Origin of the sequence: Streptomyces olivochromogenes, from assembly GCF_021538895.1 — a bacterium.
Classification (GTDB): Bacteria; Actinomycetota; Actinomycetes; order Streptomycetales; family Streptomycetaceae; genus Streptomyces; species Streptomyces olivochromogenes_A.
Genome location: NZ_JADDRL010000069.1, coordinates 1 through 53378, shown reverse-complemented (window position 1 = coordinate 53378; position 53378 = coordinate 1). Strand labels below are relative to the sequence as shown.

Sequence of the window (53378 nt, the reverse complement as noted above, 5' to 3'; positions counted from 1 at the left end):
CGCGCTGCTGGTGCCGGCCGCGCTCGCCGGCTTCGCCTGCTGGGCCTTCGCCGACCTGCGGATCAACGCCGCCACGCTCGTGGACAGTGCCTCCAACGCGGCGGACTTCATCCGGCGGACGGTGCCGCTCGACTTCCCGTCCCCCGCCGAGGTGCTGCGGCTGTGCGGGCAGACGATGGCCGTCGTGGTGTGCGCGACGCTGCTGTCGGTGCTGCTCAGTGTCCCGTTGGCCGTTCTCGCCGCCGGCAACACCACCCCGCACGCGACCGCGCGGTTCACGGCGCGCGGGGTCGTCGTCCTGGCCAGGGCCGTACCGGACGTGGTGCTGGCGATCGTCTTCTTCCGCGTCTTCGGACTCGGCGCACTGGCCGGCGTCCTCGCCATGGGCCTGCACTCGGTCGGCATGGTCGGCAAGATGTACGCCGACTCCATCGAGCAGATCGACGAGGGACCGCGCACCGCGGTACGGGCCACCGGCGCGGGCCGGCTCCAGCAACTCGTCTCCGGCGTAATGCCGCAGGTCCTGCCCTCCCTGGTGGCCAACGCCCTGCACCGGCTGGACATCAACCTCCGGATCTCGGTGGTGCTGGGCTTCGTCGGCGTGAACGGCCTCGGCTTCGAGATCGCGCGCTCCCTGAACGCCCTGGACTATCGGCGTGGCATGGCGCTCGCGGTGGTGGTGCTCACGTTGTGCGTGCTGGTGGAGCTGCTCTCCGGGGCGATCCGCCGGGCGCTGCTGCGCGACGCCGACGCGGGCGGACGGACGCGCCGGCGAGGGGGCGCGGTGTCCCGTACGTCCGCCGTCCTCATGTCCGTTCCGGCGCCGATGAAGCCGAAGGACGCGGGGGCGGCGGGGGACGCCACGTCCACGAACCGTTCGGTGCCACCCCGTGTCGCCCCGCCCTGGACGCCCCGCCGCGTCCGCCGTACCGCCTACGCCGTCGTGACCGTGCCGGCACTCGCCGCCTCCGTGTGGGGCGCCGGTCTCGCACCGGGCCAGTTCTTCGGCGCGCTCGGCAACCTCGGCCCCACGCTCGGGCTGTTCTGGCCGCCGAGCACCGGGGGCATCCTGCCGGACCTGCTCTCCGACCTGTTCGACACCGTCGAGATCGCCTTCGCCGCGACCCTGATCGGCGCGGTGCTGGCGCTGCCCGTCGGCGCGCTGGCCGCCCGCAACGTCGCGCCCTCGCCCGCGACGGCCGCCGTGTTCCGGGGCGTGGTGGTGCTGGTCCGCGGCGTCCCCGAGCTCGTCCTCGCCATCGTCTTCGTGGTGATCACCGGCCTCGGCGCGGTGGCCGGCGCGCTGGCCCTGGGCGTGGGCGCGGTCGGGCTGCTGGGCAAGCTCGTCGCCGACTCGCTGGAGGAGGTCGACCCGGGGGTGGAGGCGGCGGTACGGGCCACCGGTGCGGGACGCTGGCAGGTCTTCTGCGCGGCGACGTTGCCGCAGGCCGCGCCCGCCTTCGTCGGCCATGTCCTCTACCAGCTCGACGTCAACATCCGCTCCGCGACGTTGCTCGGCATCGTCGGCGCGGGCGGCATCGGCTTCGACCTGCTCAACGCCTCGCGGGTGCTGGATTTCGGGGTCGTCACCACCGTACTGCTGCTGGTGTTCGCCACCGTGCTCGTCGTGGAGCTGCTCGCGGTGTGGCTGCGCCGCGTCGTCCGCTGACGACCGCGACCGCTCCGTCCTCCATCCACCACCCCATCGCGCCCTTCTCCCGTGGATTCCATGGAAGAAGGGCGCTTCGAACCGGGAAACAACTGACACGGCTGTTCACCGTCCCGGTCGGACGCGTTGGTCGTACGCAGGTTGTCCGGACGAGTTGGCCGACGAGAGTTCCTCGTGTGAGTGCGACCAGGTATCTGGAGATCGCGGAGCAGTTGTCCGCCGAGCTGGCCGAGTACGCCCGGGGCACCCGGGTGGCCAGCGAGGCCGAGATCGCCCGGCGGTTCGGCGTGGGCCGGGCCGCCGCACGGGCGGCCGTACAGGAATTGGAACGCCGGTTCGTCGTCCGCCGGACCCAGGGGTCGGGCACCTTCGTCAACCGGCGCATCGACTACGTCATCTCGCGCAGCGTCCCGCCGTCGTGGTCCACCACGATCGCGGCGGCGGGCGCCACCCCGCGTGCGCTGGTCAAGTCGGTCCGCACGATCCCGCTGCCCGCCGATCTGGCGGACCGGTTCGAGCGGCCCGCCGGCTCGCCCGTGCACGAGGTGGTGCGCGAGTTCTACATCGACGACCTGCTCGCCTCCTGGACCCACGAGTGGATCCCGGTGGACGAGGTGCCCGACCTGGATCTGGCCCTGCACGCGGTCGACTCCGTCGATCTGGTGCTCCGCCAGATGGTGCGGGTACGGCCGATGCGCGCCTGGTGCCGGGTCAGCATCGACGTCCCGCCGCCCGACGTCCTGCGCGCCCTGCGCACGGAGAGCAGCCTGCCCGCCTGGCTGGTGGAGAGCGTCAGCCGCGACGAGGCGGCCGGCAACGTCCTGATGTGCAGCCGTACCTGGACCCGCGCCGACGCGGTCCGCGTCGTGGTCGAACTCGACGAACACACCTCGTCGAGCGGTCACACCGCGCAGGGCTGACACACCCCACAGAGCCGATACACCGCAAGGAACCTGGAGAAAAGGTGACACACGTATGGAGCAGGGAGCGTCGCTGCGCCCTGCTGGCCGAGGCCGAAAGGGCCGAACTGATCGAACTGGCCGACGCCTGCATCGCCGACGGCGCCGAGGTACGGGTCCTGGTGGCGCCCGAGGTCGGCTGCGTGACCGCGCAGGTCCGCGAGCCGGTCCTGGCACAGCGGTTCCTGCTCGGTGACGTCCTGGCCTGCCGGGCCGAGGTGGAAGTGGCCGGTCACCGCGGCTGGGCCATGCGCCTCGGGGACGACCGCGCGGCCGTACTGGCCGCCGCCGTACTCGACGCCGAGGTGCAGTCGGGCCGGCCCCGGACCGCCGACGTCGACCGGCTGTGCGAGCGGGTCGCGCGCCGCCGGGAGCGGCAGGAGAGCCAGGAGTGGGCGGAACTCGCCCCGACCGTCGTCGAGTTCGAGGAGCTGACGTGACCGCCGTCGAGACCGGGCCGGCCCCCGCCGCCGACCCCTGGGGGACCGCGGACCTGGTGACCGCGGCCAAGCTGAGCCCCGCCCGGGCACAGGGCGTCTTCCGGGCCGTACTGGACGCCCTGGCGCGACCGGGCACGGTGACCCGCTTCCCCGCCGACCTGGCGGCCGTGGTGCCGCCCGCGCTGCTGCCGGTCCTCGCGCTCGCCGACCTCGGCACCGGCATCCGTGTCCTGGAGGAGGACGGCGCCGCGCTCTGGTCGGACGTGCTGAGCCTGGCGACCAACGCCCCGGCGGTGCCGCTGGACAAGGCCCGGCTCGTCGCCTCCGTACGACCGGTTGCGCCCGCGGAGATCCTGCGCCTGGCCCGGGGTACGGCCGACGCCCCGGAGGACGGCGCCCTGCTCTGCCTGCCGGTGACCGCGCTGGAGGGCGGGCCGTCGACGTGGCGGCTGTCCGGGCCGGGTGTGCCGGGCGAGCGGGAGGTCGCTCCGCGGGGCGTGCCGGACGGGTTCGTCGAGGCGCGCGCCGAGGCCGTCGGCGGCTTCCCCGCGGGGGTCGATCTGCTGCTGGCCGCGCCCGACGGCCGCCTCATGGGCCTGCCGCGCAGCACCGCCGTCGCCGTCGTGGCCCCGCACGCCATGACCGATGCCGTGACCGATGCCGTGTCCGAGGAGGAGAACTGATGGGGTACTCGGGAGCACGCGGCGGACTGGAGGCGATCCTCGCCGCCGAGGATCTGGTCCGCCGCAAGCGCGACCACGCGCCCGCGCCCTGGGCGTCGACCGAGCAGATCACCGCCCGTTTCCGGCTGGCCGTCGACCGGGTGATGGGCGAGGCCGGCCTCTACGACGAGCCGACCGCGGCCGCCGCCTTCCGGCAGGCCGAGGGCGACACCCTGGAGGCCTCGCACCTGCTGCGGGCCCAGCGGTCCACCCTGCCGCGGCTGGCGGTGAGCGAAGCCGTCGACCCGGGCGAGATGACCGTGCTGCGCCGCATCGTGCCCGCGTTCCGCGAGCCCGACGGACCGCAACTCCTCGGCCGCACCTCGGACTACACCGGCCGCCTGCTGGAGCGGCCCGAGGGCCCGCCCGAGCCGCCGACCGAGGAATCGGCCCGCACTGAGGTCACGGAGGTCACGGAGGTCCCGGAGCGCACCGAGGAGCAGCGCAGCCCGCGCCGGTTCCTCGACCTGCTCCGCAAGCTGGACCTGGTCTCCGAGGGGCGCACCGGCGACGACCCCGAGCCGCACGACATCACCCGCAAGCCCGCCCGGCCGCCCGCCGACCGGTCCGCCGTCCTCGCCGCCATGGCCCGCGCCGAGTCCGGGGCGCTGGTCGCCCTCTGGTACCGCTCGGTCCTCGGACCCGACGGCGACGTCCACGAGATCACCCTCGGCGAGCTGCGGCACGGCCGGCTCCCGCTGCGGGTGCGCCACCCGCACACCGGAAACCCGGTCACCGTCGGCGAGTTCCGGGTCACCGAGGCCGAGGCCATCGAGGACCTGGACGGCGCGGACGAGGACCGTACCCGCTTCGACATCGGCTACGGCCTGTGCTTCGGGCACAACGAGCGCAAGGCCATCGCCATGGCCAACCTGGACATCGCCAACCGCCGGTTCGGCCGCAGCGGCCCGCTGGAGCAGCTGCTGCTGCTCACGGTGGACGGTCTCGACTCGGGCGGCTTCCTGGAGCACCTGAAGCTCCCCCACTACGTCACCTTCCGCTCGATGGTCGAGCGCAAGCAAGCCATGCGGGCCGCCGCCGAGGCGGGCGAGGACCTGCCGGCCCGGGCCGCCGAGCCCACGGGAAAGGACTGCCGATGAGCACGACGACGTACGACACCGCTCAGCCGTCCGGGATCGGCGCGCTCGTCGCCGAGGCGGACGCGGGCAGCCCGCCCGCCGGGATCCTCGACGAGGACGCCAAGCGCGAGATCCGCCGGGCCTGTCTCGCCGCGGTCTGCGTGCCCGGCTACCAAGTCCCCTTCGGCTCCCGGGAGATGCCGGTCGCCCGCGGCTGGGGCTCGGGCGGCCTCCAGGTCACCCTCGGGGTGATCGGCGCCGACGACACGGTGAAGGTGATCGACCAGGGCGACGACGCCGGCGTCAACGCCACCAACCTGCGCCGGATGATCGCGCGGACCACCGGGTGCGGCGAGTCCGCCGACACCCGTGAGGCCACGGTCGTACAGACCCGCCACCGCGTCCCCGAGGAGGCACTGACCGACCGGCACGTGCTCGTCTACCAGGTGCCCGTGCCCGAACCGCTGCGCGGTGTGCAGAAGTCGGTGGCCGAGTGCGCGCGGATGCACGCCGAGGGCGACTACTCCGCGATGTGGGTCAGCCTCTACGAGGACATCGTCCGCAACGGCATGATCACCGCGAGCACCGGCTACCCGGTGCTGGTCGGCGGCCGCTATGTGATGGCGACCAGCCCCATCCCGCGCTGGGACGTGCCCCGCCTCCACCGGGCCGAGCAGCTCAACCTCTTCGGCGCGGGCCGAGAGAAGCGCATCTACGCGGTGCCGCCGCACACCGAGGTACGGCCCCTCACCTTCGACGACGTGCCCTTCGAGGTCGAGCACGAGCCGGGCGGGCGCTGCAAGTTCTGCGGCAGCGACGACGTCTATCTCGTCAACGCCGGTACCGAGGGCGCCTTCGCCTGCAGCGACACCGAGTGGTGCGCGCGGGTCCAGGCCGCGGACGCCGACACCGCCGCCCACCGGGAACGCGCGCCGCTGGCCCTGCTGCCCGATCCGGCGGCCCGCGCGGGACGCCGCGCCGCCCCCTTGGTCCGTAAGACCCCCGCGGACGACGCGCCCGCGCCCGCCCGCAGGACCCGGACCGGCGGCCCCGAATGGGCCCTGCGCGTCGACGGCATCGGCAAGGTGCACGGCGCGGGCGGCGCGTCCGCCGTCCCCGGCACGGGTCCCGAGCACGGCACCGCGATCAGCCCGTCCACCGGCGCCGTGGTGGCCGCCTGGGACGTCTCCTTCGACGTGGCGCCCGGTGAAGCCCTGGGCCTCATCGGCGAGTCGGGCTCCGGCAAGTCCACCGTGCTGCGCTGCGTCATCGGCGACGAGCCCGCCACCGCCGGACAGGTCCACCTCGCCTCGGTGGACGACGGCGCCTCCGAGGTGCTCGCCCTGCCCCCGGCCGTCCGGCGGCGGCTGCGGATCGACTCGATGGCCGTCGTCTACCAGGACCCGGCCGCCGGACTCGACCTGCGCGTCTCCGCCGGCGGCAACATCGCCGAGCGGCTGACGGCGGCGGGCTGGCGCGGCTACCACGCCATCCGGCGCCGCGCGGCCGAACTGCTGGACCGGGTCGAGGTACCGCTGTCCCGCATGGACGACCCCGTGCACACCTTCTCCGGCGGCATGCGGCAGCGCGTGCAGATCGCCAAGGCCCTGGCCACCGAACCGCCCGTACTGCTGCTCGACGAGCCCACCACCGGTCTCGACGCCTCCGTCGCCGCGGGCGTGCTCGACCTGCTGCGCAGCCTGCTCTCCGAGCGGGACGTCGCGGCCGTGGTCGTCAGCCACGACTTCTCCGTGATCGAGGCACTGACCGACCGCACGCTCGTCATGCAGACGGGCCGGGTCGTCGAACAGGGCCTGACCGACCAGCTCTTCCACGACCCCCACCACCCCTACACCCAGCGGCTCGTCGCCGCCGCCCGGAGGTGAGCCCGGTGAACACGAACCACCCCGCATCCGAGCCCCAGGACGCCGTCCTGTCCGTACGCGCCCTGTACAAGTCCTTCACCCTGCACAGCATCGACGGCCGGACCGTGCCCTCGCTGCACGGCGTCGACCTCGACGTGCGCACCGGCGAGCACGTCGCCCTCGCGGGCCCGAGCGGCGCCGGCAAGTCCTCGCTGCTGCGCTGCGTCCACCGCACCTACCTGCCGGACTCCGGTTCCGTACGACTGCGTACGGCGGCCGGGCCGGTGGAGCTGACCACGCTGGGCGACCGGGCGATGGCCCGGCTGCGCGGCCGGGAGTTCGGCTATGTCTCGCAGTTCCTCGCCGCCCCGCCGCGCACCGGCCCGCTGGAGGTGGTCGCCGCGACCGCCCGGCGGCGCGGACTCGACCGGGCCGAGGCGCGTCAGGCCGCGGCGGCCGCGCTGCACCGGCTCAACCTCGACGAGACGCTGTGGGACGTCGACTGCGGTGTCCTGTCCGGCGGTGAGCGCCAGCGGGTGAACCTCGCGGCGGGCACGGTGCAGCCGCCCCGGCTGCTGCTGCTCGACGAGCCGGTCTCCGCGCTGGACCCGGCCAACCGGGAGGCCGCGCTGGAGCTGATCGACTCGCTGGCGGGGCAGGGCGTCGCCGTCCTCGCCGTCTTCCACGACATGGACGCCATACGGCAGTTGGCGTCCCGGGTGGTGTTCGTCAGGGACGGCCGGATCGCCCGCCAGGGCACACCGGCCCAGATGCTGGAGGCAGCCGCATGAGCACGCAACTGGTGAGCAGGGAAGGGGCCGAGGCGCCGGTCCAGGGCTGGACGCCGGCCGCCCCGCCCGCGGACTACGTGCTCGGGCACGTGCGGGCGGTGCTGCCCGACCGGGTGCTGGACGACGCGCTCGTCGCCGTACGCGACGGCCGGATCGCCGCCGTCGAACCGCACCCGGCCGGTGTGGAGGCGGACGTCGACGGGCAGGGCCTGCTGTGCCTGCCCGGCCTGGTGGACGTGCACAGCGACGGACTGGAGAAGGAGCTGCTGCCCCGGCCCGGCGCCGAACTGCCCCTGGAGTTCGCGTTGTTGTCCTTCGAGGGCAAGCTCCGCGCGGCCGGTGTCACGACCGCGTTCCACGGCGCGGCGTTCGAGGAGAGCGGCGGGCGCGGGATGCGCCGGACGCTGGAGAACGCGCGGCGGATCTGCGCGGCCGTGGCGGGCCGGGGCGACGACGGCCTGGTGGACCACCGGATCCTGCACCGGCTGGACATCCGCTGTCCCGAGGGCCTGGCCGGACTGCGGCAGCGGCTCGCGGAGCTCGGCGACGACGGCCGGGGACCCGTCCTGGTCTCGCACGAGGACCACACCCCGGGCCAGGGCCAGTACACGGACCGCACCTACTACGAGCGGTATCTCGTCGGCACGCGCGGGGTCACCGAGGACGAGGCCCGCGCCTATGTCGACCAGCTGATCGTGGACCGGGACGGCCGGCTCGGCGTCCGCGAGGAGGCCCTGGACTGGCTCGGCGAGCAGGCCCGCACCGGCCGGATCCGGCTGCTCGGGCACGACCCCGGTTCGCCGCGGGAGATCGAGGAGCTGTGCGAACGGGGCGGAGCGGTCGCCGAGTTCCCCACCACGACGGCGGCCGCCAAGGCGGCACGCGAGCACGGCATGCCGGTCGTGATGGGCGCGCCGAACGTCCTGCGCGGCCACTCGCACAACGGCAACGCCTCCGGCCGTGAGCTGGTCGCCCGCGGCCTGGTCACCGCGCTCGCCTCCGACTACCTGCCCTCGGGGCTGCTCGGGGCGGCGCTGCTGCTCGCACAGGAGGGGCTGGCGCCGCTGCCCGAGGCGGTCGGCCTGGTCACCGGCGGTGCCGCGGACGTCGCCGGGCTGCGGGACCGCGGCCGTCTGGAGCCGGGCCTGCGGGCCGACCTGGTGCTGGCCGAGCCGGGCCGCCCCTGGCCCGTCGTCGCGGCCGTCCTGCGCGCCGCCTGCGGGGGTGACGCCGGATGAGCGGGACGAGCGGGACGACCGGGACGAGCGGTCACATCCCCTGGCCGGTGCCCGAACCGGCACTGCCCTCCGGTGTCCACCCGGCGCTGGCCGACGCGACCCGGGCCGCCGTCACCGCCTTCCGGGCCGCGCGCGAGACGTACGACCGGGCCCGGCTGTCCGAGAAGGTGGGGCTGGGCGCCGACGGGACGCCCACGATGCGGCTGGACATCCTGGTGGACACCGCGATCGCCGAGGTCGTGGACGCCCACCGGATCAACCTGCTCAGCGAGGAGTTGGGCCACATCGACAACGGGTCCGCCGTCACGCTCGTCACCGACCCGGTGGACGGCACGGCGAACGCCGCCTCGGGCGTCCCGCTGTCCGCCTTCGCGGGCGTCGTCGCGGTGGACGGCGTACCGCAGGAGGCGCTGACCTGCTGGCTGGAGACCGGGCGCTGCTGGCACACGGTGGCGGGGCAGCCGTCGCCGTACCGCACGAGCGGCCGTACGGAACTGGACGGGGCGGCGGTCAGCCTCCTGCGCCCGCAGCCGCACATCGCCGACGCGTGGTGGCGGGTGGCGACGCGGGCCGCCAGGATCCGCATCCTGTCGACGAGTTGCCTGGAGGCGGCGTTGGTGGCCGAGGGGTCGACGGACGCGTTCGCCGACGCCGGCTCCGACACGCACCGGATCGTGGACCTGGCGGCCGCGATGCTGACGGTGCCCGCGGCGGGCGGCGCGGTGATCGATGTGCACGGCCGCCCGCTGGAGATCGACCCCGACCTCACCCGCCGCTGGTCCGGCGTGGTCGCGGCGACCCCGGAGCTCGCGGAGGAACTGGCCGACGCCATCCGCGGAACGGAGCGGCCATGACCGCGCCGATCCCGCTCACGGACGAGGAACTGACCGCGCTCGTCGACGGCCTCGCGGGCCTGCCGTACGGCGGGGAGGCCGTCGACCAGCGCAGCCACGCGCTGCAGACGGCGTGGCTGGCGATGGAGGCGGGCGCGGACGACGAACTGGTGGTCGCCGCGGCCCTGCACGACATCGGCCGCGCCCGCCAGGTCCGCGCCGAGCACCCGGGTCTGCCGCACGAGCTGGCCGGCGCCGCGTTCGCCCGGCGCCGTCTGGGCGAGCGCGCGGCCTGGGTCATCGCCCAGCACGTACCGGCCAAGCGCTACCTGGTCACCACCGACCCGGCGTACCGCGCCCTGCTCAGCCCGGTGTCGATCGCGTCCCTGAAGGTTCAGGGCGGCCCGATGGACGCACACGAGGCGGCCGGGTTCGCGGCCCATCCACTGGCCCCGGACGCGGTGGCCCTGCGCCGCTGGGACAACGCGGCGAAGGACCCGCAGGGCCCGCTGCTGCCCATGCCGGCCCTGCTGGCGGCACACGCCCGGATCGCCTAGAAGACGCGAGGGCCCCGACCGTCGGTCGAGGCCGGGGCCCTCGTTTCCGCGGGGTCAGGAATCGCCGCCACCGGCGCGGGGACGTCCCGTCAGGGAGCCTTCGGGCTCGGCCAGCACCAGCCGGCCGGCCTCGCCGCGCAGCCGGGCCGTGACCTGGGGCCGCTCCTCCTGCCGCGTGGCGAAGTGCCGCCGCAACCCGGGCTCCGGTGCGTACCCGTAGCGGGCGAGGTAGTAGGCGATCTGGTCGGACCAGACCCACGTTCCGTCGGTGCGGAAGGCCGCGGGCACCACCCTGCCGCGTCCGGGATCGACCCGGTCCGGCTCGTCCGGCAGGAGCACGGCGGCGGGCGCTTCGCGCAGGCACCCCAGCAGGGCGGTCCTTTCCTCGGCCGAGGCGATGCGCTCGTGCGCGGCTCCCATGACCGGACGGCCGTCGGGCGCGTGCAGATCGAAGACGCGGGCCAAGGTGAGTCCGCCGGGCCGGTCCTGACCGCCGACCGCTGTCCCGAGGGGATCCCCCGCGGCGTCCGAGACGCGTGCGCGATACGGAGGAGCCAGTCGTGTGAGCCGGCTGCGCACGGCAAGCGCGTCAGGAGGGCGGGCCCCGGGTTCCTTGGCCAGCAGATCGAGGACGAGCCGCTCGAAATCGACGGAGACGTCGGGCTTTCCGGCCCGCAGCCCGGACGGCTCCTCGGCCAGGTGCCGGGCGGCGACCTCACCCTCCGGGCCCGTCCCGAACGGCGGTGTTCCCACGGTGAGTTCGTACAGCAGGCAGCCGAGGGAGTACAGGTCCGCACGCAGGTCGACCCGTAGGCCGCGGAGCTGTTCCGGGGCGGCGTACGGCACGGTACCGATGAACCCTCCGTCGGCGGTCAGCCGCGTCTGCGCGGCCGCCGTCGACACGGATCCGGACTTGAGCAGCCCCGCGACACCGAAGTCCAGGACCTTGACGACGCGTGCCCCGGTGAGGATGAGGTTGGACGGCTTGAGGTCCCGGTGCACGACCTTCTCGGCGTGCACTTTCGCGAGGGCGTCGCAGACCTGGACGCCCCAGGCGACGACGTCCGCCGGGGCCGGAAGTCCTTCCAGCCGGACGTGAACGTCCAGCGGCGTGCCCTGCACCAGTTCCATGACGACGTACAGCGGGTCTTCCCCGAAGTCGTACACCGTCACGATGTTGGGATGGCCGGCGAGGTTCGCCGTGATCTTCGCTTCCCGTCGGAAGCGGGCCGATCTCAGGTCCGCGTACGGACCCGCTTGAGAGCCGAGACGTCGGTGTCGTATGCCGGACCGGATCAGCTTGACGGCGACCTGCCGGTCGAGTCTCTCGTCCCAGGCCCGCCACACCTCCCCCATGCCCCCGGCTCCGAGGAGGCCGCGCAGCCGGTAGCGGCCGTCGATCAGCCGGCCCTCCGAGGAGTCCGTCGTGTCGATCACCGCGCCGTCTCCTCGGCGCCGGGCTCGGACAGCCCGAACCCGGCACTCGCGAGCAGCGGAGCCAGCGAGTCGACCGACAACGCGAACGTGGTCGGCTTCGCATCCGGCTGCACCAGGATGCCGATCACTTCACCGAGTTCGTTGAGCAGCGGCCCGCCGCCCGCCTCGGAGGTGAGCGGCAGATCGGCACGGAACAGCTTCAGGTCGTGCTCGGGAAATGCCTCGAAGCCCTGGACGGTGCCCACCACGAGCATCTGGTCGGAAGCGGCCGCCCACGCCTGGTCCCCGATGTTCGTGAGCCTGGGGAAGCCCAGTCGCAGCGGCTGGACCGGTACCCGCTCGGCCAGCAGGAGCACGCAGGCGTCGACGGCCGTGGAGTCGGGGCGAAAGACGCGGCGCACGGCCCGTGTTCCCACGGTCATGTGCACCGTGAGCCCCGAGGACGGATCCTCCGGCCAACGGCCACCGGTCAGTACATGCCGGTCCGACACGAGGAAGCCGCCGCCCTCCCGGCCGCTGCCGTCGGACACCCGTACCAGGGCCGGGCGGGCCGCGGCGAGGTACAACTCCTCATGGTCAGGGTCCAGGACGATCGCCGGCAGCCGCGGCGCGTCCGCGAGCAGGGTCTCCCGGTACCGCGCGCGGTCGCCGACGCCGGCCAGGCAGCGCAGACGGCGGCGCAGGTCCTCCGGATCGGACAGCGGCTCGGTCTGCTCGTCGTGCGCGCGCAGGGCGCGTTGGTGGTCGCCCGCGTCGTGCAGGGCCCGGAAACGGTGCAGCGGATCGGTGTCCGCCGCGGCCACGGCCGCGAGCACGCCGTTCCATCCGGCCATACGGACCATGCCCTGCCGCATCCGGTCGAGGTGCTCGGCGAGCCGCTCGGCGAGATGTCGTCCGGCGTCGGCCCGGTCCAGCGCGGCGGGATGCTCCAGATAGTCCCGAACGGTGACCGTCAGGTCGCGCAACGGGCCCCGCAACGACAGCAGTTCGGACTCCACGTCGGTCGCCTCGTTGCCGTACATCTCCGCCAGCAGCCGCTGGCTCTGCCGGTCCAGCGGTACGCGGGCCGGCCGGTGGGCTTCGAGCCGGTCCCGGAACTCTCGGCAGAGTCGTTCCGGGTCGAGGCCGGCGGCCTGGTCCACGAGGTCGCGCAGGGTGCGTCGGACGTCCTCCAACTCGCGTTGCACCGACTGCCGCTCCGCCATCTCCCGGATCTCGCGCGGGGACAGGAGGGTGGGGTCGGTGATCCGGGCCGAATTGGACTGGCCGGTGCCCTTGTCCACCGCGGTCACTTCGAGCACGCAGCTCGCGTCGAACGAGAACGTGACCTCGATCTGCGGCTTCCCCTTCGGCAGGGGCGGGATGCCGACGAGCTCGAACTGGCCGATCTTCGAGGCGGCGTCGACCTGCCCGTTGTAGATCTCGATCAGCACGGTGTCCTGGTTGTCACGAACCGTGGTGTAGATCTGACTTCGTTGTGCCGGAATCCAGTTGTTCGCCTCGATGATGGTGCTGAACCGCTGCTCCTTGGTCTCCGGGTCGTGGACGCTGATACCGAGCGGCAGCGGAGTGACGTCCTGCAGGAGTGTCTCGCCGAGATCCCCGGCCCGCACCGCGCCCTGCAGAGCGGCACCGAACGCCACCACCGCACGTGGGTCGGGGAAGCCCGTCCGTTTGCGCCCGAAGACCTTCTCCGCGACCTCGCTCACGAGCGGTGACAGCATGGGTCCGCCCACCAGCACCAGGTGCTGGGGCTCGTCGGCGAAGACGTCCCGGGCCCAGTCGGCCTTGGCCTTCTCGCAGACCCGGCGCAGCGCGTCGAGCGGTTCGGCGAGCACTCCCGCGAGTTCGGCACGGGTGAGTTCGAGGCGCACGCTCGGCCGGCCCAGGAAGGCGTTGAGCGTGTAGTCGGCCTCCTCCCGGGAGGACAGCGCGATCTTCAGGTATTCGGCGGCGATCTCCAGCCGCTGCCGCGCCAGTCCGGAGGCGGGGACGTCCACCCCTTCGTCGCGCAGCCGGTCGGCCAGGAAGTCGGCGATGGCGGCGTCGAAGTCCCGGCCACCGTACTTGGTGTCACCGAACACCTGGTTCACCGTGTACATGGTGCCGTCCACGTCGACGAAGCTCGCGTCGAGGGTGCCCGCCCCCAGGTCGAGTACGGCGACCTGACCGTCCAGTCGCCGCTGCCGGGACACGGCCATGCACGCGGCCGTGGGTTCGTGGATCAGGCGCTCCACCTCGACCCCGGCGATCCGGCAGGCGTCCCGGGTGGCGCTCTTGGCATTGTTGTGGAAGTAGGCGGGAATCGTCACGATCGCCCTCGGCCGGCTCACCGCGAGATCGTGGTGTTCGGCGGCCCAGTCGAGCCACTCCTCCCGGATCTCGCCGAGTTCGGCGCGGGCGAACCCGGCGATCCTCTCCTTGACCTGCTCGACCAGGAAGGACTCGACCAGGGTGCGTCCATGGCCGATCATCCGGGCGGACACCTCTTGCGGCCGGTAGGTGCGCTCCCGGATCTTGAACCGGGTCCGGCCGCCCATCTGCCGCTTGGCGGCGCTGACATGGCCGACGATCCTGCGCGCCAGCATGGCATCGCCGGTCAGTCCGACGATCTCCTCGCCGTCCTCGGTCACACTCAGCGTCGAGGCGAAGTACGGCTGCCCGGCGTGCGGACAGACAACCGGTCGCTGGGCTTCCGTGTCGTAGACGGCCGCCACGCAGGTGCTGGTGCCCAGGTCCATGCCCCAGATCCGGGAGAACCGGCGGTCGACCTCCTGTTTGGCCCGGGTCGCCCACTCCTCGACCTTGTCCTCGAAGGCTCCGCGGCCGGCGGCGCCCGCGGCCTCCAGCGCGTCGAGCACTCGCTGCCGCGACGGGCCGTCCACCATGGCCTCGTCGTCGATCAGCGAGCGCAGCACCGCGAGGGCGTGCGAAGCGGCCCCCCTGCTCGCGAGGGCGTCGAGGCAGAGGCGGACGAGTTCGTCGATGTCGCCCGACCGGCGCAGGTACCCGGACAGGCGGGAGTCCTCGATCGCCTCGTCCCCGCGCCACCCGATCAGGCACCGGGCTGCCGACACGGGGTCGTCGGCCCGTTCGTAGAGGGCGACCGCCTCCGCGTGACGGTCGGTCTGCTCGTGCAGGCGGGCGGCACCGAGCAGGTCGCCGCCCTCCTCCCGGGCCGCCGCCCGGGCGGCCAGGCCCTCTGGGGAGTCGTCGTTGTGCAGGACGCGGTCGGCGTCGCCGTAGCGCTCGACCGCCTTGTAGAGGCGGTGCGCGCGGTAACGCTCGTCGGCGTCCTCGGCATGCCGTGCCGCTGCGAGGAGATCTTCGGCCTCCTCCTCGAACCTGCTCCATTCCTGGTGCACCGACTGGCGGGTGTCGTCGTCGGGGGCGGTCTGGCTGAGGCCCTGGAGGCGTCGGCGCTCGACCGCCGTCACCGCCTGACGCAAGCTCTTCAGTTCGTCGCGCCTGTGCACCACCGGCTCGGCGGGTTCGGCCTTGTCCAGCAGGCTCAGCAGGGCACGGATGCGCCGTACGGCCTCCATGTGCTCGCCCTGCTCGACCAGGGCGTCGATCTCCGCCCGGCACTCACCGGCGAGACGGGCCATGCGCTCCGGCTCGTTCTCCGGGCAGTTCTCCAACGCGGCCCGGACGTCACCGAGTTGCTCATGGCAGTGGCTCATCCGGTCGCGGCGCCCGGCCCGTTCGTAGTGGGGCAACGCGTCCGCGGGCCTTCCCTCGGCGAGGGTCAGGTCCCCCGCCCGGTCCGACAGCCGCCGGGCGAACTCGGTGTCTCCTGCCGCGTCGGCCAGGTCCAGGCCGGCCCGGACGTCCTCCAGCCGCGAGGACCGCAGGCAGCACGCCAGCGCCTCGCGTTGCCGGGCGGGGGTGTCCGCGAGCCGCACCGCGTCGGCGCCCCGGCCCAGGAGCAGCCGTACGTCGAACCGCTCCGGCAGCAGCTGTTGCGGAAGGTGGTCGAAGAAGGCCGACCAGAGGTCGGCGTCCCTGCCCAGCCCCGTCCGCGCGGTGTGGGCCTCCAACGCCGTCGTCACGACGGTCCCGTCCAGCCCCCCGGTCTCCTGCAGGCCGCTCAGCCAGGAGACGAGCCGCTCGGCGTCCGCGGCCTCGCCGAGCAGACGCGCCAGGGAGTGACACGCCCTGGCGCGGAGCGCGTGCTCGTCCAGCCTGACCGCGACGTCGTTGACGACGTCGAGCACCGTTCGGTCGAAGTGCCCGGCCAGGGCCAGCAGTTGCTCCCGTTCGGCCGCCTCGAAGGCCGATGCGTACTGTTCGGCGGGCAGACGGGCGTCGTACTGTGCGAACAGGTCGCGTGCCAGCGCCGGATTCTCGTGGAGGGCGAGCAGCAGCGCACGTCCGTACGCGGTGGCCGCGCGGTCGGCGTCGCGGCCCACGAGCACCGTGGGCCGGAATCGCGACGCGACCCCTTTCACGGCTCGGCGCAGCTTCCAGGAAGCGCCTGCTGACGCGTCCTCACGTAACATGGGCCCCCGCTTCTCCCGCCACGGCCGGACTCCGTCAGTCTAGGCCGCGGGACGGGATCGCACCGGCATCACGCGGTTCGCACCCGTGCGGCAGGACACTGCGTCATGATTCGCCGCTGCTGCCGGACGCCCCACCGTAGGCGCGCGCCAGGCCGTCACGCCGCAGCCGGCCGCCGTCTCCTTGAACCCGTACGGAGAAGTCCGTCGGCGAGGTCGCGCTCCGCATCGTCCCGCCCGAGGCACAGGCACTCGACCACCGACAGCTCGCTCATGGCGACGCTCTCGCCGGGCGTGGAGTCCACCACAATTCGCTCCTTTCACTCCTTAAGAGGGGATGGATGGGTAAAAGTAGATTTGCAGCGGGTTGCACTCCTTCGGTGACCAGCTCCAGGGATTCAACGATCAGTGGCATGGGAGAAGCGTTTGATCACGGTACGTAAGCGACGCATCGGGCTGATGGCTACGGCCGGCGTTTTCGGCGGCGTACTCGCACTCACGGCCCTAGGCGGTACCAGCAACGCTGCCACCAGCGACAACAACCCCGGGAGCGACCCGAAACCGCAGGCGCAGACAGACCAGGCAGACCCGAAGGGCGCCGCCCAGGACGTTTCCGACGCCCGAATAAAGATCACGCCCGGGGAAGGCGCCTTCAACGTCGGGGTCAACGGCCCCGTCAAAGTCACCGTCAGTGACGGCACGCTCACCAACGTGACCATGACCGCCGTCGCGACCGGTGCCGAGATCCCGGGCACCCTGTCCGCGGACGGCACGTCCTGGACGCCGGACGGCCAGCTGCAGCGGGCCACCCGCTATCAGGTCGCCGCGGAGGCGGAGGACGCCCAGAACCGCTCCGCCACCGGGAACGCCTCGATCACCACGGTCTCCCCGGCCAACGACTTCGTCGGACACGTCTCCCCCCTGGACGGCTCGACCGTCGGCGTGGGCATGCCGGTGAGGTTCGACTTCGGCCGGGCGATCATCAACAAGGCCGCCGTGGAGTCGCAGATCCAGGTCAGCTCCAGCAGCGGCCAGCGGGTCGTCGGTCACTGGTTCGACGACCACCGCCTGGACTTCCGCCCCGAGAGCTACTGGAAGCCCGGCTCCACCGTCACCGTCGGGCTCAACCTCCAGGGCGCCCAGAAGACGGTCACGTTCAAGATCGGCCGGAGCCAGATCAGCACGGTCGACGCCAAGACGAAGCGGATGACCGTCGTGCGGGGCGGCAAGACGATCAAGACCATCCCGATCTCGTCCGGCAGCGCCGAGCACCCGACGTACAACGGTGCGATGGTCATCTCCGAGAAGTTCAGCCATGTCCACATGAACGGTGCGAGCGTCGGCCTCACGAAGAAGGACGGCAAGCCCGAGTACGACATCAGCGCCGTACCGCACGCCATGCGCCTGACCGCCTCGGGCACGTTCATCCACGGCAACTACTGGGGTGCCGACTCGATCTTCGGCAAGGTCAACACCAGCCACGGCTGCGTGGGCCTGAAGGACGTCAGGGGTGGCGGCGGCGACAAGCTGCCCGCCGCGTGGTTCTTCGACCACTCGATGATCGGTGACGTCGTGATCGTCAAGAACTCCCAGGACAAGACCACGCTGTCCCCGGACAACGGCCTCGGCGACTGGAACATGCCGTGGAGCGAGTGGGTCGCGGGCAGCGCGACCGGCTGACGCAACGAGGGCCGCGACCATAAGGTCGAGGCCCTCGATTTCGTATCGCCGCAGCGAGGCGAGTGTCCGAGGGGGGACTTGAACCCCCACGCCCGATAAAGGGCACTAGCACCTCAAGCTAGCGCGTCTGCCATTCCGCCACCCGGACCAGGTGTCTGTCGCCTTGCCGGGGGTGTTCCCCGCGGCGACATGGACAACAATACCAAGGTTTCGGAGTGCCCTTCACCTGCATATCCGCCGGTGAGCACGGTCACGGCTCGTGGCTGTGCCGCCACGGTCACCGGGTGGCGCCGGGGTGTGACCGGCGCAACCCGGGGCGACGTCACGGCATAGCCACGAGCCACCGGTTCCGGGTCAGGGCACGAGCTGGTAGTCGGGGAAGTTGCCGGGCAGCCGCTCCCCCGCAGGTCCCTCGGTCACCGCGCGCACCAGGAGCTCGCCGCCGACGAAGGCGCCGCGCCAGGAGGCGCCGAAGCCGCCGAACAGCTCGTCGCGGTCGCCGCGGGAGCGGGGCTTGCCGTGGCCGACCTTGAACGCGCGGATCTGCGGGGCGAGCCGCTCGTAGGTGTCCCGGTCGTCCGTGGAGAGGGTCGCGACCAGGGCGCCGTTGGAGGCGTTCATGGCGGCCAGCAGCTCGGCCTCGGTGTCGACCAGGACGATGGTGTCGACCGGGCCGAACGGTTCCGCGTGGTGCAGCGGGGAGGACGACGGCGGACCGAGGAGCGTGACCGGCTGGACGTACGCCGAGGTGTCCTGGCCGGGCAGCAGGCGGGCGTCCGTCGGCCGGCCCCGGTACAGCGGGACGGCGCCGCGGTCGATGGCGTCGGCGACCTGCTCGCGCAGTTCCTGGGCCTTGGCCGCGTTGATCACCGGCCCGAAGTCCAGCTCGGGCGGGAGGTCGTCGGGGTGGCCGACGGCCAGCGGGTGGCCGTTCCTGATGCCGCGCACCGCCGGGAGGTAGGCCGCGAGGAACTCGTCGAACAGCTCACGCTGGACGACGAAGCGCGGGTACGCCGTGCAGCGCTGCTTGCCGTAGTCGAAGAGCTTGGGGATCACCGCGGTGAGCGAGTCCCAGTCGGAGAAGTTCCACAGGCCCCAGGTGTTGAGTCCTTCCTGTTCCAGTACGTGCCGCTTGCCGAGGTCGGCGACGGCCGTGGCCACCGCGGCGCCGGTGTCCCGGCCGCCGACGAAGGAGACGCAGCCGATCTCGGGGGCCCGTACCAGCGCCTCCGACAGTTCGCCGCCGCTGCCGCTGACGAGCGTGACCGGGATGCCCTCGCGGGCGGCCAGCGCCGAGGCGAGGGTGAGGCAGGCGACGCCGCCGTCGGTCGGGGTCTTGGCGATGACCGCGTTGCCCGCCAGTGCCTGCACCAGCATGGCGTGCACGAGCACGCTCATCGGGTAGTTCCAGCTCGCGATGTTGGAGACCGGCCCGGCCAGCGGGGCGCGGCCCGCGACCATCGGCTCGATGCCGTCGACGTACCAGCGCACGCCGTCGATCGCGCGGTCGACGTCCGCCTGGGCGAGCCGCCAGGGCTTGCCGATCTCCCAGACGAGCAGCAGCGCCAGCAGCTCGCGGTGTTCGGTCAGGGCGTCGAGGGTGGCCGCGACCCTGGCCCGGCGTTCGGCGAGGGGGACGTGCCGCCATGCGCGGTGCTGGTCCAGGGAGGCCCGTACGGCGTGCCGGGCGGTGGCTCGGTCGAGGCGCGGCGCGCCCGCGATGGGGGTGCCGTCGACGGGGGTGGTCGCGGGTCGGGCCCGGCCGTCCGTCCGCCAGGCGGCACCGTAGAGATTGAGGACGCGGTCCTCGTGGAAGGCCTCGGGGGCGACGGCCAGGGAGCGCTGCCAGGCGTCGCTCCAGGCCGTGCCGGGCTTGAGGATGAGGCCGGGGCGGGTCGTGGTGAGGGTGGGTGCCATTCGTCTGCTCCGCTCTCGGGGCGGGGGGTCGGGCCGGGGTGGCAAGGGTCGTCCCTGGCACCTGAGCGCGCGTTGACGCCGACTTGCGCGGGCACTGGGGCGGGGACTGCGCGACGGTGACGTGCGCGCGGATGTGGGCGGCGGCGCTCAGGCAGTCGATGTGGCTGGTGCCGACGACGGGGTCGCCCCCGATGATGCGCCCGGGCTCGGCGATGTCGGCCGGGACGAGCGGCGGCGATCGCGCCGCTGCCGCGGCCCCCGGCGTTCCGCGTCCCCCCTTTACGATCAGCACAACGATCGGCTTTGGGGGGGACCGAATGAACACCGCACCTGAGCAACCGGGGCGCAGAGTAACGACGTTGGAGCTCTTCTTCGATCTCGTCTTCGTCTTCACGCTCACCCAGCTCACCGTGTTGCTCGCCGCCGACCTGTCGTTCGCGACGGCCGGCCGCGTCGCGCTGATCTTCGTCGTGCTGTTCTGGATGTACGGCGCCTACGCCTACCTCACCAACCAGGTACCGCCCGACCGGCCGTCCCGGCGCCTGCTGCTGATGCTCGGCATGGGCGGGTTCCTGGTGTGCGCGCTGGCGATCCCGCGCGTCTTCGACGACACGGGCGTGGTCTTCGGGCTGGGCTTCCTGCTGGTCGTGGTGGTCCACACGGCGCTGTACACACGCAGCCACGGCTGGGACTCCGTCTGGTACGGCGTCTCGAACGCGCTGGCGGCCCTGTCGGTGACGGCGGCGGGCCTCTTCGACGGTCTCGCGGCGGACGGCCTGTGGGTACTGGCGATCGTGCTGCAGTTCGTGACGCCGTACGTGGCCGAGCACGGCCCCGGCCGCCGTGACGGCCGCTCGCCGGACGCGATGCGGGTCCAACTGGGCAGCCTGGATCCGGCGCACTTCGTGGAGCGCCACGGGCTGCTGCTGATCATCGCGCTCGGCGAGTCGGTGATCTCGATCGGCGTGGGCATCGGCGATCTGCCGCTCACGCCGGGCCTGTTCGGCGGCGCGTTCCTGGCGCTCGCGCTCGCCGTGACCCTGTGGTGGACGTACTTCGTGCGCGACGAGGAGGGCGCGGAGGCCTCGTTCCGGGCGACCCCGGCGCCGGACCGGTGGCGGCTGGCGATGAACGCGTACTACTACGCGTTCCTGCCGATGCTTGTGGGCATCGCGTTCCTCGCCGCCGGCGTGAAGAAGGCCCTCGGGCATCTCACCGAGCACCTGCACACGGGCCCGGCGCTGGCGCTGGCGGGCGGTGTCGTGCTGTTCCTCGTCGGGGACGTGGCGTTCCGTGCGGCGATGCGGCTGCGGCCGCTGCGCTTTCGCGCGACGGCCGCACCGGTGGCGCTGGCCACCGCGTTCCTGGGCGCCCGGGTCTTCGCGGGGGCCGAACTCCTGGCCCTGGTGGCGGTGTTGATGACGATGCTCGGCACCGAGGCCCGCTGGGGCACCCCGGCCGAGCGGGCCGGGGAGCCGAAGTCACCGGCCCTGCACGAGCCGGCGTGACGGCTCGCGCCCGTAGGGGGTGTCCTCCTAGCCCTTCGGGCGCTCGTGGTACGACCGCCGGGTGTGTTCCGTGTGCTCGCGCATGAGCCGGGTGGCCAGTTGCTCGTCGTGGTCGGCGATGGCGGCGACCAGGCCCCGGTGCTCGCTCCAGGACGTGCCGCCGCGCAGGCGGGCCACCGGTGTGTAGTACCACCGCACCCGGCGGTCCACCTGGGCGGCGAGTTCGGCGAGGACCGTGTTCCCGGCCAGCTCCATGATCTTGACGTGGAAGGCGGCGTTCAGGGCCACCGCACCGGTCACGTCGCCCGCGGCGACGGCGGCCAGGCCCTGGGCCACGATCTCGTCGAGGGCCGCGACGCCCGCCTCGTCCGCGTTCGCGGCGGCCAGCCGGGCCGCCTCGGCCTCCAGGAGCGTACGGACGGTGAGGAGTTGGTCGGCCTCGCCCTCGGTCGGCTGGTGCACGAACGCGCCCTGCGCGGGGCGCAGATCGACCCAGCCCTCGCTGTTCAGCCGCTGCAGCGCCTCGCGCACCGGCTGGCGGGAGACGCCGAGATGGCCGGCGAGTTCGCTCTCGACCAGGTGCTGGCCGGGCTGCAGCGCGCGGGTGGTGATGAGTTCGAGCAGCGCCTCGTAGACGCGGTCGCGCAGCGGGCCGGGGCGTTCGAGCCTGGGCACCGCCCCCTGCGGCAGTCCGGTCGACAACATGCCGTCCCCCTCCTCGGCGGGGCCGTGCACAGCGGACGGAACGCTCGTGGGCACGGGCAGCCCCGCAGCGCCGGTGTCGATTGTCTTCCGTCTACAGTCTACGGCGCATGGGGATCCGGGCGGCTCGTCACGGGCACCGTACGACCTGCCCGGCGTACGACAGGTTGCCGCCGAAGCCGAACAGCAGCACCGGGTCGCCGGCGGTGATCTCGCCCCGCTCGACGAGCTTGGACAGCGCGAGGGGGATGCTGGCGGCGGAGGTGTTGCCCGATTCGGTGACATCGCGGGCGACCACGGCGTTGACGGCGCCGAGCTTCTGCGCGAGGGGTTCGATGATGCGCAGGTTGGCCTGGTGGAGCACGACCGCGGCGAGGTCCTCGGGGGCGATCCCGGCCTTCTCGCAGGCGCTGCGGGCGATGGACGGCAGCCGGGTGGTGGCCCAGCGGTAGACGCTCTGCCCCTCCTGGGCGAACCGCGGAGGCGTGCCCTCGATCCGCACGGCGTGGCCCATCTCAGGCACCGACCCCCACAGCACGGGCCCGATCCCGGGCCGCTCGCCGGGCGCGCAGGCCTCGACGACGGCGGCCCCCGCGCCGTCGCCGACGAGGACGCAGGTCGTCCGGTCGCTCCAGTCGGTCACGTCGGACATCTTGTCGGCGCCGATGATCAGCGCACGGGTCGCCGCCCCCGCGCGGACCGTGTGGTCGGCGGTGGCCAGCGCGTGGGTGAACCCGGCGCAGACCACGTTGATGTCCATGGCGGCGGGCTGCGGAACGCCGAGCCGGGCCGCGACACGGGCGGCGGTGTTCGGGGAGCGGTCGATCGCCGTCGAGGTGGCGACCAGGACCAGGTCGATGTCGGCGGGTGTCAGACCCGCCGCGGCGAGGGCCTTGGCGGCGGCGTGCGCGGCGAGCTCGTCGACGGGCTCGTCGGGGCCGGCGATGTGCCGGGTCCGGATGCCCACCCGGCTGCGGATCCACTCGTCACTGGTGTCGACCATGCCCGCCAGGTCCTCGTTGGTGAGCACCCTGGCGGGCTGGTAATGGCCGACGGCGGCGATGCGCGAGCCGTTCATCTGGGATCCCCTCGTAGCCTGCGATCAGCGGGATCAACCAGTCTGGTCAGTGACTCGCCGGTACGACGGCAGGTGAAGCCACAGGAAACGGGCGCCCGCGTTGTCGGCCTCCACCAGACCCGCGGACACCGCGTGAGCAGCTGTGTGACCGGGCTGTCGCTCCGGAGCCGCGGACTTGGCTGCAACCTCACACCCCACGTGCAGGACAATGAGACCGTGAAGGTCACCTCCGCGCACGACAACCCGGTGGCCCACGGCAATCTCCGCATCAAGGGCCGTTTCGGCTACCAGCACGTACAGAATCGGGGCTGATCAGGACATGGGACGAGTCACGGAACGACGCAAAGTGATCCGTATCCGCGACGGGGCGGTCTCCACCCGGCCGGACACGCTCGTCGCCGAGGAGCCCCTGGAGATCCGGCTCAACGGCAAGCCCCTCGCCATCACCATGCGGACGCCCGGCGACGACTTCGCGCTCGCCGCCGGGTTCCTGGTGAGCGAGGGCGTGCTGGCGGCCGCGTCGGACCTGCTGAACATCGTCTACTGCGCCGGGGCGACCGTGGACGGCTCGAACACCTACAACGTGGTGGACGTGCGGACCGCGCCGGACGTCGTCCTCCCCGACATCACGCTGGAGCGGAACGTCTACACCACCTCGTCCTGCGGGCTGTGCGGCAAGGCCAGTCTCGACGCGGTCCGCACGACCGCGCGGTGGCCGATAGCCGACACTCCCCCGCTGCGGATCGAACCGGAGCTGCTGGCGAGCCTCCCCGACCGGCTGCGGGCGGCCCAGCGGGTGTTCGACCGGACCGGCGGCCTGCACGCGGCCGCGCTGTTCAGTGAGGACGGCCGGCTGCTCGACGTGCGCGAGGACGTGGGCCGGCACAACGCCGTCGACAAGCTGGTCGGCCGCGCCCTGCAGAACGGCGAGCTGCCGCTGTCCCGCTCGATCCTGCTGGTCTCGGGCCGTGCCTCCTTCGAGCTCGCCCAGAAGGCCGTGATGGCGGGCATCCCGGTGCTGGCGGCGGTCTCGGCGCCGTCGTCGCTGGCGGTTGACCTGGCCGCCGAGACCGGGCTGACGCTGGTGGGCTTCCTGCGGGGCAGCTCCATGAACGTGTACGCGGGCGAGGACCGCATCGCCGTGCGGACCACGGCCGCCCAGGGCTGACCCTCTCCTGGCCGGCCGGGGCCCCGGCTCAGTCCCGCTCCTGCGCGATCCGCGCGAACGCGTCGATCAGGGGTGAGCGCCGCCCTTTCTCCCAGACGAGCAGGACCTGGTCCGGCTCGGCGTCACGCACGGGCACGTAGGTGATGTCCGGGCGGGAGTACTGCTCGGCGACCGACGTCGGTACGAGGGTGATGCCGGTGCCCGCCGCCACGCACTCGAACTTCTCCTCGATGGTGCGGATCGGCAGGTCGTCGGGGCGCGGATCGGTGTAGCGCAGCCACCGCTCGTCCGCCAGGTCGGCCAGGGCGAGCTCCTGCTTGCCGGCGAGCCGGTGCTCGGCGGGCAGCATCGCCACCCGCGCCTCGCTGAACAGCGGGACGACGGTCAGGCCCTGCTCGCGCAGGGGGCGGCGGACGTAGGCGAGGTCGACGGTGCCGTCCAGGACGAGCTGCTCCTGGTCGTCCCATTCGACGCGTCGGGCCTTGACCTCGACGTCGGGGTGCGCGGCGCCGAAGGCGCGCACGGCGCGGGTGACCACGACGCCCGCCCGGAAGCCGACGACCAGGCGACGGGGCCCGCGCGCGGCCCTGAGCACCCGTCGCCGGGTGGCGTCGGCGTTGGCAAGCAACGGGCGTGCGTCGTCGAGGAGTTGCCGTCCCGCCGCCGTCAGTGTCACCCCGTGGCTGTCGCGTTCGAAGAGGGTGGCGTCCAGGTCCTTCTCCAGGGCCCGGATCTGACGGCTGAGCACCGGCTGGGCGATGTGCAGGCTCTCGGCCGCCCGCCCGAAGTGCAGCCGCTCGGCCACGGCCGTGAAGTAGCGGACCTTGCGCAGGTCGAGGTCCATGGCCGCCCCTTCCGTCGTCCGGTGGCGATGCCTTCAGGGTATCGCCGCCGCCGGAAGAGGTCTTGGACGGCGAGGTGGCGGCGGTCGCAGGCTGGATCCCGAGCAAGAAAGAAGCGGTGCACAAGCCTGTGAGGAGGATCGGCATGAGCCTGCGGGAACAGCGGATCGTGGTGATCGGTGGTACGTCGGGCATCGGGCTCGCGGTCGCGGGGGCGGCCGCGGGCGAGGACGCGGAGGTGGTGGTCGCCTCCCGTCGGCGGGAGAGCGTGGACGCGGCGCTGCGCCGGCTGCCGCGGGGCGCCGAGGGACATGTCCTCGACGCCACCGACGAGGAGGCGGTACGGGCCTTCTTCGGGCGGATCGGCGCCTTCGACCACCTGGTCTACACGGCCGGTGAGTCACTGCTGATGGAGAGCCTCGCCGAGTCGGACCTGGCGCGCGCCCGGCGCTTCCTGGACACGCGGCTGTGGGGCGCCTGCACAGCGGTCCGGTACGGCGCGCCCGCGATCCGCGCGGGCGGTTCGGTGGTGCTGACCACCGGGACCGCGGGGCGCCGGCCGTTGCCGGGGACGGCGGTCGCGGCGAGTCTGTGCGGCGCGATGGAGTCGCTGACCCGGGCGCTGGCCCTGGAGCTGGCTCCGCTGCGGGTGAACGTGGTCTCCCCCGGCGTGGTCCGCACGGAGCTGTGGCGGGAGTTGCCGGAGGAGGCCCGCGGCGGGCTGTTCGCCTCCTTGGCCGCCTCGCTGCCCGTCGGGCGGGTGGGCGAGCCCGAGGACGTGGCGGAGGCGTACCTGTATCTGATGCGCGGCGGGTACAGCACCGGTTCGGTGGTGGTCGTGGACGGCGGCGGGGTGCTGGTCTGACCGGTCAGCCGGCCGAGAGGCGCACCCCGGAGGCGGGGACGACCGCGCCCAGCCGCGGGAAGTCGTAGCGCACGGACGCGGCGTGCTCGTCCGCCGTGAGGGCGGCCATCGCGTTCTCGACGAAGACGAGGTCGTAGCCGAGGTCGTGGGCGGCGCGGGCGGTGGATTCGACGCCCAGGTTCGTGGAGATGCCCGCGAACACCAGCGTGGTGATGCCGCGTTGGCGCAGCCGGGCGTCGAGGTCCGTGCCCTGGAAGCCGCCCAGCGTGCGCTTCACGATCTCGATGTCCCCCGCGCGGAGCAGCCCGGCCACCAGTCCGCTGCCGGGCGGCTGCTCGGCCACGCCGGGCCGTTCGACGCGGATCAGCGCGACGGGTGCCCCGGCCGAACGGAAGGAGGCCGCCAACCCCTCGGCGGTGACCAGGACTTCGGTGCCCTTGCGGGGCTCCAGGGGCAGCGCGACGATGCGGTCCATCAGGTCGACGAGGACGAGGGCCGTGCGCGCCGGATCGAGTGTGAGAGCTGCGGTCATGACGGAACGTTAGCCTTCGTCAGCCGTCCGTACCGGAAATCCGGATCAACAGGTCCATGAACTGGTCGCGTTCGGCCGCCGACAGCGGGGCGAGCAGTGTGTCGTTGGCCGCGCGGGCGGCCCTCTCGCAGCGCGTCAGGAGCCGCTCGCCCTCCGGGGTGAGCGAGACCGCGTTCTTGCGGCGGTCCCCGGGGTCCGGCTCGCGGCGCACGAGGCCGGCCGCCTGAAGGTCGTTGAGGATGCCGACCAGGTCCTTGGGGTCGAGGCCGATGCCGCGGCCGAGGTCCGCCTGGGCGACGGGGGCGAGGTCGCGGACGGCGGAGAGCACCACGTGGTGCCACATCCTCAGGTCCTCGGCGGCGAGCGCCTCGGCCACCAGGGCGCGGCCGCGTGCCGCGGCGCGGCCGAGGAGCCAGCTGGGCAAGGAGCGGATCGCGAGGAGGGGTGGTTCGGCCATGGCGGCAGCCTAGCGAAGAAGTCGTTGGACTTCCCAACGACCTCCGAATACCGTTGGGGTTCCCAACGACTTTCGGAGGTGCGATGCGTCGCGTCCGGTACGAGCCCACCGGCGGCCCGCTGTTCCTGGAGGAGGTCCCCGTCCCCCGGCCCGGCCCCGGCGAGCTCCTCGTGCGCTGCGAGGCCGTCGGCGTCACCCTTCCCATCGTCCGCAAGGTCACCGAGGCCGCCGAGCCCGTTCCGCTCGGCGGCGAGCTCGCCGGGGACGTGGTCGCCCTGGGGCCGGGCGTCACCCGGTTCCGCACCGGCGACCGGGTGACGGGGCTGTGCTTCGGGCACGGGTACGCCGATTTCGCGCTGCTGCGGGAGGACATGACCTCGCCGATACCCGACGGCGCCCGCGCGGTCGACGCGGTCGCCCTGGTCCGCAGCGGGCTGGTCGCGCTCGGCGCGCTGACGGCGGCGCGACCCGAACCCGGCGAGGCGGCCCTGGTCACGGCCGCGGCGAGCGGGGTCGGACACCTCGCCGTGCAACTGGCGCGGGTGCGCGGCGCGGGGCGGGTGGTCGGCGCCGTCTCCGACCCGGCCAAGGCGGACTTCGTCCGCTCGCTGGGCGCCGACGACGTCGTCCTGTACGGCGACGACGGCTGGGGACCTCCCGCCGACTACGCCCTGGACGCGGTCGGCGGCCACCTGCTCACCCCGGCCGTCGCCGCCCTGGCCCCCGGCGGCCGGCTGGTGGCCTACAGCTCGGGCGGCGGCACGATCCAGGCGTACGACCTGCTGGTCGGCGCCAAGTCGGTCATCGGGTTCCAGATGAGGCTCGTCGCCCAGGAGCGGCCCGAGCTGTACGAGCGGTGGCGCCGCGAGCTGTGGCGGCTGTTCGCCGACGGGCGGCTGAGGCCCGCCGTGCACGGCGAGTTCGCGCTGGCGGACGCGGCCGCGGCGCACGAGGCGATCGCGTCGCGGAGCAACCTCGGCAAGGTGGTGCTGCGCCCCTGACGGCGCGGAAGACCTGAAGTGGCTGCACGCTTCTTGTGAGCCGACCGGGGCCCAACTAACGTCTGAGAAGCGCACGTTGGACATGGGATGTCCAGATGTCAGGACGCATGAAGGGCAGGTCGCACCATGCCGTCAAGAGTCCGCGCACGACTGAGAACCACGCTGGCCGCCGTGTTCACGGCGGCCGCTCTGCTTGTCCTGCCGCACCCGGCGCACGCCCAGCCGGCCACCGGCACCTCCGCCACCGGCGACACCCCGGGCACCCCCGCCATCGCCGCCGACACCCCCGGTTTCGAGCAGCAGATCCTCTTCAAGGCTTCCCAGGACCCGGGCTACGCCTGCTTCCGCATCCCCGCGATCGTGAAGACCGTCGACGGTACGCTCCTGGCGTTCGCCGAGGGCCGGGTCCTCAACTGCGGTGACGCGGCCGACATCGACATCGTGGTGAAGCGCTCCACCGACGACGGCCGCACCTGGAGCCCGCTGAGCGTGGTCAACGAGGGCGCGGGCGACACCCACGGCAACCCCGCGCCGATCGTGGACCGCGAGACCGGCCGGATCCTGCTCGCGGAGACGTACAACACGGGCCGTACGGACGGCGCGAGCTGCTCGGTCCCCTGCGACCGCACCCCGCATCTGCAGTACAGCGACGACGACGGCCTGACCTGGTCCCAGCCGCGCGATCTGAGCCCGGAGATCCTGCCCGCGAACTGGAACTCCTGGTACGCGACCGGCCCCGTGCACGGCCTTCAGCTCACCCGCGGCAAGGACGCCGGCCGGCTGGTCTTCGGCGTCAACACCGAGACCTGGGACGGCACTCGGATCTCCGCCAACCACGCGGCGCTCATCGTCAGCGACGACGGCGGCGACCACTGGCGGATCGGGGCCACCGACAACTGGCCGATCGCGGACGACGGCACCTTCCGGCAGAAGCCGTCCGAGCTGACCCTCACCGAGCGCGCCGACGGGTCGATCCTGGTCAGCGGCCGGGAGCAGGACGGCACCGACCTCGGCCACCGCACCCAGACGGTCAGCCGCGACGGCGGCGACAGCTTCGCCACCCCCTTCCGGGACCTCCCCGACCTGTACACCCCGCAGGTCCAGGGCTCGTCGCTGCGCCTGGGCAACCGGATCCTGCTGTCCTGCCCCGCCGACCCCGACCGCCGCCGGACGATGATGGTCCGCTCCTCCTACGACGGCGGACGCACCTGGGACAGCGTGGACCGGGGCACGGTCGTCACGACCGACTGGTCCGGCTACTCCGACATGGTGCGCGTCGACCACGACACCGTGGGGCTGATGTACGAGGGCGGCGCGGTCGACGCGCGCGACGAGATCCGCTTCGCCCGCTTCACCGAGGACTGGCTCCAGCCGCGCCGGGGCCCCGACCCCACCACCCGCGACCTCGCCCCGCACGCCCCGCGCGCGGCCGTGCTCGGCGGCGCCGAGGAGACGGACGGCGTGTTCGGGGGCGCCCTGGAGTTCGACGGGGCCGACGACGCGGTGCGCCTGCCGTACAGCGACCGGCTCCCGCTCGGCACGAAGGACTTCACGGCGTCCGTGTGGTTCCGGTACTCCGCGACGAGCGGGGAGCAGCCGCTGCTGTGGATGGGCGGCATCGGCTCCACCCAGCCGCAGGTGTGGCTGCGCGGCGAACCCGACGGCAACCGGGTGCGGGCCCTGATGACCGTGCGCGACGGCCGCTCGACCGTCCGCACGGCGTCGGTCTTCACCACCACCGGCGCCTACAACGACGGCCAGTGGCACCACGCGGTCGTGCGGCGCGGCGGCGGACAGTTCCGGCTCGCCGTCGACGGCACCCCGTTCGCCGCCGCCGACGTGGCCGGATCCGTCAGCCGCAACTCCCCCTTCGGAGTCCATATCGGCCAGCGCATGGACAGCCGGGCCTTCTTCACCGGCGCCGTCGACGACGTCCGCGTCTGGGACCGCGCGCTGACCGACGCCGAACTGGCCGACCCGAAGACGTTCCGGTCGACCGCGAAGACCGGGGACACCGTGCTGTGGCTGCCCATGGACCGGGTGAGCGGCGGCCACCAGGGCCTGTCCGGCCGATCAGGTCGGAGTTGATCGACGGTGCCGATGCGGCGCAGGTGAGCGGGGGCTGGTGCGTGCAGCTGCAAGGCGGAGGAGGGCGGCGACGCGATGGGGGTCCCCCTGTTCGAGCGAAGTCGAGAACTTGGGGGAGTCGGCAACCGACGACAACGCCTGGGGGTCCCCCTGCTCGCAGAGCTTGGGGGAGGGCGTGCCCGCCCCCGCGTCTCCGGCACGATCCGCCGGACAGGCCCTAGGGTCCTGGGCGTGCCCGACGACGCCCGAGCACGCCGGCGGACGGCGACCGGGGTCGGCCTGCTGCTGACCCTGGTCCTCGCGGCCGTCCTGCTCAGCGCCCTCCCGGCGGACCAGCACCGGGAGGGCGGCGCCGCCTGCCCGCCCCGCACCATCGCCTCCTGGGCGTACGACGGCGCCCTCACCGGCGAGTTCGCCCGCTACGGCGACGACCCGGCCCGCGCCGACGACTGGACCGGCGGCGACGGCACCCACTCGGTGCGGCTGCCCGACGGCCGGCTGCTGTGGCTGTTCTCCGACACCTACCTGGGCCAGGTGCACGGCCCGCCCGGCCCCTCGGGCGAGCCGCACCCCTGGCGCGACGGCTCGGCCCCGCTGGTGCGCAACTCCGCGGTCGTGATGGACCGGGGCCGCCTCGCGGCCACCCTGCCCGCCCCGCTCTTTCCCGACCCGGCCCCGCAGCAGTGGCGCTGGCCGGTCGCCGCCCGTGTCGAGCCCCGCTCCCCCGGCTCCGCCGAGCGGGTCCTCCGGGTGCTGCTGTGGGTGCGGACCGCGGGCCCGTACCCGTGGATCTACGGCGTGCCCGCCGCCACCGAGGTCGCCACGCTGTCGCTGCCCGACCTGCGCGTCGAGTCGGTGGTGCGGGTCCTCGACCAGCAGCCCGTCCCGGACCCGACGCGGCGCGTCCTGTTCGGCACGACGCTTCTCGCGCGGGGCGGCTGGACGTACGTCTTCGGCGGCGACGACGGGCAGGCGACCGCGGGCCGGACCGCGTCGGCGTACCTCGCGCGGGTGCCCGAGGGCCGGCTGGCCGAGCCGGCGGCCTGGCGGTACTGGGACGGCTCGGGGTGGGCGGCCGCCGCCCGGGCGCGGCCGGTGCTGGGGGGCGGGCGGCGCACCGGGGTGGGCAGCGCGTTCTCGGTGGTCCGGGACGGGCGGACGTACGTCCTGTTCACGATGGCGCCCGGCGCCCGGGGCCTGACCACGATCACCTCGTACTGGGCCTGCTCCCCCACCGGACCCTGGCACGGCCCGGGCCGGGGCTTCGCGCCGCCGCTGCCGGGCGGCCAGGTGGCCGCGTACAACCCGCAGGCGCATCCCGCACTGGGCACGGCCGGGGGACGGCTGGTGCTCAGCTACGACGTGAACTGGCTGGAGACGACGACCGCCTCGGCGGGGCTCAGCGGGAACGTGGACCGCTACCGACCGCGGTTCGTGACCCTGCGTCCGGCGCGGCCGGCGGAGTGACCTCCCGCGGGTCGCGGGCCCGGCGCTTGGCGATGACCGCGCACACCATCAGCTGCATCTGGTGGAAGAGCATCAGCGGCAGCACGGCCAGGGAGGCGTGCGCGCCGAACAGGACGCTCGCCATCGGCAGCCCGGAGGCCAGGGACTTCTTCGAGCCGGCGAACTGGATGGCGATCCGGTCCTCCCGGCCGAAGCGCAGCGCCTTGGCGCCGTACCAGGTCAGCACGAGCATCACGGCCAGCACCGCGGCCTCGACGGCGAGCAGTCCGGCCAGCCGGGCGGGACTGACCTGGTGCCAGATGCCCTGGACCATGCCCTCGCTGAAGGCGGTGTAGACGACGAGCAGGATCGAGGCGCGGTCGACGAGGCCGAGGACCTTCTTGTGCCGGGTGACGAAGCCGCCGATCCAGGGGCGCAGCAGCTGTCCGGCGAGGAACGGCACCAGCAGCTGCAGCACGATCTTGACCAGCGAGTCGGTGGAGAAGCCGGCCCCGTTGCCGCCGAGCAGCACGGCCGCGAGCAGCGGGGTGAGGACGATGCCGACGAGCGAGGAGAAGGAGCCGGCACAGATCGCGGCGGGCACGTTGCCGCGGGCGATCGAGGTGAACGCGATCGACGACTGGATCGTCGACGGCACCAGGGTGAGGAACAGCAGCCCCTGGTAGAGCGGGTGGGTCAGCAGGACGGGCACCAGCCCGCGGGCGGCCAGACCGAGCACCGGGAAGACGACGAAGGTGCAGGCCAGAACGGTGACGTGGAGCCGCCAGTGGCGCAGTCCGTCCAGCGCCTCCCGGGTGGACAGACGGACGCCGTAGAGGAAGAAGAGGAACGCGATCGCGGCCGTGGAGGCGCCGGAGGCCACGTCGGCCGCGGTGCCCCGGGCCGGGAAGAGCGCCGCGAGGCCCACGGTCCCGAGCAGCAGCAGGATGTACGGGTCGATCGGCATCCGACTCGGCCGGCGCAGGCGTTTCACGGTGCTCCACTTGCTGTACGTCAGGTGAGGGTGCGGGGCCGCGGGGCCCTCCTCCATCGTCCTCCTCACCCTGCCGATCGGGAATCCCGCACACCACTCTGACTGTCATCGCGTTGCGCGATAACCTGGCGGTGTGTACGACCCCTCTCACCTGCGGACGTTCCTGGCCGTCGCCCAGACGCTGAGCTTCACGCAGGCGGCCCGGCGGCTCGGCCTGCGCCAGTCCACCGTCAGCCAGCACGTGCGCCGCCTGGAGGACGCGACCGGGCGTCAGCTGTTCTCCCGCGACACCCACTCGGTGGAGCTGACCGAGGACGGCGAGGCGATGCTCGGTTTCGCGCGCCGGATCCTGGAGGTGCACGAGCAGGCGTCGGCGTTCTTCACGGGCACCCGGGTGCGCGGCCGGCTGCGCTTCGGGGCGTCGGAGGACTTCGTGCTGACCCGGCTGCCGGAGATCCTGGAGGGCTTCCGGTACGACCACCCCGAGGTCGACCTGGAGCTGACCGTCGAGCTGTCCGGCACCCTGCACGCGCAGCTGGCGGCCGGGAAGCTGGACCTGGTGCTGGCCAAGCGGCGCCCGGAGGATCCGCTCGGCGAGCCGGTCTGGCACGACGAGCTGGTGTGGATCGGCGCGGAGCGGCTCCGGCTGGACCCCGACCGTCCCGTGCCGCTGATCGTCTACCCGCCGCCGGGCATCACCCGCGCCCTGGCCCTGGAGGCGCTGGAGCGGCAGGGCCGGCAGTGGCGCGTCGTGTGCACGAGCGGCAGCCTCAACGGCCTGATCGCGGCGGCCCGGGCCGGACTGGGCGTGATGGCGCACTCCCGCAAGCTGATCCCGCCCGGGCTGTTCCGGGTGCCGGAGCGGGCGGGGCTGCCGGAGCTGGGCACGGTCGACTTCGTGCTGGTGCACGGACCGCGCCGGGCCTCGCCCCAGGCACCGGCCGACGCCCTGGCAGCGGCGATCCTGGCCGGCGGGGAGCGGCTGGGGCGGCGCGGCGGATAGCGGGCAGCCGTGCCGAGGAAGGCGCCCGCGCACGGCGGCTGACCGGGTGGAATCCGCCGGCGGGCGGCCTCGTACCGGGGTAATCGGGTCGTACAGATTCAGTGGAGATTACGGCCGCGAAACTTACTGAACCGTAAGCATTCTGTCCGACCCTTCCGCATGTGAGCGCATTTTCCAGGCGACGGCCGGACCATACGTGAGTATTGCTCGTTTTCGCACCCCCTCCCGTACTGACCTCCGGTGGGGTAGCTTTCACGGCGCTGACCGGGGGCGCCACTGAGGAGCGACGAGCGGGAGCGGGGTTTGCGCGAGTTCACCAACCCTCCGTTGGCGTCGGCGCCGCCGGTGGGCGGCCTGGCCGACGTCGTGTTCGACCATGCCCTGAAGGACCCCCTCCACGTCGCACTGGGCCGTAAGGACGAGTTCGGCGAGTGGCGCGACGTGACCTCCGCCGAGTTCCGGGACGAGGTCCTCGCCCTGGCCAAGGGCCTGCTGGCGCGCGGTGTCCGCTTCGGCGACCGGGTCGCCATCATGTCCCGTACCCGCTACGAGTGGACCCTGTTCGACTTCGCGCTGTGGACGATCGGCGCCCAGGTGGTGCCGGTCTATCCCACCTCGTCCGCCGAGCAGTGCTTCTGGATGCTGTACGACGCCGAGTGCACAGCCGCGATCGTGGAGCACGAGGACCACGCGATGACGATCGCCACCGTCATCGACCGGCTGCCCCAGCTGCGCCAGCTGTGGCAGCTGGACTCGGGCGCGGTGCAGGAGCTGTACGACGCCGGTGCGCACCTCGACGACGAGATGGTGCACCGGCACCGGCAGGCGGTGACCCCCGACTCCATCGCCACGATCATCTACACCTCGGGCACCACGGGCCGCCCCAAGGGCTGTGTCCTGTCGCACGGGAACTTCATGTTCGAGGCGGACACGATGATCGGCCGCTGGGAGCCGGTGTTCCACTCCAAGAAGGGCGACGAGGCGTCGACGCTGCTGTTCCTGCCGCTGGCGCACGTCTTCGGCCGCATGGTCGAGGTGGCCGCGATCCGCGGCGGGGTCCGCTTCGGGCACCAGCCGCAGCTGAACGCCGCCGCCCTGCTGCCCGACCTGGCGGCCTTCCGGCCGACCTTCATCCTCGCGGTGCCGTACATCTTCGAGAAGGTGTTCAATTCGGCCCGCCGCAAGGCCGAGAAGGAGGGCAAGGCCGGGCCGTTCGAGAAGGCCGTCGACATCGCGGTGAAGTACGCGGAGGCGGTGGAGGCCAAGGCCTGGGGCACCGGGCCGGGCCCCTCGGCGGGTCTGCGCATGCAGCACCAGCTCTTCGAGAAGCTGGTCTACGCGAAGGTGCGCGCGGCGATGGGCGGCCGGATCCGCAACGCGATGTCCGGTGGTTCGGCGATGGACCGCCGCCTCGGCCTGTTCTTCGCGGGTGCCGGCGTGCAGATCTACGAGGGCTACGGCCTCACCGAGTCGACCGCGGCCGCCACCGCCAACCCGCCCGAGCGCACCCGCTACGGCACGGTCGGGCAGGCCGTCCCGGGCACGACGGTGCACATCGCGGACGACGGGGAGATCTGGCTGCACGGCGGCCAGATCTTCCAGGGCTACCTCAACAACCAGAAGGCCACCGACGCGACCCTGCACGACGGCTGGCTGGCCACCGGGGACATCGGCAACCTCGACGAGGACGGCTACCTCACCATCACCGGCCGCAAGAAGGAGATCCTGGTGACCTCCGGCGGCAAGAGCGTCTCGCCCGGGGTGCTGGAGGAGCGGGTCCGCGACCATCCGCTGGTCAACCAGTGCATCGTGGTCGGCAACGACCGCCCGTACATCGCCGCCCTGGTCACGCTGGACACCGAGGCCGTGGAGCACTGGCTGCAGATGCGCAACAAGCCGCAGCTGTCCCCGGCCGAGCTGGTGCGCGACCCCGACCTGGAGACGGAGGTGCGGCGCGCGGTGGTCGCCGCCAACACCCTCGTCTCTCAGGCCGAGTCGATTCGCACGTTCCGGATACTGGCCCAGCCGTTCACCGAGGAACACGGTCTGCTCACCCCGTCGCTGAAGCTGAAGCGCAAGGCGATCGAGAACGCCTACGCCAACGAGGTGGAGGCCCTGTACCGGGCCTGACACGCGTCAGCCGATGCTCACGCGGAAGATCTTGTCGGATCCGTCCGCCGCACCTCCGTTGTTGTCGCAGTTGGTGGTCGACAGCCACAGCTGGTCGGCGCCCGGCACCTTGGTGACCGTTCGCAGCCGGCCGTAGGTGCCGACGTAGTACGCGGTCGGTGTGCCGACGCTCTCGTTGTCGCCGTTGATCGGGATGCGCCACAGGCGTTCGCCGCGCAGGGACGCCATGTAGACGACGTTGCGGACGATGGCGATGCCGCTCGGTGAGGCCTCGGAGACGTTCCAGGTGGCCTTGGGGTTGGTCATGCCGGAGACGCTGCAGTTGCCCTCGCAGGTCGGCCAGCCGTAGTTGGCGCCGGGCTTGATGAGGTTGAGCTCGTCCTTGGAACTGTTGCCGAACTCCGCCTCCCACAGCCGTCCGCCGCGGTCGAAGGCGAGGCCCTGCGGATTGCGGTGGCCGTAGCTGTAGACGTAGTTGCCGAACGGGTTGCCGGGGGCCGCCTTGCCGTCCGTCGTCATGCGCAGGATCTTGCCGTTGAGGGAGTTCTTGTCCTGCGCCAGGTCGGGCGTCTGGGCCTCGCCGGTGGAGACGTACAGATAGCCGTCGGGGCCGAAGGCGAGGCGGCCGCCGTTGTGGTAGCGGTTCTTCTTGATGCCCTGGAGCAGGACCTTGTAGTCGGTGAGCGAGGTGCCGTTGTAGGTCATGCGGACGACCCGGTTGCCCTCGGACGCCGTGTGCATGAAGTAGACGTAGTGGTTGGTGTCCCACTTGGGGTCGACGGCGACGCCGAGCAGGCCGCCCTCGCCGTTGGTGGTGACGGCGTTGGGCACGGTGCCGACCTGGGTCCTGGTGCCGCTCTTGGTGATCTTCCAGACGCGGAAGTCGTCCCGCTCGGTGATCAGCGCGGACTGTCCGTCGGGCATCCAGTAGGTGCCCCAGGGGATGGTCCAGCCGGTGGAGAGCGTGGCGATGGAGGACGGGACACCGCCGTCCGTGGCGCAGGCCTTGGTCGTGAAGTTCACCGTGTTGCTCGGCTGGGAGACGTTGCCCGCCGCGTCGCGGGCGACGACGGTCAGCGCGTAGGGGCTGTCGCAGGCGAGCCCGGTGAGGGTGGTCGACGTGCCGCTGGTGACGGTCTTGTAGACGGTGGTGCCGCTGCGCACGTCGTACGCGGTGACTGCCCGGTCGTCCGTGGACGCGCCCCAGCTCAGGCCGACGCTGTTCGCCGTGACGTCGGCGGCCGCGAGGGTGCCCGGCGTGGTCGGCGGGGTGGTGTCGGTGCTGGGCTTGGTGGTGCAGTCGACGACGGGGCTGGCCGGGGAGGCGTTGCCGGCCGCGTCGCGGGCGATGACGGTCAGGTTGTAGGTGGTGTTGGGGCTCAGCCCGGTGAGGTCCTTGGAGGTGGCGTCGCCCGCCGCCTCACCGATCTTGTTGCCGTGCTCGTAGAGGTCGTACGCCGTCACGCCGACGTTGTCGGTCGAGGCGCCCCAGGCGAGGGTCAGGCCGTTCTCGGTGATCGCGGAACAGCTGGGCCGGCCGGGGCGGCTCGGCGCCTGGGTGTCGGCCGCCGCGCCGACGGTCAGCCGGTCGAGGTTGGGGCCGCCGCCCGCGGTGGTGGCGGTGGCGCGGATCTTGTTGCTGCCCGCCGTCAGGTTCGCGCCCACGGTCTTCGTGGCCCAGGTGTCCCAGTTCGTGGTGGGCGGGAAGGAGACGCCGGAGGCGACGACGGTGCCGTTGACGGAGATGTCCATCGGCCGGTCGGCGGTGGTGCCGTTGGCGTACCGGAGCGCGAGGGAGGCGCTGCCCGCGCTCGCCGCGCCGACGGTGAACTCGACGGAGGAGCCGGTGACGTTGGTGTAGTCGACGAAGCCGCTGCCGGTGTAGCCGGTGTGGTTCGTGGCCACCGTGCCCTGCGCGATCGTGGCGTCCTCGGCCTGGTAGTCCGTGGCGGCCGTGACGGATTCGAGTTCGGCGTAGTCGATGTTGGCGAGTCCGCCGGCGGCGGTCGCGGTCAGCCGGATCCTGTTGGTTCCGGCGGTGACGGGGACGGTCGTGCTCGTGGTGGTCCACGCGTCCCAGGTGGTGGTCGACGGGAAGGAGTAGCCGGCCTTCACGACGGTGCCGTTGACGGCGAGGTCGGCCGGGCGGTCCGCGGTGGTGCCGTTGCCGTAGCGCAGGGCGAGGCTCGCGGTGCCCGCGCTCGGCGCGTCGACCGTGAATTCGAGGTAACTGCCCACCGTGTTGGGGGTGTTGACGAAGCCGGTGCCGGAGTAGCCGGCGTAGTTGCTGTCCACGGTGGAGCCGGTGGTGTAGGCGGCGCTCTCGGCCTCGTACCGGGTGGGGGCCGCCGTCGCGGTCTGCGGCACGGCCTGGATCAGGCCGGCGCACAGCAGCGCGACGGCGCCGGTGGCCAGCCTTCTCGGCCAGGGTTTCCTGCTGCTCATCCGAACCTCCGTCAGAGCGGGTGTGGGGGTGGGTGTGGGGGACATCAGGGGACCCAGTAGTTCCCGGAGGCGACGATCATCGACTGGAGCTGGACGCTGCCGCCGTAGTAGAGCGAGGAGTTGATCGCGGTGCCCGTGAGCTTGGTCCACAGGGCGTCGAGCCAGGCCTGGGAGCCGGGGTCGGTGAGCGCGGCGACGGCGAACGGCGCGGTGAACGCCATGTCGTGCCCGCTGTCGAACGTCGAGCCGTTCAGGTGGTAGCCGGTGACGATGTTGTTCGGGTTGCCGCCGGTCTTCGCCTTGATCCAGGAGGTGAGCTTGCGGGCGGAGGCGAGGGAGGCGGTGTCGCCGCTGGTGACGGCGTCGGCGCCGATGCGCCAGGGGTCACGGCAGGCGTTCCAGCCGTAGTCGCCGTCGTTGGGGCTCTCCAGGACCTGGCCGCTCGCGGGCTTCGGGGTGGTGTTGGTGTTGACCACGAAGTCCGCCAACAGGCCGGTGCCGGAGGCGTACTTGGTCTGCTGTGAGGTGATCAGGTCCTGGTGCGCGGTGCGGACGGTGTCCCAGGCGCTGTCGCCGGTGGCCCGCCGGAAAGCGCGGAAGTGGTCGACCATCCAGTCCGAGGACCGGCTGATGTAGTAGTACTGGTCGCCGGAGGAGCTCCAGTCGCCGAGCTTCATCAGATGCGTGCTCGGGTTGACCTCGTTCGCCTTGATGGCGTTGATGTGGCGGACCGCGAGGTTCTTGTAGTCGTACGTGCCCGCGCTCCCCCACTGCTTGTCGGCGAGCAGCAGCCCGTACGCGACGTCGAGGTCGCCGTCGGTCGCCGAGTCCGAGCCGTCCACGCTCCGGCAGGAGGAGTCCTGTTCGGCGGCGAGCAGGTCGGAGTTGTGCACGGACGGGTGGGCCAGCATGTACGTGACCATGCCGTTGAAGATCTTCTTCGCGTCGGGGTCGGCGCCGGCCATCAGCGCGGTGACGACCATGCCGTAGCCCTGTCCTTCGGCGACGTAGGGGTGGTCGGCATCGGGCGAGATGACCTCGTACCAGCCGTTGCCGCAGTTCTGCTTGACGAAGGCGGACTTCCACGCGGTGTACTTGGCGATCACCGCCTGGTCGAGGGCCGACTGATCACCACTGGGTCTCAACGTCCCTGCGGTGTAGGGGAATTGGTGGCTGCCGAAGGGCACGGCGGGGCCCGTGCCGGTCGAGCCGCCGACGGTGAGCCGGTCGAGGTTGGGGCCGCCGGTGGCCGCGGTCGCGGTGGCGCGGACCTTGTCGCTGCCCGCGTTCAACGTGACGTTGACCGTCTTCGTCGCCCAGGTGTCCCAGTTCGCGGTGGGCGGGAAGGACACACCGGAGGCGACGACACTGCCGTTCACGGAGATGTCCATCGGCCGGTCGGCGGTCGTCCCGTTGGCGTACCGGAAGCTGAGCGCTGTTTGACCGGACGCGGCCGCGTCCACCGTGAACTCCACGTACGAACCGGCGACGTTGGTGTAGTCGACGAACCCGGAACCGGTGAAACCCGTGTGATTCGTCGCCACCGTGCCCCGCGAGAGGGTGGCGTCCTCCGCCTGGAGGTCGGTCGCGGCCGAGGCCGTGCCCGCGTTCAGGCCGAGCAGCGGGAGCGTGAGCGCCAGCGCGGCGCAGGGGGCGAGGGCGCTTCCGTATCTGGGGAATCTCATGATCGCTGCGTGTCCCTTCTCAGCCCGTGTACTGGGCGAAGACCTTGAGGAAGTCGTACGGCTGCTGCGACACGCCGCTGCAGGAGTCGGCGTCTGTGCCGGAGCCGCAGGCCCGGTCGCGGTTGATGGACCAGTAGGTCAGGCGGGCGATGTGGTGCTGCTGGGCGTAGGCGAGCATCGTCCGGAAGTCGGTGAGCCGGACCAGTTCGCCGGCGTCGTCGGTCTTGCCGTTCATCGACGACAGCCCGATGTGCGCGTAGGTGACGGAGTCGCCGTACCCGTAGGCCGACTTGACCCGGGCCTTGAGTCCTTCCATGGCCTGCGTGGTCAGGGTGCCCATGTTGCCGGCGCCGCCGCCGAAGTCGAACGGCATGATGCACCAGATGTCGTTGGCCAGGCCCGAGTTCGCGGCCCGGTTGATCATGTCGACGCCGGTGGAGTCGGGGCCGCTGGTGGTGGTGCCGAAGGTGACGATGGTCTTGAGGCCGGGGTTGTTGGCCTTGACGGTCTTCAGGGCGTCGACGACGCGCTGGCGGACCGTGGCGCTCGACCACTCGGTGTTCTCGATGTCGATGTCGATGACCTTCAGGCCGTAGGCGTTGATCACCTTCTGGTAGGCCCCGGCGAGGGCGGACGCGCTGGAGCACTTCTCGCCGAGCTTGGCGCCGCTCCAGCCGCCGAAGGACACGATCACGTCACCGCCGGCCGAGCGAATGGAGTTGATCTTCGCCTGGTCGTCGCCGCCGGTCAGCGGGCGCGAGCCGTCCCAGGCCGGGTTGCAGCCGCCGTCGGAGAGGACGAAGGCGAGGGTGAACCACTTCACGCCGGTCGCGGACATCACGGCGGTGGGGTTCGGCGGGCTGCCCCAGCCGAAGTACTCGTAGGGCGCCACCGCCATGCCGGGTGCCGTGCCGGTCGAGCCGCCGACGGTGAGCCGGTCGAGGTTGGGGCCGCCGGTGGCCGCGGTCGCGGTGGCGCGGACCTTGTCGCTGCCCGCGTTCAACGTGACGTTGACCGTCTTCGTCGCCCAGGTGTCCCAGTTCGCGGTGGGCGGGAAGGACACACCGGAGGCGACGACACTGCCGTTCACGGAGATGTCCATCGGCCGGTCGGCGGTCGTCCCGTTGGCGTACCGGAAGCTGAGCGCTGTTTGACCGGACGCGGCCGCGTCCACCGTGAACTCCACGTACGAACCGGCGACGTTGGTGTAGTCGACGAACCCGGAACCGGTGAAACCCGTGTGGTTCGTCGCCACCGTGCCCCGCGAGAGCGTCGCGCTCTCGGCCTGGTAGTCGGTGGCCGCGGCGCCGGTTCCGGCGGCGCGGGACGGTGGGGAGACGGCGAAGAGCAGGGACAGCAGCAGGCCGCACAGGGCGGCGAGGATCACGCCGGGACGGGGGCGGCGTGCGGGTGCGAGGACGTGCACGGGGTCGACCTCCAGGAGTGGGGTGGGGAGGGAGGTTGAGTGTTAGGAAGGGTTCCTAACACTTAAGGTCGTGCCTCCCCGCCGACAACACAACGGGGAGGACGTGATGGGGGTGTGGAGTGAGGCGCTTTCAACTCACGTCGAAGCAATCGATGTTGGGCGCGCCGTTCGCCGTCGCCGCCGTCACCCGGACGGTGTTCGGGCCGGCCACCAGCGGCACGGTGAGGGTCGACGAGGCCCAGGTGTCCCAGGAACCGGTCGCATCGAAGGCACGGTTCGCCGAGACGACCCTTCCGTTGACGCTGACGTCCATCGGACGGCCGGTCGAGGCGCCGTTGGCGTACCGGAGGTTCACCGACGCGCTCCGCGCGCTCGCCGAGTTCACCGTCCACTCGACGTACGCGCCCGCCGCGTTGGCGGTGTTGACGAAGCCGGTGCCGGTGTAGCCGAGGTGGTCGGTGTCGACGGTCGAGCCCGCCGAGGTGCCGGCGCCCTCCGCCTGGTGCCGTACGGTCGTCGCGCCGAGCGGAGTCACCCGGATCAGCCGCGTCTCCCCCGGCCGCAGCGTGGCGCTGTAGGAGTCGGCGACGGCGCCCTGGTGCGCCCCCGACCACAGGTCGGTGACCTCGCCGGAGCCCGTGAAGCCGAGCTGCGACCAGGTGACACTCACCGTCGAGGTGCCGGAGGTACCGGTGTTGAAGAGTGCCACGACGTGGTCGCCGGAGTCCTCGCGCTTACTCCACACCTGGTCGACGCCGCTGGAGACGATCCGCCTGGCCGCGTATCCGTCCTGGTCGACGGCGATGATCCGGTCGTTGGTGAGCATCGCCGTGTCGACCGGGTCGAGGTGGGTGAGGTCGGTGCCGAGCAGCAGGGGCGCGCCGGCCATCGCCCACAGGGTGAAGTGGGAACGCCGCTGGTCGGCGGTGAGGCCGACCTGGTCGCCGTTGCCGATCTCCAGGGAGTCGAGGTCGTTCCAGCCACCGGGTCCGGCGTACTGCTGCCAGGTCGCGGCCGAGGTGAAGCGCGCAAAGACGTGCTTCCAGTCGGTCAGCGGATAGCCGCTGCCGTTGGGTCCGGGCCCGCAGTAGCACTCGACGTCGCCCTGGGTGCGCCAGCTGTTGGCGAGCGAGCGCCAGGTCGTGGCGTTCGCGACGGGGAGGTTGTTGGACAGGGCGTAGGTGATCGGACGGCCGGTGGCCCGCAGTGCCTTCGCCCAGGCCTGGACGTCGGGGACGTCGGCGCTGCCCACCCCGTCGATCTTGAGGTGGTCGACTCCCCATGAGGCGAACTGCGCGGCCCAGGAGTTGACGAACTCCTGGGCACCGGGCTTGGAGTAGTCGAGGTAGTACATGTTCTTGCAGTTGTAGTTCTTCTCCAGGGTGGACGTGTCCGCGATGTCCGCCGCGTGGTACGAGGTGCCCTCGATGGGCGTGTTCCTCAGGACGGCGTTCTTGGCGATGCCCGGGGTGACGTAGAAGCCGAACTTCAGGCCCTTGGCGTGCACGTAGTCGGCCAGTGCCTTGATGCCGGAGGGGAACTTCGCGGGGTCGACGGCCCAGCGGCCGTAGGAGTCGACGACGAATCCGTTGGAGTCGCACTTCTGCCAGAAGTCGTCGAGGTTGACGTACACGAAGCCGTGTCCGGCCAGACCACTGGCGGCCAGGGCGTCGGCCTGGGCCTTGATCTTCGCCTCGGTCGGCGAGCGGCGCACGAAGCTCCAGCTGCTCCAGCCCATCGCGGGGCGCAGCGAGAGCCCGTTGCCGGACGCGGCGGCGGGCGGTGCGGCGAGCAACGGGAGCGCGCTCGCCAACAGCGCGCCCAGCACGGCGGCGATCAGCGCGCGGCCGATCCGTCGTGTCGGTCTCATGGCCCGCTCACCTCCAGGTAGTCCAGGTTGGGCGCGCCGGCGGCGGTGGTCGCCGTGGCGCGGACGGTGTGGGTGCCGGCGGTGAGCGGAACATCGGCCGTGACATCGGCCCAGCTGTCCCAACCTCCGGTCGGCGGGAAGGACTTGGCGACGGCGATCACCTTGCCGTCGACGCTGAGGTCCATCGGGCGGTCCGTGGTCGTGCCGTTGGCGTGCCGGAGGGTGAGCCGCGCGGTGCCGTCGCCGGAGGCCGTGACGGTCCATTCCACGTACGCGCCCGCCGCGTTGGCCGTGTTGACGAAGCCCGTCCCGGAGTATCCGGTGTGGTTGGTGTCGACGGTCCCGCCCGCCGAGTACACGGCGTCCTCCGCCTCGTGACGCTGGGGCGGTGTCCCGGTGGCCGGGGTGGCGTACGACGCCGCGATCCAGGCCTCGTCGACGCGCAGCCGCTTGGCGCGGCTGGTGTCGGTCGAGGCCGCCCAGGTGCTGTCGACCTCCAGCCGTACGTAGCGGGCACTCGCCGCGGTCAGGTCGATGCCCTGCATGCCGCGCCGGCCGGCCAGCTGACCGGACTTGACCGCGTTCCCCCAGCTGGTGCCGTCGTCGCTCAGGAACACCTTGTAGTCCTTGATCCGGGCGGACTGCTCGGTGTCGGAACGGGCGTAGGCGACCGAGTCCTCGCGCTGGTTGAGCCCGAGGTACTGCACGCGCCTGGCCGAGCCCAGGTCGAAGGTCAGGGTGACCGGGAGGGTCTTGTCGCTGTCCCAGTAGGTGAGGTAGTTCCCGTCGGCGGCGACCGGGGCGCCGTGTCCGCTCGCCGAGGCGCTCGCGGTCATCGTGTAGGAGGAGGCGGGCAGCAGGCCCTGACGGCCGGCCGTGACGACCTTGAAGACGGTGTCGTACGGATCCCAGCCGCCCAGCCCCGTCAGTGTGAGCACGCCACCGGACTGGGACCACGAAATGGGCGCTCCGGTACGAAGGTTGGTGACGGAGGCGATCCGGTAGCCGTTGTCCCGGACCCGCAGGGTGCCGGTGCTGGGCGGGGTCAGGACGTGGATGTACTGGCGGTCCGGATCGTCCTTGGCGATGGTCGTCACGCCGTGGGCGCCGTCGTTCCAGAAGCCGGGCTTGAGGCCGCCGTACATGTAGCCGCCGCCCTCGACGCCGTGCAGGGACTCCCATATCGGGTTCAGATAGCCGTTGGCGAAGTTGTTGAAGGCCTCCTGGTTGGCCGGAAATCTCCCGTTGACCATCGCCGTCTCCGCCATCAGCGCCTTCACGGAGGAACCCGCGTTGGTGATCAGGCGGCCGAGGGTGAGCATCCGGTCCACGGTCGGGTTCGAACCGTCGTACCACCAGGCTCCGGTGGAGGGCAGCTTGAAGTCGGCCTCGGTGAGCCGGGGTTGGGCCGTGTAGACCGCCTGGGGATAGTCGTACGCCGGTGTCATCCCCGTCTTCTGCTCATTGCTGATCATGTCCATGATCGGCGTGTCCTCGTTGTTGTTGCTGATCGTGTACTGGGGGCGCTTCCGGTAGATCTGCGCGTAGAGGTCGTGGCTCTCCCAGTACGCGTTGTCGTTGTCGATCCAGAAGCCGCCGAGGTCCGGGTAGCGGTTCATGACCTCGAAGAAGAGGTCGTAGGAGTACTCGCCGAAGCCGTCGCGGGTCGTCAGGTCGACGGAGTGGCCCTTGTAGGCGGAGTACGCGGCCGAGTCGAGCCACTCGTGGCCGCCCTCGTCGTGCCACTGCGGGTCGTCGGTCATGTAGAGGATGACCTTCAGGCCCTTCGCCCTGGCCGCGGTGATCAGCTCGCCGAGGAAGTCGCGCCGGGTGGCGCAGCTGCCCGGGACGGCCGAGGGCCAGGGGCGGGCGTAGCCGAGGCGGCTGTGGAAGGTGGCCAGGACCAGGTACTGGGTGTGCAGCTTCTGCGCCTCGTTCACCCAGTACTCGGGGGTCCAGCCGCCGCTGGTGACGTCGTTCTCCCAGGCGGCGCAGCTGGTGTGCTGCGGGGCGGTGCGCTCGCCCCAGTGCAGGAAGAGGCCGCCGGTGGCGGCGCGCAGGAAGTCCTGGCGCGGGTTCTGCAGGTCGGCCCGGGCCGGGGACGGCAGCAGCAGGGCCGCCAGGAACAGCCCCACCGCCGCGAGCAGCGCCGGGATCGTGCGTCCGCGTGTGCTCATGCCGGTACGTCCAGGTAGTCGAGGTTGGGGCAGCCGCCCGAGGCGGTGGCCGTGGTCCGGATCGTGTTGGCGCCGGCGGTCAGCGGGACGGTGACGTCGACGGTGCGCCAGGCGGTCCAGTCGCCGGTGGGCGGGAAGGAGACGTGCGCGGCGACGAGCGTGCCGTTCACCGCGATGTCCATCGGGCGGTCGGCGGTACTGCCGTTGGTGTAGCCGAGGGAGATCGTCCGGGGCCCGGCGCTCGCGGCGTCGGCCGTCCACTCGACGTAACTGCCGCTGACGTTCGACGTGTTGACGAAACCGGTGCCGGAGTAGCCCCGGTGGTCGGTGTCCACGGTGCTGCCGGCCGAGGAGGCGGCGTTCTCGGCCTCGTAGCGCGTGCCCGGGGCTCCGCAGTCGCTCGTGGACCCGGTGCCGGACGTCCGCAGCGCGCCTCCGGAGGTGGTGTGGCTGTCGGCCACGCAGTAGCCGGTCACCGTCTGGAAGCCCATGTCGTAGGGCGCGTTGCCGCCGCGCTGGGCGGTGAACCGGGTGAACTTCACCGAGCTCGCGGAGTTGGCGATGACCGCGGGCCGGCCGTCGTCGGCGGCGAGGCGCACGGAGCTGTCCGTGAAGGCGATGCCGTCCGCGTTGTGCAGGTACCAGCCGTAGGCCGGGCGGGTGCCGATGCTGTTGGGGTTGTAGTTGTTCGGGTCGTTGCTCGGCACGCCGGTGCCCATGGTGCCGTTGCCGCCGGGCACGGTGAGGTCGACGTGGGTGAAGGTGACGTTCCTGATGCGATGCGCACCCGCCTCGCCCCACAGCGTCGGGCTGTACGAGGGGCTGGATCCGGTCGCGGTGATGTTGTCGTAGGTGATGTCGCTGATGGAGCCGACGCCCGGGTCGTTGCCGCAGCGTTTACGGGTGCCGATCTTCTGCGTGATCGGCGCGTGGACGTCGGTCATGGTGATGTCGCGGTAGTGGACGTCGGAGATCTTCGCGCCGTCCATCGACACCATGCCGAGCCCCGACTTGTTCGACCCCTCGATCCTGATCCGCGCGAACTGGTAGTCCGTGAAGTCGCCGCAGGTCTCCGAGCCGAACATCAGGGCGTTGCAGCACACCGCCGACAGGTAGGAGTCGCTCACCCGCACATGGCCGTTGGGGAGCTTGGCGCCGAGGGCGTAGTCGCTCTTGAAGACCAGCGCGTCGTCGTTCGCCTTGATGTGGGCGCCTGTGACGGTGACGTTCGTGGTGCTGATGATGTTCCAGCCGTCCCGGTCGCTCGCGGTGTCGATGGTCAGGTGGTCGGAGGTGACGTTCGCGCAGCCGTTGACGAGGGCGGCGAAGTGGCCGCCGCGGCGCAGGGTCAGTCCGTCGCCCAGGCGCAGTCCGTCGCACCGGGTCAGTGAGATGATCTTGTCGGCCTCGCCGGACTTCGGGTTGCCGGTGATCAGGCTGCCGCCGCCGTCGATGACGCCGCCGCCGGTGAAGGCGATGTCGGTCAGCCGGTCCCCGTAGATCATCGCGTTGTGGAAGTGGCTGTGGCCGTAGTCCTGGTACTTGTCGTTCGGGTTGGACTCGGGCGGGTCGTAGGTGTCCGCGTCGGAGCCCTGGAGGGTGGCGCCCTTGTCGACCTGGAGCGTCACACGGCTCTTCATGTGGATCGTGTTCTTGGACTTGTAGGTGCCGGGCGCGGGCACCAGCACGGTTCCGCCGCCGGCGGCGCTCGCCGCGTCGACGGCCTTCTGCACGGCGGGCGTGTCGTTGGCCGAGCCGTCGCCCTTGGCGCCGTAGGAGCGGACGTCGTAGACGGCCGCGGTCGAGTGGACGGTGGACGCGGCGGCGGGGGACGCGGGGGCGGCCACGGCCGGAGGGTGGGACAGGCCGAGCGCGACGAGGAAGCCGAGGCACGCGAGTAAGAGGGCTCGGCGCGGGGCGCGTGGGGGTGTCATCGGGCCTTCTCCTCAGACGAGTTGGTAGCCGCGCAGATCGGTGAGGAGCAGGTGGCAGTCCTGGAGCGAGCCGGAACTGTCGCCGAGGGAGCGGTAGATGCCCCACTTCGGGCGCACGCGGTCGGCCAGGAAGGTGTCGACGCCGGTGCGCGCCTTGTCGATCAGGGTCGTGCCGCCGCTCTTGAGGATCCAGCGCACCGAGCCGGACGTGCCGTTGCCGACCTTGATCTGGAAGTCGACGTCGGTCCACCGGTCGTGCAGCGGATCCAGGGAGGTACGACCGACCAGGGTCCCGGAGATCGGCAGCTGGAGCTCGATGGTCTGGGCGCCGTTGACCCTACGCAGGGACTGCACGACGATCGGCGAGCTGCCGTTGCCGGGCTGCTTCATCTGCATGATGTGCGTGAAGGTGGTCGTGGCCTTCAGCGAGCTCGGGATGTACATCGAGTAGGTCAGCCGCCAGGTCTGTCCCGGCAGCCATTTCAGATAGCTGCCGGGCGAGGTGCGCAGCCCGGTGACCTCCTGGCGCTGCCGGTCGGTCATGGTGTCCCGGTCCACCCTGTGCATGGTGAACCGCCAGTTGTTGCCCTCGGGGCGGATGTGGGGGTGTCCGGCGGGGTGCGAGTTCGCGCGGTCGTCCTCGATCGTCTCGAAGGCGCCGAGACCGTCGGCGCTCGCGGACGGCGACCACTTCAGCTGCCAGGAGGCGGCGCTCGCCGGGGTGGCGGGCAGGCCGACGGCGGCGGTCGCGCCGGTCAGGGCCGCGCCCAGCAGGGTCCTGCGGGTGGGGGTCATGGCTGCTCCGAAGAAGTGGGCGTGCGGGGCCGGGCGCGCAGCTGTTCGTTCATGATCAGGAAGGCGCCGAGGCCGTGGAAGTCGTTGGTGGCCCGGGTGCGGCCGATGTAGTAGGCGTAGTCGCCGACGTTGGTGCCGATCGAGATGTCGGTGAGTTCGGTACGGCCGTCCGGACCGAGCGAGATCTTCTGCAGGACGCCCTGGTAGCCGCGTTCGGCGACGCTCGCGTAGTGCGCGTCGAGGTAGCCCTGCTGGGCGCCGCGCGAGAGGGCGTAGGTGAACATGCTGGAGCAGGAGGTCTCGGTCCAGTTGTCGCCGCGTTCGCCCTTGTCCATCACCTGGAACCAGCGTCCGGTGGCCGGGTCCTGGTAGTGCTCCAGGCCGGCGGCGAGTCGTTTCAGGATGCCCAGCAGCGCGGTTCGGCGCGGGTGGTCGGCCGGGAGGGCGTCGAGCACGTTGACGATCGCCATGGAGTACCAGCCGACGGCGCGGCACCAGTGCTCGGGGGCGAGGCCGGTGGCCTGGTCGGACCATGAGGCGGTGCGCGACTCGTCGTAGGCGTGCTTCAACAGGCCGTTGCCCACCTGGAGATGACCGCCGTAGACGGCGAGCTGCCGGGCGGCCTCGTCGTCGGCGTGGCCGGCGTCGTGGAACTCCCTGCCGTACTCGACGAGGAACGGGTTGACCATGTAGACGCCGTCGGCCCACAACTGGTGGGCGCGGCTGCTGGAGTCGGCGTGCCAGAAGCCGCCGTCCTGGGTGCGCGGGTAGCTGTCGAGGCGGTCGCGGATCTTCTTCGCCGCGATCCGGTAGCGGTCCTGGCCGGTCTCGTGGTGCAGGATCGTCAGCAGCCGTCCCGCCTGCATGCTGTCGAGGTTGTTGAAGCTCTGGCCGATCGAGCCGTCGCTCGCCACGAACCGGTCGACGTAGCTCTTGATGAAGGACAGGTAGCGGGCGTTGTGGGTGCGCTGGTAGACGAGGTACTGGCCGTAGAGGTACAGGCCGACGGGGTACGACCAGCCGCCGATCGTGGTCGGCGTGTAGCGAGCGGTGGTGGAGTCGACCATGGCGGCCGACCAGTCGGTGACGGCGGTGGGCCGGCCCACGGTCAGCGAGTCGAGATTGGGGCCGCCGCCGGTACTCACGGCGGTCGCGCGGATCGTGTTGGTGCCCTGCCGCAGCGCCGCGTCGACGGTCCGGGTCCGCCAGCTCGTCCACGAGCCGTCGCCCGGGAAGGACAGGCCGCGCGCGACCGTGACGCCGTTGACGTTGACGTCCAGGGGCCGGTCGGCGGCGCTGCCGTTGGCGAAGCGGAACGCGAGCGGCTCGGTGCCCGGCTGGTCGGCGGTGACCGTGAACTCGACGTAACTGCCGCTCAGATTGCCGTAGTTGACGAATCCGGTGCCGGTGTAGCCGGTGTGGTCGGAGTCGACGGTGCCCTGGCCGATGACCGCGTCCTCGGCCTCGTGCACGGCCGGCGCGGGAGCGCCGCGGCGGGGCGCGGCGGCGGCCGGCGTCGAGGTCACCGAGGGCAGCGCGGCCAGGGCGGTGGCGGCGAGCGCGACGGCCGTCAGCGCCGCCCGCAGGCGTCGGCGTCTCATGGTCCTCCTTCTCGGTACGCGTACGCGGACGTCTCGCGCGGTCCGTGCACGAGGTCGCGTACGAGGTGGTGGTCGGGGGCGTGGCGGCAGGCCGGGTCGGTGCGCGTCGCGTCACCGGTGAGCGCGTACGCCTGGCACCGGCAGCCGCCGTGGTCGGCGGCGCGCAGGGCGCAGCCGCGGCAGGGTTCGGGCATCCAGGACTCGCCGCGGAAGGCGTTGAAGGCCGCGGACTCGTGCCAGATCCAGGCGAGTCTGCGGTCGGTGACGTTCGGCGGATCGAGTCCGGGCAGGGCGGCCGCGGCCGGGCAGGGCAGGACCGTGCCGTCGGGTGCGACGGTGAGCGAGACCCTGCCCCAGCCGCCCATGCAGGGTTTCGCCGTGGCGTCCACCAGGTCCGGGGCGACCCAGACCAGCTCCGGTGTGCCGCCGAGCTCCCGGCGCCGGCGGGCGACCGTGGTGCGGGCCCGCTCGACCTGTGCCGGTGTGGGCAGCAGGGCCGCGCGGTTGCGCAGGGCCCAGCCGTGGAACTGGGTGTGGGCGAGCTCGATCCGGTCGGCGCCCCAGGACACGCCGAGGGTGATCAGCTCGTCCAGCGCGTCGAGGTTGGCGCGGTGCAGGACGATGTTCAGCCCGAAGGGCAGCCCGGCCGCGCGGATCAGCCGGGCGGCGCGCTCCTTGGCCGCGAACGACCGGGCGCCCGCGATGCGTTCGGCGGCGGCCGGCTCCGCGTGCTGCACGGAGAGCTGGACGCTGCGCAGTCCGGCCGACACGAGCCCGGCCAGCCGCCGCTCGCTCAGCCCCAGCCCGCTGGTGACCAGCTGGGTGTAGAGGCCCGCGGTGTCGGCGGCGGCGACGAGCTCCGGCAGATCGCGTCTGAGCAGCGGCTCGCCGCCGGACAGATGGGTCTGGACGACACCCAGGTCACCGGCCTGCCGGAACACGTCCGCCCACTGCGCGGCGGTCAGCTCTCTTGACCGACCGATCAGTTCGACGGGGTTGGAACAGTACCCGCAGCGCAGCGGGCAGCCGTGCGTGAGCTCGGCGAGCAGGGCCCACGGGGGGTCCGGGGTCATGTCAGCCAGCCCTCCTTCCGCAGCGCCGCGAGGAACCAGGGGACGTCGGCGCCGACGGGGGCTCCGGGGAACGCCGCGCGCAGCTCGGCGACGATCTCCGGCACGTTCCGGCTGCCGTCGCACAGCCGCAGCACGCCGCCCGCCCCGCCGTGCAGGACGACGACCCGTTCCGGCAGCAGCAGGAGGTCGGTGCCGCGCACCCGGTCCCGGCGCAGGACGACCCCGCGGGACAGGGCGGGACGCCAGGTCATGGCACGCCTCCGGCACCGCCGTCGCCCCGGTCGACGGAGTCGAGCAGCGCCCACAGCACGTCGCACTTGAAGGCCAGCGCGGCCACCGCCCGTTCCTGCTGCGGGCGGGTGCGGGCCCAGGCCAGGACCAGGGCGAGGGCCTCCTCGCCGTCCCGGGCGCCCTGGCCGACACGGGTGCGGAAGTAGGCGAGGCCGGCCGGGTCGATCCACGGGTAATGGCGTTCGAACGCGGCGATACGGGTGCGCATCAGGTCGGGCGCGGACAGCTCCGTGAGGGAGGCGGCGACCGCGTCCAGCGCGGGGCGCCGGCCGCAGAAGGTGACGTACCGCTCCACCGCGAGCCGCACCCCGGGCAGCACCCGGGAGGTGTCCCACAGTTCGTCCCGGGCCAGACCGGCCGCCTCGCCGAGCCGCAGCCAGCGCTCGATGCCGCCCTCGCCCTCGGTCGATCCGTCGTGGTCACGGATGCGGCGCAGCCAGGCGCGGCGCAGTACGGGCCTCTCCAGCTTGGCGAGGATCAGCGCGTCCTTGACGGGGATGTGCCGTTGGTAGTGGAACCGGTTGGCGATCCAGCGGCGCACCTCGGCCGGGGTCAACTCACCTTGGTGCATCCGGAGGTTGAAGGGGTGCCGGTCGTGATAGCGCTCGGCGGTGACGGCGCGCAGCCGGGCGGTGAACTCGGCTGCGGGCCACGGGGACGCGGTGCTCTCGGCGCGGACGGGCGCGGTCACGGCGCGGGGCGCCGGGCGGCGGGCGCGGGGATCGCCCCGGCCCGGGCGGAGCCGCCGGCGCCCGGGAGGTCGCCGAGGGCGTAGGCGGTCACTTCGAGCGCGGTCTCGACGACCGTGTATCCAGGGCTTTGCCAGGCATTGTCATCCGATGTCTCCAGAACGGCTCGTTCCGCCGGGAAGGCCTCGGGCAGGGTCTCGTTCATGTGTACGTACCTGCTTTCCTGAGGGTGGGGGGTCTCGGAGCGCAGACAGGCGCCGATATGCGCGTCGTTCACATGTGTGCATGTGGTTCAGTGACGCGTTCGGTGGCGCGATACAGAGTCCCGAGAGGACGGGCCGCGGTCAATGGTCCGGACCGAAAACCCTGAAAACATCGGATGCTCTCGGCCAAGCCCTTCCCGTGACTGACTCGTCAGTCAGTTCCGGCGGATTCGGCGGATCCGGCGGATTCGGCAGTCAGGAATGCATCACGGCCCGTGATCGTTGACGATAAGAGCACCACCTGTTCGCCAACCGAAGGATCAAGAGCTCGTGAGCAGCAAGGTCCCCCCGAAAATCCTCAACAACGGCGTCGAGATGCCCCAGCTGGGCTTCGGCGTCTGGCAGGTGCCGGACGACGAGGCCGAACAGGCCGTCGCCACCGCGCTGGAGGCCGGGTACCGCAGCATCGACACAGCGGCGATCTACGGCAACGAAGAGGGCACCGGCAAGGCCATCGCCGCCTCCGGCCTGCCCCGCGAGGACATCTTCGTCACCACCAAGCTCTGGAACAGCGACCAGGGGTACGACGCCACGCTGCGCGCCTTCGACACGTCGCTGGCGAAGCTGGGCCTGGAGTACCTGGACCTCTACCTGATCCACTGGCCGCTGCCGTCCCGTGGCAAGTACGTCGACACCTACAAGGCCTTCGAGAAGCTCCTGTCCGACGGCCGGGTCCGCGCGATCGGCGTCTCCAACTTCCTTCCGGAGTACCTGGAGCGGCTGATCGCCGAGACGTCGGTCATCCCGGCGGTCAACCAGATCGAGCTGCACCCGCACCTGCAGCAGCACGGCTCCCGTGACTTCCACGCGGAGCAGGGCATCGCCACCGAGGCCTGGTCGCCGCTCGGCCAGGGCAGGGGCCTGCTGGAGGTACCGGCGATCGTCGCGATCGCGCAGAAGCACAACCGCACCCCGGCCCAGATCGTGCTGCGCTGGCACCTGCAGCTGGGCAACATCGTGATCCCGAAGTCGGTGACCCCGTCCCGGATCCGCGAGAACATCGACGTCTTCGACTTCAGCCTGGACACCGAGGACCTCGCGGCGATCAGCGCACTCAACGAGGACCGACGCCTGGGCCCCGACCCGGCCGCCTTCGACATGGGCTGACCCCCGCGCCCCTACACCCGTACGCCCCGCCGCACGGCCTCCTCGCGGCGGGGCGTACGCGCGCGACCCGGCCCGGGCCCGCACGCGAGCGACACCCCGTGACGCCCTTCCCCGGGCAGCCACCCGACAGCGACCCCGCCGAGCACGCACCCGACGCCGCCCCCGCCCGCCTCGCCGGCCGGCATCAGTCGGTAGGTACGTCCGCGTGTACGACCTCGACCTCCTCCAGCGCGCTGAACGAGAACTGGCGCTTCGGCCCCGCCCCGGCCGCCCTCGACATGGGCTGAACCCCGCGCCCCCACACCCGTACACCCCGGCCCGGGCCCGCACGTGCGAGACACCCCGTGACACCGCCGCCCAGGCGTACACGACCTCGAACTCCTCCAGCACGCACAACAAGAACCAGCGCTTCGGCTCCGACCCGGCCACCCTCGACACGGACCGAACCCCACGCCCCCACATCCGTACGCCCCGCCGCACGGCCTCCTCGCGGCGGGGCGTACGCGCGACCCGGCCGGCGCC

Annotated in this window: 42 protein-coding genes, 1 tRNA gene and 2 pseudogenes; 22 read left to right on the top strand and 23 right to left on the bottom strand. The window is 72.1% G+C overall.

The window, feature by feature from the left end; genetic code table 11:
* The 10 genes from phnE to IPZ69_RS29855 form a co-directional block, all read left to right on the top strand.
* A partial coding sequence (phnE, locus tag IPZ69_RS29900) for a phosphonate ABC transporter, permease protein PhnE (RefSeq protein WP_308407559.1) occupies nt 1-1669 on the top strand: 1669 nt, incomplete at its 5' end.
* Nucleotides 1670-1845: 176 nt separating this feature from the next.
* Nucleotides 1846-2589: a GntR family transcriptional regulator gene (locus IPZ69_RS29895; protein ID WP_235457742.1), complete on the top strand. Its 744-nt coding sequence runs from the start codon at nt 1846-1848 to the stop codon at nt 2587-2589.
* A gap of 44 nt (nt 2590-2633) precedes the next feature.
* Nucleotides 2634-3068 (top strand): phosphonate C-P lyase system protein PhnG, encoded by a 435-nt coding sequence (locus IPZ69_RS29890; RefSeq protein ID WP_235457741.1) that lies wholly within the window; start codon nt 2634-2636, stop codon nt 3066-3068.
* Nucleotides 3065-3751 (top strand): phosphonate C-P lyase system protein PhnH, encoded by a 687-nt coding sequence (gene phnH / locus IPZ69_RS29885; RefSeq protein WP_235457740.1) that lies wholly within the window; start codon nt 3065-3067, stop codon nt 3749-3751. The genes IPZ69_RS29890 and phnH overlap by 4 nt, the downstream gene beginning before the upstream one ends.
* Nucleotides 3751-4890, top strand: coding sequence for a carbon-phosphorus lyase complex subunit PhnI (locus tag IPZ69_RS29880; protein WP_235457739.1), 1140 nt, complete (start codon nt 3751-3753; stop codon nt 4888-4890). Before phnH ends, IPZ69_RS29880 begins: the two co-directional genes overlap by 1 nt.
* Complete coding sequence (locus tag IPZ69_RS29875; protein ID WP_235457738.1) at nt 4887-6755, top strand: alpha-D-ribose 1-methylphosphonate 5-phosphate C-P-lyase PhnJ; 1869 nt, start codon at nt 4887-4889, stop codon at nt 6753-6755. The genes IPZ69_RS29880 and IPZ69_RS29875 overlap by 4 nt, the downstream gene beginning before the upstream one ends.
* Before the next feature lie 5 nt (nt 6756-6760).
* The gene (locus IPZ69_RS29870) at nt 6761-7525 is read left to right on the top strand and encodes an ATP-binding cassette domain-containing protein (protein ID WP_235457737.1); all 765 of its coding nucleotides are present in this window, start codon (nt 6761-6763) and stop codon (nt 7523-7525) included.
* The gene (locus IPZ69_RS29865; protein ID WP_235457736.1) at nt 7522-8763 is read left to right on the top strand and encodes an alpha-D-ribose 1-methylphosphonate 5-triphosphate diphosphatase; all 1242 of its coding nucleotides are present in this window, start codon (nt 7522-7524) and stop codon (nt 8761-8763) included. Before IPZ69_RS29870 ends, IPZ69_RS29865 begins: the two co-directional genes overlap by 4 nt.
* A complete protein-coding gene (locus IPZ69_RS29860; RefSeq protein ID WP_235457734.1) occupies nt 8760-9617 on the top strand; it encodes an inositol monophosphatase family protein in 858 nt (285 codons plus the stop codon). Before IPZ69_RS29865 ends, IPZ69_RS29860 begins: the two co-directional genes overlap by 4 nt.
* Nucleotides 9614-10153, top strand: coding sequence for an HD domain-containing protein (locus tag IPZ69_RS29855; protein ID WP_235457732.1), 540 nt, complete (start codon nt 9614-9616; stop codon nt 10151-10153). Before IPZ69_RS29860 ends, IPZ69_RS29855 begins: the two co-directional genes overlap by 4 nt.
* A 54-nt stretch (nt 10154-10207) precedes the next feature.
* Here IPZ69_RS29855 and IPZ69_RS29850 read toward each other — a convergent pair whose 3' ends face one another.
* The 3 genes from IPZ69_RS29850 to IPZ69_RS29840 form a co-directional block, all read right to left on the bottom strand.
* Nucleotides 10208-11590, bottom strand: a complete 1383-nt coding sequence (locus IPZ69_RS29850) for a serine/threonine-protein kinase (protein WP_235457730.1) — start codon at nt 11588-11590, stop codon at nt 10208-10210.
* A complete protein-coding gene (locus tag IPZ69_RS47535) occupies nt 11587-16002 on the bottom strand; it encodes an Hsp70 family protein (RefSeq protein WP_235457728.1) in 4416 nt (1471 codons plus the stop codon). Before IPZ69_RS47535 ends, IPZ69_RS29850 begins: the two co-directional genes overlap by 4 nt.
* A 245-nt stretch (nt 16003-16247) precedes the next feature.
* Nucleotides 16248-16394: a hypothetical protein gene (locus IPZ69_RS29840; protein WP_235457727.1), complete on the bottom strand. Its 147-nt coding sequence runs from the start codon at nt 16392-16394 to the stop codon at nt 16248-16250.
* A gap of 154 nt (nt 16395-16548) precedes the next feature.
* On the opposite strand from IPZ69_RS29840, the gene IPZ69_RS29835 reads away from it, so the two are divergent.
* Nucleotides 16549-17769, top strand: coding sequence for a L,D-transpeptidase (locus IPZ69_RS29835; RefSeq protein WP_235457747.1), 1221 nt, complete (start codon nt 16549-16551; stop codon nt 17767-17769).
* Nucleotides 17770-17832: 63 nt separating this feature from the next.
* Here IPZ69_RS29835 and IPZ69_RS29830 read toward each other — a convergent pair.
* Together IPZ69_RS29830 and IPZ69_RS29825 are read right to left on the bottom strand one after the other, a co-directional pair.
* A tRNA-Leu gene (locus tag IPZ69_RS29830) sits at nt 17833-17917 on the bottom strand.
* Nucleotides 17918-18123: 206 nt separating this feature from the next.
* A complete protein-coding gene (locus tag IPZ69_RS29825) occupies nt 18124-19686 on the bottom strand; it encodes an aldehyde dehydrogenase family protein (protein WP_235457726.1) in 1563 nt (520 codons plus the stop codon).
* Between the two features lie 359 nt (nt 19687-20045).
* Here IPZ69_RS29825 and IPZ69_RS29820 point away from each other — a divergent pair, with 359 nt between their 5' ends.
* Complete coding sequence (locus IPZ69_RS29820) at nt 20046-21194, top strand: low temperature requirement protein A (protein WP_235457725.1); 1149 nt, start codon at nt 20046-20048, stop codon at nt 21192-21194.
* 27 nt (nt 21195-21221) lie between these two features.
* Here the strand turns inward: IPZ69_RS29820 and IPZ69_RS29815 are convergent, their stop codons facing one another.
* Together IPZ69_RS29815 and IPZ69_RS29810 are read right to left on the bottom strand one after the other, a co-directional pair.
* Entirely contained in the window at nt 21222-21899 is a 678-nt protein-coding gene (locus IPZ69_RS29815; protein WP_235457724.1) for a GntR family transcriptional regulator, read from the bottom strand.
* Between the two features lie 127 nt (nt 21900-22026).
* Nucleotides 22027-22974 carry a beta-ketoacyl-ACP synthase III gene (locus tag IPZ69_RS29810; protein ID WP_235457723.1) on the bottom strand — a complete coding sequence of 316 codons (948 nt, stop codon included), beginning with the start codon at nt 22972-22974 and terminating at the stop codon, nt 22027-22029.
* Nucleotides 22975-23145: 171 nt separating this feature from the next.
* On the opposite strand from IPZ69_RS29810, the pseudogene IPZ69_RS29805 reads away from it, so the two are divergent.
* A pseudogene (locus IPZ69_RS29805) lies at nt 23146-23286 on the top strand (2Fe-2S iron-sulfur cluster-binding protein); the annotation flags it as partial.
* Between the two features lie 7 nt (nt 23287-23293).
* Nucleotides 23294-24142 (top strand): formate dehydrogenase accessory sulfurtransferase FdhD, encoded by an 849-nt coding sequence (fdhD, locus tag IPZ69_RS29800; protein WP_235457722.1) that lies wholly within the window; start codon nt 23294-23296, stop codon nt 24140-24142.
* Nucleotides 24143-24170: 28 nt separating this feature from the next.
* Here the strand turns inward: fdhD and IPZ69_RS29795 are convergent, their stop codons facing one another.
* Nucleotides 24171-24986: a LysR family transcriptional regulator gene (locus IPZ69_RS29795; protein WP_235457721.1), complete on the bottom strand. Its 816-nt coding sequence runs from the start codon at nt 24984-24986 to the stop codon at nt 24171-24173.
* A gap of 143 nt (nt 24987-25129) precedes the next feature.
* On the opposite strand from IPZ69_RS29795, the gene IPZ69_RS29790 reads away from it, so the two are divergent.
* Entirely contained in the window at nt 25130-25849 is a 720-nt protein-coding gene (locus IPZ69_RS29790) for an SDR family oxidoreductase (protein WP_235457720.1), read from the top strand.
* A 4-nt stretch (nt 25850-25853) separates the two neighbouring features.
* Here IPZ69_RS29790 and IPZ69_RS29785 read toward each other — a convergent pair whose 3' ends face one another.
* Both IPZ69_RS29785 and IPZ69_RS29780 read right to left on the bottom strand, forming a co-directional pair.
* Nucleotides 25854-26381: an isochorismatase family protein gene (locus IPZ69_RS29785; protein ID WP_235457719.1), complete on the bottom strand. Its 528-nt coding sequence runs from the start codon at nt 26379-26381 to the stop codon at nt 25854-25856.
* Nucleotides 26382-26400: 19 nt separating this feature from the next.
* Nucleotides 26401-26838 carry a MarR family winged helix-turn-helix transcriptional regulator gene (locus IPZ69_RS29780; RefSeq protein ID WP_235457718.1) on the bottom strand — a complete coding sequence of 146 codons (438 nt, stop codon included), beginning with the start codon at nt 26836-26838 and terminating at the stop codon, nt 26401-26403.
* A gap of 83 nt (nt 26839-26921) precedes the next feature.
* On the opposite strand from IPZ69_RS29780, the gene IPZ69_RS29775 reads away from it, so the two are divergent.
* From IPZ69_RS29775 to IPZ69_RS29765, 3 genes are all read left to right on the top strand, one after another.
* A complete protein-coding gene (locus tag IPZ69_RS29775; protein WP_235457717.1) occupies nt 26922-27839 on the top strand; it encodes a quinone oxidoreductase family protein in 918 nt (305 codons plus the stop codon).
* 126 nt (nt 27840-27965) lie between these two features.
* On the top strand, nt 27966-29927 hold the full coding sequence (locus tag IPZ69_RS29770) for a sialidase family protein (protein WP_235457716.1): 1962 nt from the start codon (nt 27966-27968) through the stop codon (nt 29925-29927).
* A 231-nt stretch (nt 29928-30158) separates the two neighbouring features.
* Nucleotides 30159-31394 carry a DUF4185 domain-containing protein gene (locus tag IPZ69_RS29765; RefSeq protein ID WP_235457715.1) on the top strand — a complete coding sequence of 412 codons (1236 nt, stop codon included), beginning with the start codon at nt 30159-30161 and terminating at the stop codon, nt 31392-31394.
* On the opposite strand, the gene IPZ69_RS29760 is transcribed toward IPZ69_RS29765, so the two are convergent.
* Nucleotides 31327-32340: a bile acid:sodium symporter family protein gene (locus tag IPZ69_RS29760; protein WP_235457746.1), complete on the bottom strand. Its 1014-nt coding sequence runs from the start codon at nt 32338-32340 to the stop codon at nt 31327-31329. The two genes, IPZ69_RS29765 and IPZ69_RS29760, sit on opposite strands and share 68 nt — an antisense overlap.
* Nucleotides 32341-32500: 160 nt before the next feature.
* Here IPZ69_RS29760 and IPZ69_RS29755 point away from each other — a divergent pair, with 160 nt between their 5' ends.
* Nucleotides 32501-33370, top strand: coding sequence for a LysR substrate-binding domain-containing protein (locus tag IPZ69_RS29755; RefSeq protein ID WP_235457714.1), 870 nt, complete (start codon nt 32501-32503; stop codon nt 33368-33370).
* 303 nt (nt 33371-33673) lie between these two features.
* Nucleotides 33674-35500 carry an AMP-dependent synthetase/ligase gene (locus IPZ69_RS29750; RefSeq protein WP_235457713.1) on the top strand — a complete coding sequence of 609 codons (1827 nt, stop codon included), beginning with the start codon at nt 33674-33676 and terminating at the stop codon, nt 35498-35500.
* Nucleotides 35501-35506: 6 nt separating this feature from the next.
* Here IPZ69_RS29750 and IPZ69_RS29745 read toward each other — a convergent pair whose 3' ends face one another.
* From IPZ69_RS29745 to IPZ69_RS29690, 12 genes and pseudogenes are all read right to left on the bottom strand, one after another.
* A complete protein-coding gene (locus IPZ69_RS29745; protein ID WP_235457712.1) occupies nt 35507-37945 on the bottom strand; it encodes a PQQ-dependent sugar dehydrogenase in 2439 nt (812 codons plus the stop codon).
* A gap of 44 nt (nt 37946-37989) precedes the next feature.
* On the bottom strand, nt 37990-39630 hold the full coding sequence (locus tag IPZ69_RS29740; RefSeq protein ID WP_235457711.1) for a glycosyl hydrolase family 8: 1641 nt from the start codon (nt 39628-39630) through the stop codon (nt 37990-37992).
* A gap of 19 nt (nt 39631-39649) precedes the next feature.
* Nucleotides 39650-40981, bottom strand: coding sequence for a carbohydrate-binding protein (locus IPZ69_RS29735; RefSeq protein ID WP_445330180.1), 1332 nt, complete (start codon nt 40979-40981; stop codon nt 39650-39652).
* 205 nt (nt 40982-41186) lie between these two features.
* A complete protein-coding gene (locus tag IPZ69_RS29730; RefSeq protein ID WP_235457707.1) occupies nt 41187-42926 on the bottom strand; it encodes a carbohydrate-binding protein in 1740 nt (579 codons plus the stop codon).
* On the bottom strand, nt 42923-45103 hold the full coding sequence (locus IPZ69_RS29725; RefSeq protein WP_235457706.1) for a carbohydrate-binding protein: 2181 nt from the start codon (nt 45101-45103) through the stop codon (nt 42923-42925). The genes IPZ69_RS29730 and IPZ69_RS29725 overlap by 4 nt, the downstream gene beginning before the upstream one ends.
* A complete protein-coding gene (locus IPZ69_RS29720) occupies nt 45100-47037 on the bottom strand; it encodes a glycosyl hydrolase family 28 protein (RefSeq protein WP_235457705.1) in 1938 nt (645 codons plus the stop codon). Before IPZ69_RS29720 ends, IPZ69_RS29725 begins: the two co-directional genes overlap by 4 nt.
* Before the next feature lie 12 nt (nt 47038-47049).
* Nucleotides 47050-47832: a polysaccharide lyase gene (locus tag IPZ69_RS29715; RefSeq protein WP_235457704.1), complete on the bottom strand. Its 783-nt coding sequence runs from the start codon at nt 47830-47832 to the stop codon at nt 47050-47052.
* Nucleotides 47829-49433 carry a glycoside hydrolase family 88 protein gene (locus IPZ69_RS29710; protein WP_235457703.1) on the bottom strand — a complete coding sequence of 535 codons (1605 nt, stop codon included), beginning with the start codon at nt 49431-49433 and terminating at the stop codon, nt 47829-47831. Before IPZ69_RS29710 ends, IPZ69_RS29715 begins: the two co-directional genes overlap by 4 nt.
* Nucleotides 49430-50506, bottom strand: coding sequence for a pyrroloquinoline quinone biosynthesis protein PqqE (gene pqqE / locus IPZ69_RS29705; protein WP_235457702.1), 1077 nt, complete (start codon nt 50504-50506; stop codon nt 49430-49432). The genes IPZ69_RS29710 and pqqE overlap by 4 nt, the downstream gene beginning before the upstream one ends.
* On the bottom strand, nt 50503-50757 hold the full coding sequence (gene pqqD, locus IPZ69_RS29700; RefSeq protein ID WP_235457701.1) for a pyrroloquinoline quinone biosynthesis peptide chaperone PqqD: 255 nt from the start codon (nt 50755-50757) through the stop codon (nt 50503-50505). Before pqqD ends, pqqE begins: the two co-directional genes overlap by 4 nt.
* Nucleotides 50754-51488 (bottom strand): pyrroloquinoline-quinone synthase PqqC, encoded by a 735-nt coding sequence (gene pqqC / locus IPZ69_RS29695; protein ID WP_308407558.1) that lies wholly within the window; start codon nt 51486-51488, stop codon nt 50754-50756. Before pqqC ends, pqqD begins: the two co-directional genes overlap by 4 nt.
* Before the next feature lie 68 nt (nt 51489-51556).
* Nucleotides 51557-51691, bottom strand: a pseudogene (locus IPZ69_RS29690) (pyrroloquinoline quinone precursor peptide PqqA); the annotation flags it as partial.
* Between the two features lie 328 nt (nt 51692-52019).
* On the opposite strand from IPZ69_RS29690, the gene IPZ69_RS29685 reads away from it, so the two are divergent.
* Nucleotides 52020-52856, top strand: coding sequence for an aldo/keto reductase (locus tag IPZ69_RS29685; protein WP_308407557.1), 837 nt, complete (start codon nt 52020-52022; stop codon nt 52854-52856).
* A 205-nt stretch (nt 52857-53061) separates the two neighbouring features.
* On the top strand, nt 53062-53378 hold a 317-nt coding region (locus tag IPZ69_RS29680; RefSeq protein ID WP_235457700.1), incomplete at its 3' end, for a hypothetical protein.

Bases quoted from the DNA above. Each gene is read 5' to 3' on its own strand.
- IPZ69_RS29835 (WP_235457747.1), top strand. From the start codon at position 16,549: ATGGCTACGGCCGGCGTTTTCGGCGGCGTACTCGCACTCACGGCCCTA.
- IPZ69_RS29865 (WP_235457736.1), top strand. From the start codon at position 7,522: ATGAGCACGCAACTGGTGAGCAGGGAAGGGGCCGAGGCGCCGGTCCAG.
- IPZ69_RS29725 (WP_235457706.1), bottom strand. From the start codon at position 45,103: ATGAGCACACGCGGACGCACGATCCCGGCGCTGCTCGCGGCGGTGGGG.
- IPZ69_RS29715 (WP_235457704.1), bottom strand. From the start codon at position 47,832: ATGACCCCCACCCGCAGGACCCTGCTGGGCGCGGCCCTGACCGGCGCG.
- IPZ69_RS29740 (WP_235457711.1), bottom strand. From the start codon at position 39,630: ATGAGATTCCCCAGATACGGAAGCGCCCTCGCCCCCTGCGCCGCGCTG.
- IPZ69_RS29730 (WP_235457707.1), bottom strand. From the start codon at position 42,926: ATGAGACCGACACGACGGATCGGCCGCGCGCTGATCGCCGCCGTGCTG.
- IPZ69_RS29855 (WP_235457732.1), top strand. From the start codon at position 9,614: ATGACCGCGCCGATCCCGCTCACGGACGAGGAACTGACCGCGCTCGTC.
- IPZ69_RS29775 (WP_235457717.1), top strand. From the start codon at position 26,922: ATGCGTCGCGTCCGGTACGAGCCCACCGGCGGCCCGCTGTTCCTGGAG.
- IPZ69_RS29710 (WP_235457703.1), bottom strand. From the start codon at position 49,433: ATGAGACGCCGACGCCTGCGGGCGGCGCTGACGGCCGTCGCGCTCGCC.
- IPZ69_RS29760 (WP_235457746.1), bottom strand. From the start codon at position 32,340: ATGCCGATCGACCCGTACATCCTGCTGCTGCTCGGGACCGTGGGCCTC.
- IPZ69_RS29785 (WP_235457719.1), bottom strand. From the start codon at position 26,381: ATGACCGCAGCTCTCACACTCGATCCGGCGCGCACGGCCCTCGTCCTC.
- IPZ69_RS29790 (WP_235457720.1), top strand. From the start codon at position 25,130: ATGAGCCTGCGGGAACAGCGGATCGTGGTGATCGGTGGTACGTCGGGC.
- IPZ69_RS29875 (WP_235457738.1), top strand. From the start codon at position 4,887: ATGAGCACGACGACGTACGACACCGCTCAGCCGTCCGGGATCGGCGCG.
- IPZ69_RS29880 (WP_235457739.1), top strand. From the start codon at position 3,751: ATGGGGTACTCGGGAGCACGCGGCGGACTGGAGGCGATCCTCGCCGCC.
- IPZ69_RS29745 (WP_235457712.1), bottom strand. From the start codon at position 37,945: ATGAGCAGCAGGAAACCCTGGCCGAGAAGGCTGGCCACCGGCGCCGTC.
- pqqE (WP_235457702.1), bottom strand. From the start codon at position 50,506: ATGACCCCGGACCCCCCGTGGGCCCTGCTCGCCGAGCTCACGCACGGC.
- IPZ69_RS29860 (WP_235457734.1), top strand. From the start codon at position 8,760: ATGAGCGGGACGAGCGGGACGACCGGGACGAGCGGTCACATCCCCTGG.
- IPZ69_RS29770 (WP_235457716.1), top strand. From the start codon at position 27,966: ATGCCGTCAAGAGTCCGCGCACGACTGAGAACCACGCTGGCCGCCGTG.
- fdhD (WP_235457722.1), top strand. From the start codon at position 23,294: ATGGGACGAGTCACGGAACGACGCAAAGTGATCCGTATCCGCGACGGG.
- IPZ69_RS29795 (WP_235457721.1), bottom strand. From the start codon at position 24,986: ATGGACCTCGACCTGCGCAAGGTCCGCTACTTCACGGCCGTGGCCGAG.
- pqqD (WP_235457701.1), bottom strand. From the start codon at position 50,757: ATGACCTGGCGTCCCGCCCTGTCCCGCGGGGTCGTCCTGCGCCGGGAC.
- IPZ69_RS29720 (WP_235457705.1), bottom strand. From the start codon at position 47,037: ATGACACCCCCACGCGCCCCGCGCCGAGCCCTCTTACTCGCGTGCCTC.
- IPZ69_RS29815 (WP_235457724.1), bottom strand. From the start codon at position 21,899: ATGTTGTCGACCGGACTGCCGCAGGGGGCGGTGCCCAGGCTCGAACGC.
- IPZ69_RS29810 (WP_235457723.1), bottom strand. From the start codon at position 22,974: ATGAACGGCTCGCGCATCGCCGCCGTCGGCCATTACCAGCCCGCCAGG.
- IPZ69_RS29780 (WP_235457718.1), bottom strand. From the start codon at position 26,838: ATGGCCGAACCACCCCTCCTCGCGATCCGCTCCTTGCCCAGCTGGCTC.
- IPZ69_RS29825 (WP_235457726.1), bottom strand. From the start codon at position 19,686: ATGGCACCCACCCTCACCACGACCCGCCCCGGCCTCATCCTCAAGCCC.